Consider the following 57,671-nt stretch of genomic DNA (forward strand, 5'->3'; position numbering starts at 1 on the left):
CTTCATCAGACACGCAGACTTCAACGGCACGAGGACCCGGCGACATTGCAACAGGATACAAACTTAGCCCTTGGATTTCAGGCGCATGACACTAGCGGTAGTCGAACTCGACGTAGTCGATGTCGTTCAGCTCGACCTGGAGACCGGCCGCCCGGCGCCCGCGGTCCTTGAAGTACTCCTCCTGAAGGCCCTCGGCGGCGATGCGCTGGAGTTGCTGTTCGCTCGCGCCCGCCGCCTGCGCGTCGAAGAGGCGGCCCGCGTAGGCCGGCGGCAGGTGCTGGGTGATCAGTCGCAGCCGGCTGTCGTCCGTGCTGCCGGGCGCCGCGGTGAAGCCGAAGCGGGCGCGGGTCTCGATCACGATGCCGGTGGTGCTCGCGGCCTGCTGCTTCGCCCGCAGACGGACCCGGGGCTGCCAGTTCTTCGCCACCTCGGCGACCAGGCGGTCGGCGAGGTCCTTGCGAGGCCGCTTGAACTGGCCGGTGAGATAGCGCTCCACCGTGCGCTGCGAGGTGCCCAACCGCTCGGCCACGGCCTTGGTGGAGCCCTTCTCGTGCTTCACCAGGAAGCGCATCTGCGCCTGGGCGGACTTCGGCAGAGGCCGGGTGAACGTGTTCGTCTCCGCCTTCTCGAGGCTGTCGCCCAGGATGCCCATCGCTGACCCCTACTCCCCTTTTCGCCTGTTCGTCTGCTCGCTCATTCGCCGTCGGCGGACGCGTCGCCGCCCTTGATGTGCCGGGCGGGATTGTGGCCCTGATCGAGCATCTGCACCGCCCACATCATCGGCCGGCTGCCCTCGCACTTGACCATGCCGGGTGAAACGCCGAGCCGGAACCCGCCGGGCAGCGGCTTGTCGTCGGGTGTGCGCGGCAGGAAGTCCAGCGGCGAGGGGCCGTCGGACAGGTACACGGCACAGTCGGAGAGAACCGCGATCGGGAAGAGCCCGACCCCCGCGAGCTTCAGCATCTTGCGGTGCATGTTGATCCGGGCTGCGGAGATGACGGCGGCACGGATGTCGGGACGCCACGTCGGGCGTTCCAGCGCCGGCCAGCGTTCGCCGGGCCGGTATCCGATGCCCTGGGGGCGTTCGCGGAGCTTGCCGATGCCGCCCTTCACCGTGGCCTTGACGGCGGACAGTACGGCGGCCTCCTGGGCGTCGACCTGCTTGTGCTCGTCCATCGCCTTGAGGAAGTCGGCCTCGCGCATGCCGGCCACGACGCCGAGCCGCTCCATGGTGGCCATGTACGCGTCGCGCAGCCGCGTGTACCAGCCGTCCAGGTACGCGGCGTTCCGCGGCCGGACGTACGCCTCCGCCGGCCGCACCTCGTACCCGAGCTCCACCGCGTAGGCCACGGTCGGCGTCGCGTACCACGCCGGGCCGGCGGGCCGTTCTCCGTGCGGCGTGAACGGGCTGGGCAGGCGCGGGTCGATGTCGATGTGCGACAGGTCGACGAGCCAGCTGCCGGGCAGCTTCGGGTCGAACGCCGGGTTGTGGAAGTGTTCCGCGGGGCCGATGCCCACGTTCAGCCGGTTCGCGGCGGCGGCGAACGCCATGTTGACGTCGATGCCGACCGCGTAGGGCCTCGCGCACTCCTCGTCGGTGAGCAGCTCCGGGTCGCGGATCCACTCGTACGCCTCCTCGTCGAGGACCTCGGCAGGGGTACGCCGGTGGCCACGCGGACAGAGGGCCGCCACGACGGGGTGTTCGTCCGGGGCTTCCGGTGGCGCGGGGTCCACCGGGGCGGTGAGCGCACCGGGGTTGGGGCCGGACGACCAGGCACCGGTCGTCGCGTCCTTGACGGCGCGGGTGGGCGGGCGCAGCGCCGTCATCAACTCCAGACCGGAGACGGCGCAGGAGCCGCGCGGGGTGATGACTCTGGTGGCGTACGCCCCCAGAACATGGGCCAGGTCCGCCGCCGGAAGGTTCGCGGCGTCGCCCCAGGCCCGGGGATCGAGCGCACCCCAGGGCACGATCGCGAACTGGACGCACTGGCGCCGTCCCGCCTGCGCGGGGCGGTAGACCCTGGCCCACGGCCCGAAGCCGCGCTTGGTCGTCTGCCAGTGGGCCCGCGCGATCTGCTGGTTGACCGGGTGATCGGCGGGCAGGCGCAGGCCCCGCCGGTCTTCCAGCTCGGCCGGCAGGCCGAGCCGCTCGGCGGCCGCCGCGGTGACGACGACCAGCGGGTCGGCGTCCTTGCCGTTGCGGTTCAGCCGGGGCGCTCCGAGACGCGCCTCCGTGAGGGCCCAGTCGACGAGGGCCGGGATGGTCGTCGCGGGGCAGTCGAGCACGAGTCCGCCCACGCAGTACGCCGCCCCGTCACCGTCCAGCACCGCCAGTGGGCCGTGGGCGAAAGCGGGATCGACCGCCGCCTGTGCGGCAGCGGGCTCACGCGCGGGCCTCACCGCCGAGGGGCGACGCGACACCGGTGTGCCCGCCGTCATATGGGCGGGGGGTGACGCGGAGCCGCCGCGCCGCGGCGGAGCCGCGCCCGCCCGCTCCGCCGCGACGGAAGCAGCCGGGCCGGCCCGGTCGGCCGGAGCGGGCTGGACCTGCTGAGCGGGGCCAGCAGGATGGACGGTCGACGTGGACGGCACCGGCCGGGTCGGCGCGGCAAGCGGTGCGGCATCGGTGACCGACGCCGGCGGAGCGGGCCGGGTGGAAGGGGCGCCCTGGACGGGCTGCACGGGCCCAGTGGTATCGGTGCGACCAGTGCTCCGCATAGCACCGGTGCTCTGCGCGGGCTGCGGCTCCTGGGTCGCCGCACTCGCCCGTGGCGCCGACACAGCGGGAGCGGTCGGGGGTGGCGGCACGGCTGCCAGTTGGGTGGCGATGCCTTCGAGCAGCTTCGCGTAGGCGGCTCGGGTGGCCCCCTGCGGTTCGCTGCGGCCGGCCTCCCACCCCGCCACGGTGGTCCTGGTGACCTCCAGCGCGGCGGCGATCTCCGTCTGAGTGAGGCCGTAGTCGGTGCGGAGCCTGGCGCGCTCGGCCGGCTCGGGAAGCTGAGTCCGGCGCGGCCCGGCCTTCAGGAGGGCGTCGACGGGGTCGGGCTTGTTCGCCATACGGCGCTCGCTCCTTCGGTGTCGGGCGTATCGGGCGGTGTGTGTCGGGTTGGTGGGGGTCAGCCGGGATCAGGATGAGTCGATGCCGGCCGCGGCGGTGAGGTGCGGTGCGGCGTCGAGAAATTCGCGCAGGTGCCGACCCGTGAGGATACGGGCGGGATTGCGCCCGGGGGGCAGGGGAAGCCGGTGCCCCAGGGCCCACTGGAACCGAGCGGCGGGGGCCAGGTCGAACACGTACTTGCCGCCCGCGGTGTCGTCCGGCTCCGACCCGACGATCCGGAAGGCGCCCACGCACACCCCGCCGTCGACGAAGGCCAGCAGGAAGTCTCCGTGCTTGCCGACCGTCTGCGAGGAGAAGCGCCACCACCGGGCCGCCCCCTCTGCAACGGTCTGACCCTTGCGAAGCGACTGCCGCACGTCTACCGCGAGCATTCGTCCCTGACCCCGTCCACTACCTGTTCACCGCTCGGAGACGATCTTAGCCGTAACGACTACTTTTATCGGCCGATAAAAGCCCGCGTCTCCTCTGCGGTCGAACGCACGGCGGCGGCGGTCAGACGCCCAAGGGCTCCCAGACCCGGCGGCGCAGCCAGGCACGCAGCCCCTTGGACGTTTCCGGGTCCGGGGGCGGTGGAGGGAGCGGGCGGCTCGTCTCGGGGCGTGGTGCGCCGCGGTGCTCGCGCGCCTCGTCCATGAGCAGCGCGAGGCTCACCCGCTGCCAGAGGACCTCGTCCGGGGTGTCGGCCCGCAGCAACCGGTCCATGGCCTCACGGGCGGAGGGTGATTCGCCGTGGCGCTCCACAAGCCCGGGCCGGAGCTTGTGGAGGTAGGCGCGCTCGTAGGGGTCCTCGACGACCTCGGCGAGCTGGGCGGGGTCCAGGACGGAACTGGTGATCGCCGCCTGCTCCCAGGGGTCTTCCGTCCGGCGCGTCAGCAGGCTCATGCGCCGGCTGCGCCAGTTGCGGGCGCGACGGTCCGCCCCCGCGTCCAGTACGTCCCGCATCTTCTGCGGTGACCTGCCGGTGAGCAGTGAGGGGTGTCCGTCGGCGAACTCCCGCAGTTCTTCGGCGAGGTACAGCCAGACGACGGCCCGGTAGCGATGCAGGTAAAACTTCACGGGCGTGATGTACCCGGCGCGGGCCAGCCTGCCGAACCGCGCGGGGCTGGTGCCCATCAACTGCGCGCCCTCGGTGGTCCCCACGGTCCGCACGCGCTCACGCAGCGTTTCCAGCGTCGGGTCCGCCGTCCGGAGCCTGTCGATCTCCGCGCGGGCGACCCTGCGGTGACTGCCGTCGCTCTCCACCGAGGTACGGACGTGCCCCAGCAGGACGGCCAGGTCGAACTCGCCTCGCTTCAGGCCCAGTTCCTGGACGGCCCGCGACACGGGCAGGGGCTTCGCCGTCTGCGTGACCACGGCGGTTCGGTGTGCTGCCTGTACGGTCATGATCGTCTCCCCGTGAGAACCGAGTACTCTCGGTGACGACCGTAGCCTGGATCGGTTGCGTCCCGCCCGGCCTGTGGAAAACTCCCCGGCCGGGCGAGAACGCGCAGGTCAGAAGTCGCTTTCGGCACTCAGTCCCGGCTGCCTCGCGGCGACGCCGAGGTGTTCGCCGACGCGGTTCACCAGCAGGGTCATCTCGTACGCGATCTGCCCGATGTCGGCTTCGGCGGCGCTGAGCACGCACAGGCAGCTGCCGTCGCCGGCCGCCGTGACGAACAGGACCCCCTCGTCGAACTCGACCATGGTCTGGCGGACCTTGCCGGCCCGGAAGTGCCGGCCCGAACCCTTCGCGAGACTGTGCAGACCCGACGACACGGCTGCCAGGTGTTCGGCGTCCTCCCGCGCCAGGCCGGTGCTGGCCCCGGTCACCAGACCGTCGTTGGACAGCACCAACGCGTGCCGCACGTGCTCCACCCGCTGGGTCAGGTCGTCCAGCAGCCAGTCGAGTCCCTTGTCCATGGCCATGTTTGGGCCTCCCCGTTCATTCGTTCCCCGTTGCCCTGGTCGTCGACCAGCCTTACCCACTGTCGTCGCCGCGGCAAGCACGTGTTCCCACCGGTACGCGTGGGGCGGGTGGGGTGCCGGGCGACGAGGGCGGTTCAGCCGACCGTGTCGAGCAGCCGGGCGGTGTGCATCCTTCCCGCGTACTCGACGAGACGTACGAGGACCTCCTTGCCCGAATCGCGGTCCCTCGCGTCGCACAGCACCACCGGTGTCCCACGGTCCAGGTCGAGTGCGCGCGAGACGTCGTGGGCACCGTAGGCCCGTGAGCCCGCGAAGCAGTTGACCGCCACGACGAAGGGAATGTGGCGGTGCTCGAAGTAGTCCACGGCGGGGAAGCAGTCCTCCAGGCGACGGGTGTCCGCCAGCACGACGGCGCCCAGGGCACCTTGGGACAGCTCGTCCCACAGGAACCAGAACCGGTCCTGCCCAGGTGTCCCGAAGAGGTACAGCGACAGGCCGGACCGGATGGTGATGCGGCCGAAGTCCATGGCGACGGTCGTGGTGGTCTTCCGGTCGACGCCTCCGGTGTCGTCCACCGTACGGCCGGCCTGGCTGAGCTGTTCCTCGGTGCGCAGCGGCCGGATCTCGCTGACGGCGCCGACGAGGGTGGTCTTGCCGACCCCGAAGCCGCCGGCGACCAGGATCTTCAACGCGAGGGAGGCCGTCTGACCGGCCGTGTCGTCGGAGTGCTCGGAGCCCATCGTTCACTTCTCTCAGGAGAGCTGTCAGCATCGGTACGTCCCCCTTCGCGCCGAATCGCTCGGCCGTACGGGGGAATTGGAGGGTCGGAAGGGTCGCGGGAGTCGTCCTCAGAGGGCTCGCAGGCCCTCGATGACCTCCTTCAGAATTCGTTCGTCGGGCAGTTGGGCGGGAGGCACCGGCCGGCTGACCCGCACGTAGCCGGACTCGAGCAGGTCACCGAGGAGTACGCGGACCACGCCGACCGGCAGGTCGGCGCCGGCCGACAGTTCGGCCACGGACTGGGTCTCCAGGCGGCACAGCGCGACCAGGGCGCGGTGTTCGGGGCCGAGCAGTGATTCCTCGGAGCTGTCCGGCGCGTCGTCGGCGAGGTCGACGAGCGCGATGAAGTCGAACCGCGCGCCGCCGGGGCCCGGTTCGGTCCTGCCGCCGGTCATCGCGTACGGGCGCACCAGGGGGCCCGCCTCGGCGTCGTACCAGTGGCTTCCCCGGAGGGTGGGATCGGTGCCTGCGTCCTCGGTCATGTGCGTGCCGCCTTCTGTGCGGTCGTACGGTCAGCCCGCGGCCGGCGGCTGCGCTGCGAACCGGGGCGGCGTGTACAGGTGCTCACCGACGCGCTTGACCAGCCGCGCCATCTCGTAGGCGATGAGGCCGATGTCGGCGGCGGCGGAGCTCAGCACGGCGAGGCAGGACCCGTCACCGGCCGCCGCGACGAACAGCAGGCCGTCGTCCATCTCCACCAGCGTCTGGCGCACGTCGCCGACCCGGAAGTGACGGCCGGCCCCTTTGGCGAGGCTGTGGAAGCCGGACGCCACGGCCGCCAGGTGTTCGGCGTCCTCGCGGTTCAGGGCGCTCGACGCGCCCACGGCCAAGCCGTCGTTCGACAGCACCACCGCGTGCCGCACTTCGCTCACCCTGGTCACCAGGTCGTCCAGCAGCCAGTCGAGTTCGCCGGAGCCGTGGGAGGTGCGGGTCGTCCGTTCGTGCTCGATCACTTCGGATCTCCATCTCTGCCGCGGTTCCATCCGCTGCGGTAGGCCGTCATGCGGTCCCTCGCCTGTTCCGGGGTGCGTCCCTTCCCGGCGTCGTCGTGGGAGGTGTCCGAGGACGGCGGGTCGGGCGGTGCGGGTGCCGCACGCAGTTGCGGGACGAGGTTCGCCTGGCGGACCCTTCTCGGGAGCCCGCTTTCGTCGTTCCCGGGACCGACGAAAGCGTCGTTCCCGGGAACGTCCGCTCGGGGCGTGCGGCTGTGCGGCCGCAGCGCGGTGACTCCGGCGGGCGGGCGTGCGGGTTCCGGCGGCGGCTGTACGGCGAGCGCCGGGCGCGCCGAGTGCCCGGCGGGGGCGGCCGCGTGCGCACGTGCGGGGCCACCGCGCGGAGCGGGAGCCGGCCCGAACCGGGGCTCGTTCTCGTCCCTCGCCGGTTCGTCGTCCCGCCGCCGTGCGCGGGCGGCCGCCGGCTGCGTGTCCTGCGACTGCGTCGCGGTGCTCTGGAGCAGCGCGACGGGCAGCAGGACGACTGCCGTCGTTCCGCCGTAGGGCGAGGTGCGCAGGTGCACCTTGATGCCGTGCCGGGAGGCGAGCCTGCTGACGACGAAGAGGCCGAGCCGGTCGCTGTCGAAGAGGTCGAGCGCCTCGGACTGCTCGATCCTGCGGTTCGCCTCGGACAGGGACTGCGGGCCCATGCCGAGTCCGCGGTCCTCGATCTCCAGGGCGTAGCCGTTTGCGACGGGTTCTCCGGTGACGCGCACCTTGGTGTGCGGCGGCGAGAACTGGGCGGCGTTCTCGACGAGTTCGGCCAGGAGGTGTGTCAGGTCGGCCACGGCGGTGCCCGCAACGGCGGCCTCGGGCAGGTGGCGCACCTCCACGCGCGCGTAGTCCTCGATCTCGGACACGGCGGCGCGTACGACGTTGGTGAGCGGTACGGGCATGCGCCAGGCGCGGCCGGGGGCGGCTCCGGACAGGATGATCAGGCTTTCCGCGTGCCGGCGCATGCGGGTGGTGAGGTGGTCGAGGCGGAACAGGTCGCCGAGTTCCCCCGGGTCGTCGGCGCGGCGTTCCATGCTGTCGAGCAGGTTGAGCTGGCGGTGCACGAGGACCTGGCTGCGCCGGGCGAGGTGGACGAAGACGCCCGATACGCCGCTGGCGAGTTCGGCGCGTTCCACGGCGGCGCCGACGGCGGCGCGGTGCACGGTGGCGAGCGCTTCGCCGACCTGGCCGATCTCGTCGTCCGGGGGCGGCCCCTGAGGGGCTTCCGCCTGGATGTCGATCTCTTCCCCGGCACGGAGCCTGTCCATGGCGTGCGGGAGTTTGCGCCGGGCGATCTCCAGGGCGCTGTTGCGCAGGCTGACGAGTTCGACGACGAGCCGGCGGCCGATGCGTACGGAGATGACGAGGGAGGCCGCCACGGCCACGAGCCCGAGGAGTACGGCTGCCCCGGACGGTGTGAGCGCGCCGCCGGCGAGGGGGCCGGCGGGGCCTGTGGGACTTCTTTCGGCCCGCGCCCCGATGTCGCGTGCCGAGCGCCGGACGGCGGAGTGGGCGGCGTCCCAGGACGCGGCGGGGACGGCTTGTGCGGCCTTCCGGCCTGGCGGCGCGGCGATCACTTCGTCCTCGGCGGCGAGTACGTCGCCGTACGCGCTCTCGCGGGTGAGTGCGCGCCAGGCTTCGCGCGCCGCGGCGGGCAGGTCCGCGACGGCCGACTCGGTGAGGGCTCTGCGGGTCGCCGCCGCTCCGGCGAACTGGCGGTGGCGGCGCGTCTCGAAGCTCCGGGTGAGCTGCGCGGAGGAGAGCAGGGCGTCCTCCCGGGCGAGCATCTCGCCGGCCCGCGCGAACTCGAGCCGTACACGTGCGTCGGAGCCGAGCCGCGCGTCCTGGACGCCGGTGAGGGCCCCCGCGACGCCGAACGCGTCCTGGATGGCCCGTGTGTACTGCGCGTAGGTTCCGTCCCAGTCCGCCCCGCCGTCCAGGACCCGGGTGCGCAGAGTGCTCAGCCGTTCCGTGCCGGACACGAACGTGCCCAGTCTGGAGGCCACCCGACCGGGGAGGTCCGCGCCGTCGGCGACGGTGTGCGTGTCGTCGAGCCGCAGGGCCTCCACCGCCCTATCGGTACGTTTCGCCTGCTGCCGCAGGGCTGCGGCGCGGTCGTCGTCCGGCGACGCGAGGTGGCGGAGCGCGGCCCGGCGTTCCGCCTGGAGTTCCGCCACGGTGGTCGCGACGGGGACACGGATCTCCTCGTCGACACGTTGCAGCCGCTGGAGCCCGGCGACGTCCTGCGCCGTCGTGACGGTGGCGAAGGCCCAGAGAGCGAGCAGGGAGACGACGGGCACCATCAGCAGCGAGACGATCTTCGCCCGCACCGTTCTGGGGCGCAGTCGCCACCGTTCCCGGGAAGCGTCGGCGGGACGTGCCCGCGTACGGGTGTGGCCCCCGGCCGCTCGGGAGTTCTCGTCGGCGGGCGGGCCGGCGTGCGCCCGCCGTCCACGCGCGGAGGGCGCGGACCGGGGTGGTGTGTCGGCGCCCGGGGTCCTGCGGGGTCTGCGCATGGCCTCCTCGTTCCGGGATACGGGGTCGTGCTGGGTGGGTGCTGCGGGGGCGCCGGAGCGTTCTAGGGAACGGCCGTTTCGGTCAGCCGCTCGGCGGAGGCGTAGGCGGCGCGCTCACGCGCCGTGGGCGACAGCGCCACGAAGGCCGCGGTGAGGAAGAGGTAGGACCCGAGACCCACGGCCAGGGGAAAGATGAACTGCATGGCCGTGGCGCCGGGAAGGGCGTCGCCCGAGGGGCTGACCCGGACGCTGACGGCGGCCATGCCCGTGTAGTGCATGCTGCTGACGGCCGCTCCCATGACGAGCGAGGCGACGGCGACCGCGACCGGCGACTTGATGTTCAGGGCCGCCCACAGAGCCGCGGTCGAGGCGACGACCGCGATGACGACGGACAGGCCGACGGTCAGCGGGTCGTAGGAGACGGACCCGTGGAGGCGCAGTGCGGCCATGCCGAGGTAGTGCATGCTCGCCACGCCGAGGCCGGTGGTGACGCCGCCGAGGATCAGCGCCCTGCCGCGGTCGCGGCCGTACCCGACGGCGAACACTCCGACGCCGACGACGAGCATCGCGACGACCAGGCTGAGGACGGTCAGCGGAACGTGGTAGTGGATCTCGGTGCCGGCGACGCCGAACCCCAGCATGGCGACGAAGTGCATCGTCCAGATACCGGTGCCGAGGGCGGAGGCGGCGGTGATCAGCCAGTTGCGGCGGGAGCGTCCGCCCGCTTCCAGCGCGCGGACGGTGCAGCGCAGGGCGAGGGCGGCGCCGATGACGGCCATCGCGTACGACAGCGCGGGTGTCAGCCAGCCGAAGGTGGCGTGGTCCAGGTGTCCCATGGCTCAGGGACGCTAGCCCCGACGGGGGCGTACATCGGGAGCGCATTTCGAAAGCTGCCCGAATATGACAGAGATACATTGCCGAACGATCGGCCTGAGCTCGAACATGCGCGCCGGATCTGCGGTGCGGTCAGCGGAGGCCGGGGCACCTGGGGGACGATGTGCGTATGGCCAACGACCTGACGCACGACGACCCCACGCACGTACAGGAGTTCTTCACGGCCCGCGCCGCGGACTGGGACTCCCGTTTCCCCGACGACGGACCGGCGTACGCCGCCGCGGTGGCCGATCTGGGGCTGCGGCGCGGCGACGCCGTGCTCGACGCGGGCTGCGGCACGGGCCGCGCCCTGCCGTACCTGCGCGAGGCCGTGGGGCCCGGAGGCGCGGTGCTGGGCGCCGATCTCACACCGGCCATGCTCCGGGCGGCCGTGGACGCGGGCCGGGACCGTGCCGCGCGGCTGATCGTGGCCGACGTCGCCCGGCTGCCCGTACGGACGGGCTCCCTGGACGCCGTTTTCGCGGCCGGCCTGATCTCGCACCTCGCGCGGCCGGCGGAGGACCTGCGCGAACTGGCCAGAGTGGTGCGCACCGGCGGCCTGCTGGCCCTGTTCCATCCGGTCGGCCGGGCGGCGCTCGCGGCGCGTCACGGCCGCAGGATCACCCCCGACGATCTGAGGGCCGAGCCGAACCTGCGGAAGCTTCTGGCGGGCGCCGGGTGGCGGATGACGTCGTACACCGACGAGGACGACAGGTACCTGGCGCTCGCGGTCCGGGACTGAGCCGGGAGTCCCGCCGCCCGCGCCCGGTCGTCAGTCGGCGGCCGGGCGCGCGGTGTGCGGGATCGGACAGCCACCCACGCGCGGCGGCGGGAACGTCCCCAGCTCCGCGACCGTGTAGCCGTTCGGGTAACCCTTGATCTCCGGGTTCTGCCGGGCGTAGTGGGGCCTGGTGCGCGGCGGGAGCAGGCGCACGGCACGGGCGCGCAGCCGCAGGGCGCTCCTGACGGCCGCACGGGCGGCCGGCGACGGGGTGTCGTAGCGGAAGGCCCTCAGGAGGGCGTCGTCGAGCAGGGCGAGGCTGGCGCCGCGCACCAGCGGCGCGAGGGGGCGCGGATACCAGGAGGCCATGAGCGCCAGGGTCGCGTCGGAGACCTCGCGCGCCCCCTCGTCCCAGCCGAAGTGCTCCGCCTCGTACGTGTCGAGACAGCGCTCGAACTCCTCGAAGGACTGCGGGATGTCCCTGATGCCCATGTGCCGGCCGAGCGTGCGGTAGTACGCGGCGGCGGCCCGCAGCTCGTGGTCGGACAGCCGTCGCCACCCGTAGGAGTCGATCCAGCGCTTCGGCATGACGACGAACGTGCACAGGACGTAGCGCATGTCGTCGTCGCTGATGTCGTAGCCGCGGTGCATCTGGTTGATGCGCCGGATCGCGGTGCGGCCCTCGTCGGCGTCGAAGCCGTGCTCCACGACGGTGTCCAGGAGCAGCGCGGTGTCGTCGTAGCGCTTCTGGGAACGGTCGGTGAGCTCGGCCGTCCGGGCGAGCAGCCGGCCGATCGCGGGAACCGCGTAGGTGCGGTACAGGGCCAGTTCCAGGGCGCGGGTGTAATCCCAGGGGAACTCGTACGTCGCGGTGAGCCGGTAGATCGTCAGGAAGTCCTTGTCCGGATCGAGGTGCTGGATCTCCTTCAGCCGGTCGTAGCGCTTCAACGCACCGTCCCCCTTCTGTCGCCCGGCCTTCAACTCTACGTTGGAAGACGACACATGGAGGATCCGTGCACCAATCAGCCAGGGGGAAGGCGGTCCACATGTTCGACACCGCGAAGGACACACTCCGCAGGCTCTTCGGGCGGCGTACGGGCGGTGCGGCCGGCGGCACGGCCGGTACGCCCCGGGCGCACCCGCCAACGCGTCAGCACAACCTCTTCGAGGCCGCCGCGGTGTACGTCGCCGCGTGCGCGCAGGACGACGACCGCCGCAGCGAGGAGGCGGCCGGCTGGGTGTCGCCGGAGGCGCTCTCCTTCGGTGTGAACGAACTCGCCTGCCGGGCGGTGACCGCAATCGCGCGAGAGCGCGGCGAGTCGCCGCAGAGCGTGGCCCGTGCCCTGCTCGGCCTGCCGGCGGCCTGATCCGCTCGTTACCTCGCCGCCCTCGACGACGGGGTTACTCACTGGTTAGGGTGCGCCGACGACCGATCCGAAGGAGGGCGCCGTGACCGGGCCGGACACCGACACCGCCGAGAGTGCCGAGGACGCGCTGTTCGTGCTGACCGCGGTGCTGCTGACGCCCGCGCAGTTCCCCAGCGTCCTCGGTGACGACTATCCGCAGGCCTGCGCGGCGCTCGGTCTCGAGCCGTACGCCGACGGGTACGGACTGGTCCTCGGGCAGGACGGCACGGGCGCGCGGTGGACCGTGGTGATCGACGACGTGTCGCTGGTGGCGGTCGCCATCGCGTCCTGGGACTGCGGCATGGAGTACGACCTGTCGCCCGACGAGCGCTCGGTCGTCGCGGGGCTGCCCGGCTGGCCGCTGCACCTCGCGGTGGCCGCCCCCGGCATCCCGGCCCCGCACGACCCCGCACCCGAGGAGGGGGTCGACGGCGGCAGCGGGCCGGCTCTGCTCTCGCCGCCCGACACCGACACCTGGGGAGCTGCCCAGCGGCGGCTCGGCGCCGACGAGATCGCCCTCCAGTGGGCGGCCTGGCGGGAGCAGATCGACGACGGCGAGATGTCCCCCGGCCCCGGTGACGCGCCGCACCCGGGTGTGCGGCGCGTGATCGAGGAGCTGCACGGCTACGTGGCGGCCCCGCCGCCGCCCGGCCGGGTGCGCTCGACGTTCGCGTCCGGCGAGGCGCGCACGCTGCGGGCCGACGGTCCCGGCTGGTCCGTGGTGGCCAGGACCGACGACATCGCCTTCGTGCTGCTGGACGACGAGCCGGGCGAGGTGCTGCCGGTGGGGCGCGGCCCCGAGCTGCCCGGCCTGCTGGCCGCTCTCGACCGGATCGCCGTACGACCCGCCTGACGGCGGCCGTCCCTCTCGCTCAGCGCGTGTTCCCGGGATCGGCGAGGAGCGCCTCCAGGGACGTGTCGGTGTCCGGGTGCTCGCGCAGGGCCGCAAGTTCGCCGGGCCATGGGTCGCGCCACCGGGTGGCACGCCCCGCGGCGCACACCAGGGCAAGAGCGAGCCTTCCGGCCGCTCCCGTGCCGTGCCCGCGCAGCAGGCGCGACGCGGCGAGTGCCGCCTCCACCACGCTGTCGCCCGTTTCGAGGTGGAAGGAGCCGGCCAAGGAGAGCCGTTCGGGCCGTTCCCCGATCAGCTCCAGCAGCCGCTCCCAGCGTGCGGGCTCCGTCTCTCCCCGGCGTACGGCCCCCAGAGCCGCCTCCAGGGCGAGTCCGACCGCCTGACGGAGCAGCCCCGCCTCTTCGAGGGCGTCGACCGCCGCGTCGGTCACGGCCCCGCGGCCCGCGTGCTGCTGCCTGCCGAGTTGTTCGGCGAGGGCGTCCAGGCGGCGCAGTGCGCCGGCCCGCGGCTCCGTGTCGTTCGAGCGCGCCCTCGGCAGTAGGGTGCGGAACACGGCCGCGATGACGGGCAGCGCACGCGGGTCGGCGGACACGTGCACGAGCTGCCGCGCCGCCTCGTGCCACACCTCCCTTGTCCTGGCCGGGTCGACGAAGAGCTCCGCGAGGAGGCGGACGGCGTCCATGGGCCCCTCGGTGCCCTCCGGCCCCAGCCGGGTGGTCAGGGCGCGGCAGACGGCCACCAGCGTGTCGTCGTCGCCGTCCTTGAGCAGGCCGGTCAGGAAGGCGGTGTAGGCGGCCCGGTCCCCCCGGGACGGCCCGGGAGCCCGCGACCCGAGTACGGCTTCTCTGACCGCCGGGGTGCGCATGTGCGACGACAGCCGCTCGGCGATGCCGGCTCGGCCGATCGCGCTCAGCAGGAACGGGGCGACGACGACCCGTACGTCCCGGTGCTGGGCCGGTTCGTCCCAGGCCGCGACGAGCGCGTCGGCAGCGGCCGTCCCGCTGAGCGACCCGAGCACTCTGGCCGCCTCCTTCCTGGTGCCGACGGAGTGGGCCGGGTTCCGCAGGAGAGCCGCCAGCAGGCCGACGGCCGCACCGTCCGGTACGGCGTCGAGGAGGCGGCGTACGGCTGCCATGGCGGCGCGTCCGCGGACGCCGCCCGTGCCCGCGTGCCGGAGCACCGTTGCCAGCAGGTCCGCCGTGACGGCACCTGTGGCGCCGTGCGCGTCGAGACGGCCGAGCGCTCCGATCGCGGCCGCCGCGACGGGCTGGGGCGCGCTCTCGGCCAGGGCGGTGAGCTCGTCGGGGTCCGTCACGAGCGCCGCGGCGTCGGTCCGCTCCCGCAACGGGGCCCGCGCGTCGGCGGCGACCGCCGCGAGGTGCGCCGACCACTCACGGCGCTGACGCGGCAGCCAGCGGCCGGTGTCGCCGGGCCGCACCGGGGGCGCCCAGGGTGTGGCCCGCGGCCTCAGACGCCCGCGCAGGCCGTCGCGCGCGGCGGCTGCCAGGACGTCGTCGAGCAGGTCGGTGCGGCGGGTGGCGAGCGTACGCAGCACCTGCGGGACCGCCGCGAAGGACGGGTCGAGGCGTACGAGTTCCGCACAGCGGCGTTCCCGTGTCGCCGCGGGCCCGGTCCACACCGCCGCCGCGCGGGAAGCGACATCGGGGTCGAAGTGCTGTTCCGCGGTACGGCGCATCAGCGCTTCCAGGGCGGGGAGTTCCGGCAAGTGCGGGGCGAGCAGTTCGCCGATGGCGGTGAGCGTTGCCGGGTCCGGCTCTTCCCCGGCGGCCAGGGAGGACCAGACGGAGCGCGCCGTACGGGCGTCGACGCGCAGGGGTTCGCGCGGTCCCTTCCTTCGCGTATCGGCGATCACCTCGCACAGCAGCCGGGCGGCGAAGGCCGCCCTGGGCCCGTCGCCGCGCGCTCCGGCGCTGTGCGCGGTGCGGCGCAGCCACCTCTCGGCGGCGGCGAGGGTGGCAGCGGTGGAGTCGCGCGACTGGACGGCGGTCATGACCCCGTCGCGCAGCACGTGTTCCCCGACGGCCGCGAGCAGATGCGGCGGCGCCTCGGCCAGCCGGGCGAGAACGGACCGGCGCACGTCGTTCTGGTCGTGCCACGCACGGGCGCAGGACGCCGCGATCCGGGCGTACTCCTGCGGGTCGCCGTCGAATTCCGCGGCGGCGAGCAGTGCGGGCCAGGCCGTCAGCCGTACGTGCAGCCGGTGGTCCGCGGCCTGCTCGCGCAGGACCGGCTCGGCGAAGGCTAGCGGCAACCCGGCGGCCGCCCTGCGGAAGGACCAGCCATTGTGCCGCAGCCGATCGATCAAGGGGGCGAGGGCGGCGGTTCTGTCCTCGGGCCGCAGAGCGGCGACGGCGGCCAGATGGGACGCCGTCGTGCGGCGCCCGAGTTCGCCGCGTGTGCGCTCCTCGACGGCCCGGCGCCGCGCGTCGTCCGGCAGCAGTTGGAGCAGCGCGTCGGGCGCCACCGGAACCGGTCCCCACCCGCGGCGCCCGAGCGGTGCGGCCCGGCACAGCCGCACGAGCTCCGCCAGCTCCCCGGGCGGCAGCGCCCGTACGGCCCGCCGGACGGAAGGCGGCAGCGGTCCCGGCGTGAACTTCAGTACGTACGGTTCGCCGCCGGGTACGGGGGGTGCGGTCCGCAGGATGCGCAGCACCCGGGACGGGTGGCGCAGGAGTGCCACCGCCGCCCGTTCCGTGATCAGGCCGGGGGTCCTGCGCAGCAGCATCAGCCCGGCGCGGGCGTCGCGTTCGGCCACCGCGGTGGCGAGGGTCCGGTGCATCGCCGCGTCTCGTCGGCGCTCCTGGCCGCTGTGGGCGTCGTGCGCGTCGGCGAGCCAGGCGGCGACGGCCCCGGGGGCCGTGCGGGCCAGTGAGTTGAGCACTCCGGCCGGCGGTTCCACGGCCCGGAGCCACAGAGCCGCCGTCCGGGGGGAGCACGCGGGCAGCAGCAGGGCCGCGTCCCGGGGGCCGTGGCGCTCGTGGACGCGCCGCACCAGGGTGTCGGCGAGCGCGGTGCGGCGCCCTGCCCGCAGGACGCGGTACGTGTCGTGGCGCACGGCGCCGGTCTCGTGCAGGGCGAGAGCGGTGAGCGCCTGTTCGTGGAGCGGCAGGCGGACGGCGGCGGAGAGCGCGCGCCGGCGCAGGAGCGGATCCGCGAGGGCCGCGGAGACCGTGTCGATGTCCCGGCGTGCCACGGCGAGGAAGAGCGCCGTATGGCGTTCCCCGGGGTCGCCTGCGTCGAGGGCGGCGTGGAGTGCGGCGTAGGCGTCCGGGGTGAGCGCTCTGCCGTACGGGGCGAGTGCGGCTCTTCGCGCCGGGAAGGGCAGGGGGTCGAAATGGGCTCTCAGCCATCCGGGGGTCGGCGGCCGGGGCTCGGCGTGCGGGGCTTCGTACGGGGCCATCAGCGATCACCGAAGGATCGCGTGGCCTCCCTTCCGTTCTTCATGCGGTCATGGTCACAGCGAATTGATCAGCGGGCAAGAGGTTTTCGGGGTGCGGCAGGTGCGGCGGGTCTGGCGGGTCCGGCACCCATGCCCGCGCACCGAGCCGTGTGGGCCGGGCCCATGGCCGCGACCGTCCGTCCGACAGCACCATGTGGCGCTGCGCCCCCTTCTCCCGTCCCTTCTTCCCGTCCCTTCTTCCCGTCCTCTTCCTGTCCGCCGAACCGTCCAGAAGTGTCCCGAAGCGAATCCGGAGGCTTTCCATGCGCCCGTCCAGAGGCGTCCCGCTCGTCGCCGCGCTGCTCATGGTGCTGACCACCGCCGGCCCCGTCGGCGCCGCGGCCCGCGCCCCCGACGCCCCCTCCTGCGCGCGGCAGGACCGTCCGCCCGTTCCGGGGGCCGTGCACCAGCGCGTGGCCTGTCTGCCGGACCTGACGACGGCGGGGCTGGCCGGCACGCCGTACACCGACATGGCCGACCAGGCGGGGCTGTCCGCGAAGGGCACGAAGAACCCGTCCGGTGTGCCGGGCGCGCAGATCGACGGCTACTTCCGCGACGACTCGCGTTTCAACACCACGCACGGGTGGCGGCACGACGCTCAGTTCGTCATCCGCATGCCCGATCGCTGGAACGGCGGGCTCGTCGTCACGGGTGCGCCCGGAACGCGCAGGCAGTACGCGACCGACACGCTCATCTCCGACCAGGTGCTGGCTCAGGGGTACGCGTACGCGGCGACCGACAAGGGCAACAGCGGGCCGGACTTCTTCACGGACGGCAGGCGGCCCGGGGACGCCGTGGCGGAGTGGAACCGCCGCACCACGGAGCTGACGCGCGCGGCCCGCACCACGCTGAAGCGGTGGTACGGGCACGCTCCGCGGCGCACGTACATGACGGGCATCTCCAACGGCGGCTACCTGACCCGCTGGCAGCTGGAGAACCACCCGGAGCTGTACGACGGCGGGGTGGACTGGGAGGGCGCGCTGTGGACGGCCGACGGCGGTGGTCTGCTCGGCTCCCTGCCCGTCACCGTGGCCCGGAGCCTCGGCCGGGCGGACGACGCGGACATGCTGCGGGCCGGGTTCGCACCGGGTTCGCGGTTCCTGTGGCCGTACCACGAGAAGGCGTACTGGGGACTGACGCAGAAGATCTACCGCGCCGAGTTCGATCCGTCGTACGACCCGGCCTGCCCGGGCTCCACCGCGGGCGCCACGCTGCCGGAGATCCTCGCGCCGTGCGCGTCGGACGCGGAGTACGACTACGCCGCCCGCCCCGAGGCGGTGCGCCGCGCGGTGGGACGGGTCGCGCTGACCGGACGGATCGGCAGGCCGCTGATCACCCTGCACGGCGACCTCGACACGCTCCTGCCGATCGCCACCGACTCGGACGTGTACGAGCGGATGGTGACCCGGCGGGGCCGCTCCGCGCTGCACCGCTACTACACCGTCGAGGGCGGCACGCACGTGGACTCGCTGCACGACACGTATCCCGACCGGCTGCGGCCCATCCTGCCCTGCTACCGCTCGGCGTTCACGGCTCTCGTCGGGTGGGTCGAGGAGGGCAGCGCTCCGCCCGCGGACCGGACGATCGCCCGGCCGGCGGGCGGTGACGTGGTCAACTCCTGCGCGCTGAGCTGAGCCGGGGCTCAGACCCGCTCCAGGGGGCGGTGCGGCTCCGCCGGCAGGACGACCTCGATCCGGTCGCCCGGCCGGACCGCACCGCCCGCCCGCACGACGCTCATGATCCCGGCCCTGCGCACGACCTCGCCCTGCGCGTCGCGGCCGACGACCTGCTTCAGGAGGCCCTGCTGGAAGGCCTCGATCTGGAGGCACGGGTTGCGCAGGCCGGTGACCTCCACGACCGCTTCGGCTCCCAGGTGCAGCAGGGTGCCCTCGGGGAGCCCGAGGAGGTCGATGCCGCTGGTGGTGACGTTCTCGCCGAGGTCGCCGGGCCGCACCGCGAAACCCGCGCGGCTCAGCTCGGCGAACAGCTCCTCGTGGATGAGGTGCACCTGGCGCAGGTTCGGCCGGGTGGGGTCCTGCGCGACGCGGGAACGGTGTTTGACGGTCGTCCCGGCGTGCACGTCGCCCTCCACACCGAGACCGGCGAGCAGCGTGACGCTGTCGCGGTTCGGCTTGGTGAACGCGTACTCCCCGTTGCTGCTGACCGCCGTCACTGTGCCGCTCATGCCGCGAAGCCCCCTTGTCCGTATCCGTACTCGATCTTCCGCAGACCGTATCCCGGCACGGTCCCGGCGGGCTCAGCGGCCGATCTGCTTGCGGGAGATCCCGCGCAGCCTGCGGCGCTGCGAGTTGTCCAGCAACAGGTAGGCCGCGACGGGCACACCGATCATGACCAGCAGGGCGGGCCAGAAACCGACCAGCCAGATCAGGGCGACTCCGACCACGACGCCACCGGTGGCGACCTTCGCGCTCTTCGACATCTTCGACGCCTCCTTCGCGGCTGCTGCCGCCTCATGCTCCACCAACGTGCGCGCCCGCGCCACAGTTCCGCCGACCGGCCGCTAACCCGCCGTCCGCCGACCGGCACCGCCGTCCCTGAGCGGCGCTCCGACGTCGTGCATGTGCCGCAGGGCCTGCCGGTACGAGTCGATCAGTCCGGTCTCCGTGTACGGCACGCCGAGGGCGGCGCAGTGCGCGCGCACCAGCGGCTGGGCGAGCCGGAGGTTCGGGCGGGCCATGCTCGGGAAGAGGTGGTGTTCGATCTGGTAGTTCAGGCCGCCGAGGAACCAGTCGGTGAGCACCCCGCCGCGTACGTTGCGCGAGGTCACGACCTGCCGGCGCAGGTGTCCCCAGCGCTCGCCGCCGGGGTCGGGCATCTCCATCCCCTTGTGGTTCGGCGCGAACGCCATGCCGAGGTGGAGGCCGAAGAGCGCGTGGTGCACGAGCGCGAACGCGACGGCCCTGCCCGGCGACATGACGGCGAACAGGAAGCCGAAGTACCCGAAGAGGTGCGCCACGAGCAGGGAGCCCTCCCGAAGGCGTGCACGCACCGGCAGGCGGCGCAGGTACTGGAAGCCGTAGACCTTCAGGGCGATGCCTTCGAGCAGCAGCATCGGGAAGAACAGGCGCGCCTGGTGGCGGGTGAGGCGGCGGGCGAAGCCGGCCCGCTGTTCGGCCTGCTTCTGGGTCCACACCAGGGCCCCCACACCGACGTCGGGGTCCTTGTCGACGTGGTTGGGGTTCGCGTGGTGGCGTACGTGCTTGTCGTTCCACCACGCCTGGTTCATGCCGAGCAGCAGATTGCTGTGGACGAGGCTGATCGCCAGGCTCACCCTGCGGTCGCCGGTTATCTGCGCGTGCCCGGCGTCGTGGCCGACGAAGGCGGTACGGGCCCAGAGCACCGTCAGCGGCGGGGCGAACGCGAGCGCCCACCAGGAGTCGCCGACCAGCACCATGCCGGTGACGACGGCGGCCATGGCGAGCAGATTGGCCGCGATGCCCCGCGCGTACCAGCCGGGGCGGCGTTCCAGCAGGCCCTGGTCCCTGGCGCTGCGCAGGAGCGGGGCGAAGTCGCTCCCCGGGGAGGCTGTCGTGGGTTCCGCGACAGCGGCGGCCTGCGGCATGGGGGTCTCCGGTTCTGAAGGGGCTCCGAGCAGTGCTCCGAGCTCCCGAAACTACGGGCGGGGACTCCTGGGCGACCATGGTGGCAGCACCCGGGTTCCGGTGGTGCCCGCCCCATGGGCGGGCGTGGTTGCCCGGGCGCCCGGGCTCCGTCACGATGGCCCGGGAGGCCGGAGTGAGCGATGCATGGGTGGCTCTGGAAGCGGGGGCCGACCCCGGGGTGCGGATCGCCGAACTGCGCCGCGCCCACGAGGTGTTCACCACGGCCGGACGGCTGGAGCGGCGGGTGCGTTCCGTCGTCGGCGAGTCCTGGCGGCGTTCCGCGCGGGCCCGCGTCAGCCCCGACACGACGGCGTGCGTGGAGCTCGCCGACGGGGACCTCTGCACGTACCGGGACGAGCATCCGCTGGCGCCGGTGATGCCCCTGTTCCGCGAGCTGATGGGCGCCTTCGCGCGCGACGGGGAGCATCTGCTCGCGGTGTGCGACGCGCGGAGCCGGCTGCTGTGGGTCGAGGGGCATCCGAGGACCGAGCGGCGCGCCGCGCGGCTGAACTTCGTGCCGGGCGCCCGCTGGGCCGAGTCCGCCGTGGGCACCAACGCGCCGGGGACCGCCGTCGCCCTCGACCGGCCCGTGCAGGTCTTCGCGGCCGAGCACTTCAGCAGGCCCGTACAGCCCTGGACGTGCGCGGCGGCCCCGGTGCACGATCCGCACACCGGTCGGCTCCTGGGCGCCGTCGACATCACCGGCGGCAACGGGCTCGCGCACCCGCACAGCCTGGCGTTCGTGCAGGCGGTCGCGTGCGCGGCCGAGTCGCGGCTCGCGCTCCTGGCGCCCCCCGCGCGCGGGCGGCTCCGGCTCGGGGCGTTGGGCAGGGACGAGGCGCTGCTCCGCGCCGGAGGCCGCGAGGTGCGCCTCGGCCGGCGCCACAGCGAGATCCTGGTGCTGCTCTCCCGTCACCCCGAGGGCCTCACCGGTGAGGAGCTGCTCATCGCCCTCTACGAGGACGAGGCGGTCACCCCCGTCACCCTGCGCGCCGAGATGGCCAGGCTCCGCCGCCTGCTCGGCCCGGATCTGGTGCTGTCCCGCCCGTACCGGCTCGCCGGGCCCGTGGACACCGACTTCGGGGCCGTCGAACGCCGCCTGGCGTCCGGTGGGACGACCGCTGCCATGAGCGGGTACGCCGGCCCGCTGCTGCCCGCCTCGCGGGCGCCGGAGGTGGTGCGCGTACGCGAGCGCCTGGCGGACCAGTTGCGGCACGCGCTGCTGGTCCGCGCGGATCCCGGGCTGCTGGCGGACTGGGCGTACAGCCCGTGGGGCCAGGACGACCTGCCCGTCTGGGAGGCGCTCGCCTCCGTGGTGCCCGCGCCGCAGCGGCCCGCCGCCCTGAGCCGGGTACGCGAGCTGCACGCCTGGCAGGGCGCCTGACGCGGACCGGGAACCGGGGAGGGAGGCGTACGGCCGGTTCCGCTCGGTTGCGCCGGATGACCGCTTCGTACTGCGAAGCCCGCGCCGCCTCTTTAGTGTCGTTCCCGGAAGTGTCGTACAAGGAGCGTCGTCCGCCGGTGGCACACCGCGCTGCGTGACCCGCCGGGGCGCCGCCCCGGCGTCCGACCGGCCGAACCCGGAGGAGCCCCCATGCCGGAGCTGTTCATCGGCGGCACATGGACCGCCGCCGCCGACGGAGGGGTGCGCGAGATCCGCTGCCCCGCCGACGGTTCCCTGGTGGCGACCGTCGACGAAGCGGGCCCCAAGGACGCCGCGGCGGCCGTGGTGGCGGCGCGTGACGCGTTCGACCGCGGCCCCTGGCCGTCGACGCCGGCCGCCGAACGGGGGGCGCTGCTGCTGAGGGTCGCCGCCCTGCTGGAGCGCGACAAGGACGCGTTCGCGCGAGCCGAGTCCCTGGACACCGGGAAGCGGCTCGTCGAGAGCGAGTACGACATGGACGACATCGCGAACTGCTTCCGCTACTTCGGCAACCTGACGGCCTCCGGCGGCTCGGACCGGATCGTCGACACGGGCAACAAGGGCGTCGACAGCAGGGTGGTCCACGAGCCGGTGGGCGTCTGTGCCTTGATCACCCCGTGGAACTACCCGCTCCTCCAGACCGCCTGGAAGGTCGCTCCGGCGCTCGGAGCGGGCAACACGTTCGTGCTCAAACCCAGCGAACTGACCCCGCACACCGCCGTCATGCTGATGAAGCTGCTCGCCGAGGCGGGGCTGCCCGACGGTGTCGCGAACCTCGTCCTGGGCGCCGGGCCGACGGCGGGCGCGCCGCTGACCGAGGACCCGCGGGTCGACATGGTGTCGTTCACCGGCGGGCTCGCCACCGGGCGCCGCATCATGGCGGCCGCCGCCCCGACGGTGAAGAAGGTCGCCCTGGAGCTGGGGGGCAAGAACCCGAACATCGTCTTCGCCGACGCCGACTTCGAGGCGGCGGTCGACCACGCCCTGATGGCCGTCTTCCTGCACTCCGGTCAGGTCTGTTCGGCCGGCGCCCGGCTGCTGGTGCAGGACGAGCTGCACGACGCGTTCGTCGGGGAGCTGGTCGAGCGCGCACGCGCCATCCCCATCGGCGGGCCCTTCGACGAGAACGCCCGTACCGGACCGCTGATCTCCGCCGCCCACCGCGAGAAGGTCGAGGCGTACGTCGCGGCGGGGCTGGCGGAGGGGGCGAAGCTGCGCTGCGGCGGAGCCCGGCCCGACGACCCGGCCCTCCAGGACGGTTACTACTACCTGCCCACCGTGCTGGACGAGTGCACGCCCGGCATGTCGGTGGTGCGGGACGAGTCGTTCGGCCCGGTGCTCACCGTCGAGACGTTCCGGGACGAGGCCGAGGCCGTCGCCCTCGCCAACGACACCGTCTACGGCCTGACCGGCGCGGTCTGGACCGAGGACGTGGCGCGGGGGCAGCGGGTCGCGTCCCGGGTCCGGGCCGGGACCCTGTGGATCAACGACTTCCACCCGTACGTCCCCCAGGCCGAATGGGGCGGGATGAAGCAGTCCGGCTTCGGCCGCGAACTGGGACCGGCCGGCCTGGCGGAGTACCAGGAGGCCAAGCACATCTGGCGCAACCTCGCCCCGGCTCCGCAGAGGTGGTTCGCATGAGCACGAGCGGCACCGGAGGGGCTCCGGAGGCCCCCGTCCCCCAGGGCGACGCCCGCACCCAGACGCAGCAGGACGACGACGCCCTCGGCGAGCTGGGCTACCGCCCCGAACTCAAGCGCACCCTGGGCAACTTCCACACCTTCGCCGCCGGGGTCAGCTACATCTCGATCCTGACCGGCACCTTCCAGCTCTTCTACTTCGGCGTGTCCTTCGGCGGCCCGGCGTACTGGTGGTCGTGGCCGATGGTCTTCGCGGGCCAGCTCATGGTGGCGCTGTGCTTCTGCGAGCTGGCGGCCCGGTACCCCGTCGCGGGCTCGGTCTACAACTGGGCCAAGACCATGGGCGGGCCGCACATCGGCTGGCTGGGCGGCTGGATGATGATGACGGCCACCATGGTGACGCTGTCGGCCGTGGCCCTCGCGTACCAGATCACGCTGCCGCAGATCGACGACTGGTTCCAGTTCGTCGGCGACGGCAGCGGCAAGACCGACGCGGCGGCCAACGCGGTGCTCCTCGGCTCGGTCCTGGTGCTCTTCTCGACCCTCGTCAACGCCTTCGGCGTCACACTCATGGCCCGGATCAACTCCGCCGGCGTGTTCATCGAGCTGATCGCCGCCGTCGCCCTGATCGTCTTCCTGGCGGCGCACATCACCCGGGGCCCCAGCAGCGTCCTCACAGAGACGTACGACCTCGGCAGCGGCCAGAGCCTCGGCTACTTCGGCGCGTTCCTGACCGCCTCGCTGGCCTCCGCGTACGTCATGTACGGCTTCGACACGGCCTCGTCGCTCGGCGAGGAGTCGCACAACCCGGGCAAGAACGCGCCGCACGCCATCCTGCGGGCGCTCGTGGCCTCCTTCGTCATCGGCGGACTCATCCTGCTCTTCGCCCTGATGGCCGTACCGGACCTGGCGGCGGAGGAACTGTCCACGGGCGGTCTCCAGTACGTCGTGCTGGAGACGCTCGGCTCGACGGTCGGCGAGATCTTCCTGTGGGCCGTGGTCGTCGCCATCACGGTCTGCGTGCTGGCCGTGCACGCCGCCGGCATCCGGCTGATGTTCGCCATGGCCCGGGACAACAACCTGCCCGCGGGCTCCGTGCTCGCCCGCGTCAGCCCGCGCTTCCAGACGCCGGTGGTGCCCGCCGTGCTGATCGGCATCGTGGCCGTCGTCATCCTGGTGATCAACATCAACCAGCCGCAGATCTTCTCCGTGATCACGAGCATCGCGATCATCATGATCTACGTGGCCTACCTCATGGTCACCGCGCCCATGCTGGTCAAGCGGCTGCGCGGCCAGTGGCACCCGGCGGAGGGGAACTTCTCGCTCGGCAGGTTCGGCCTGCCGGTCAACGTCCTCGCCGTGCTGTGGGGCATCGCGATGGCGGTCAACCTCGCCTGGCCGCGCCCCGAGGTCTACAACGCGACCGGGCCGCAGCACTGGTACCTGCGGTGGGGTGCGTTCCTCTTCATCGGCGTCGTCGCCCTCGGCGGCTTCGCGTACTACTGGTTCGTGCAGCGGCACAGGACGGGCGTACTGGACGAGCACCGCTTCGACGCCGAGGGGGCCCCTCCCCCGCCGTCCGCCGCCCCGTGACCCGCCGACCCTGGAGACCCGATGCCCTCAGTGAACCCGCCGGCCGTCTACGACTACGTCGTGGTCGGAGGCGGTACGGCGGGAGCCGTCGTGGCCGCGCGGCTGACCGAGGACCCGGCCGTCACCGTCTGCGTGGTGGAGGCCGGCCCTTCGGACGTGGGAGACGACAACATCCTGCGGCTTGACCGGTGGATGGCCCTGCTGGAGTCGGGTTACGACTGGGACTACCCGGTGGAGCCCCAGGAGAACGGCAACAGCTTCATGCGGCACGCCCGCGCCAAGGTGCTCGGCGGCTGCTCCTCGCACAACTCCTGCATCGCCTTCTGGGCGCCCGCCGAGGACCTCGACGAGTGGGGCGCGCTCGGCTGCACCGGCTGGAGCGCGGCGGACTGCTTCCCCCTCTACCAGCGCCTGGAGACCAACGACGCGCCCGGCGACCACCACGGCCGCTCGGGCCCGGTGACCATCCGAACCGTCCCGCCCAAGGACCCGTGCGGCGCGGCGCTGCTCGAAGCGTGCCTGGCCGCCGGCATTCCCACCACACCGTTCAACACCGGCAGGACGGTCGTGCGGGGCGCCCACTGGTTCCAGATCAACTCCCGCCCCGACGGCACCCGTTCGTCCGCCTCGGTGTCGTACCTCCATCCGGTGCTCGGCAAGCGGCCGAACCTGGAGGTGCGCACCGGGCTCCAGGCCAGACGGCTGCTGTTCGACGACGAGCAGGCGGACGGCGGCGGCGCTCCCACCGGCCGCCGCTGTACCGGTGTCGAGTACCTGGAACCCGACACCATCCACACCGGGGCGGTCCTGGCCCGCCGCGAGGTGATCGTCGCCTGCGGGGCCATCGACTCGCCGAAGCTCCTGATGCTGTCGGGCATCGGACCGGCCGGGCACCTGCGCGACTGCGGCGTGCAGGTGCGGGTCGACTCCCCCGGCGTCGGATCGCACCTCCAGGACCACCCGGAGGGCGTGATCATGTGGGAGGCGAAGCAGCCCATGGTCACCTCGTCCACCCAGTGGTGGGAGATCGGCATCTTCGCCGACACACGGCCGGGCCTGGACCGGCCGGACCTGATGTTCCACTACGGCTCGGTGCCCTTCGACCTGAACACCTACCGGCGCGGCTACCCGACGACGGACAACGCGTTCTGCCTCACGCCCAACGTCACCCGGGCGCGCTCGCTCGGGACGGTACGGCTGCGCAGCCGCGACCCCCGGGACAAGCCGAAGGTCGACCCCCGGTACTTCACGCACGAGCACGACGTCCGGGTGATGACGTACGGGCTGCGCCTCGCACGGGAGATCGCCGCCCAGGCCCCGATGGCCGACTGGGCCGGCGCCGAACTGGCGCCCGGTCCGGGGGCGACGACCGACGAGGAGCTGTTCGCGTACATCCGCGAGACCCACAACACCGTCTACCACCCGGCCGGGACGGTACGGATGGGTCCGGCCGAGGACGCCGCGTCACCACTCGATCCGCGGCTGCTGGTCAAGGGAGTCACGGGGCTGCGGGTGGCCGACGCCTCGGTGATGCCGTTCCTGCCCGCCGTCAATCCCTGCATCACCACGATGATGATCGGCGAGAAGTGCGCCGACATGATCAGGGCGACCTGACCGCAGGAGTGCGCCGCCGGGCCGGCGGACGGCAGCCCAACGCGCGGCGGGCACACCGGCCCCCGCCGCAACCCGGTCGCAACGTACGGTCTCCTAGCCTCGCGCCGAGTGCCGCCCGACGGCGGGCGGCGCCGGAGGGAGGCCACCGCGATGACCCGATACTCCGCGCCCGGCAGCGAGGGCGCGATCGTCTCGTACCAGCCCCGCTACGACAACTGGATCGGCGGCGCGTACGTCCCGCCGGTCCGCGGCCGTTACTTCGAGAACCCCAGCCCCGTCAACGGCCGCCCGTTCACCGAGATCGCCCGCAGCTCCGCCGAGGACGTCGAACTCGCCCTCGACGCGGCGCACGCCGCCGCGCCCGGGTGGGGGCGTACGGCGGCGGGGGACCGCGCGAACGTCCTGCTGCGGATCGCCGACCGCATGGAGGCGCACCTGGAGGAACTGGCCGTCGCGGAGAGCTGGGAGAACGGGAAGCCGGTCAGGGAGACCCTGGCGGCCGACATCCCGCTCGCCGTCGACCACTTCCGGTACTTCGCCGGCGTGCTCAGGGCCCAGGAGGGTGCGCTCAGCGAGGTCGACGACGACACGGTCGCGTACCACTTCCACGAGCCGCTCGGCGTGGTCGCGCAGATCATCCCGTGGAACTTCCCCCTGCTGATGGCGACGTGGAAGCTGGCGCCGGCACTGGCGGCCGGGAACGCGGTCGTGCTGAAACCGGCCGAGCAGACGCCCGCGTCCGTCCACTACTGGATGAGCCTGGTCGCGGACCTGCTGCCGCCGGGCGTGGTCAACATCGTGAACGGCTTCGGCGAGGAGGCGGGCAAGCCGCTCGCGTCCAGCCCCCGCGTCGCAAAGATCGCCTTCACGGGCGAGACGGCGACGGGCCGGCTGATCATGCGGTACGCCGCCGAGAACCTGCGGCCGGTGACGCTGGAGCTGGGGGGCAAGAGTCCGAACATCTTCTTCGACGACGTGTGGAACGCCGACGACGACCTGCGCGACAAGGCCCTCGAAGGCTTCACGATGTTCGCGCTCAACCAGGGCGAGGTGTGCACCTGTCCGTCGCGCGCGCTGATCCAGGGCGGTCACTACGGCGACTTCCTGGAGGCGGCGGTCGCCCGTACGGAACAGATCACGCCCGGCCACCCGCTGGACACCGACACGATGATCGGCGCCCAGGCGTCCAGCGACCAGTTGCACAAGATCCTGTCGTACGTGGAGATCGGGCAGCGGGAGGGCGCCAAGGTCCTGACGGGGGGCCGGCGGCTGGAGCCCGGCGGTGACATGGCCGGCGGCTACTACGTGCAGCCGACGGTCTTCGAGGGCGACAACCGGATGCGCGTCTTCCAGGAGGAGATCTTCGGCCCGGTCGTCGCGGTGACGTCGTTCTCCGACTTCGAGGACGCGATGCGGACCGCGAACGACACGCTGTACGGGCTCGGGGCCGGCGTATGGACCCGGGACATCAACACGGCGTACCGCGCGGGGCGGGCCATCCAGGCCGGACGTGTCTGGACCAACTGCTACCACGCGTACCCGGCGCACGCCGCCTTCGGCGGCTACAAGCAGTCGGGCATCGGCCGCGAGAACCACAAGATGATGCTGGAGCACTACCAGCAGACGAAGAACCTGCTGGTGTCGTACTCGCCGAAGAAACTGGGCTTCTTCTAGGAGCACGCGGGAAGGCGCCCGACCAGCGCTCCGGCCGGTCGGGCGCCCTGCGTGACCTCTGCTCAGCGGACCGGCGTCACCCCGCAGGGCCGGCCGTTCAGCCGGAAGACGCGGGGGTCGTTCGCCTGGCCCGTCGACTTCCCGTTGAAGCCGAAGCGCGCGGTCGCGCCGGGAGGCAGGTCCGCGTTCCAGCTCAGTGACTTGGCCACGACCTGGGGACCGGTCTGCGAGATCGTGGCTCCCCAGGTGCCGGTCACCCGCTGCGTGTCCGCGAACGACCACGCGAGCTGCCAGGGGCTGAGCGCCCGGGTGCCGGTGTTCTTCAGCACGACCTGGGTGGTGAAGCCGCCGTCCCACCGCTGCGAGGTGTACGCGACCTCGCACGTCGCCGGACCGGTGTCGCCCGCGCCCAGGTCGTCGACGTAACCGGCGACCCAGGCCAGTGGGGCGTTCCAGTTGATGGTGACCTCGTTCGTCGCCCACGATTCGATGTGGTCGATGTAGCACATCGCCGGGGCGCAGCCCTTCAGTTTGCTCTGCGCCAGCGGGTCCTCGATGCCGTCGTTCGGTCCGCCCGCGAGGGAGCCGGGCGCCGGGTTCGGCAGGGAAGGATCGAGCTGGTGGGCCCAGAAGCGGTGGTGCTGGTTGCGCGCGTCCCGCTCGCCGTACCCGGTGACGTACGACGTGTTGAGCGGGTTGCGGCCGAGGAGGTAGTCCAGTCCGCGCAGCACGGCGTCCCGGTAGGCGGCCTTGCCGGTCAGGTCGTGCGCGGTTCCCAGGACCACCATGTTGTTGGCGACCTGGCCGTTCGAGCCCCACACGTAGTGGCCGTCGGAGGGGGCGTACGGAACGCCGTACGCCCCCTTGCCGGAGTCGGCCGCGTAACCGTCCGCCGCTCGCGTCACCGTGGCGCGCACGGCCTTGAGCTGGTCGGCGGAGAGCCGGTTGGGCACGGTGGCCAGGTCCAGGGCGCCCAGGCCCGCCGTCGCTCCCCAGGACATGCCGCCGCGCGGGAAGACGGCGTCGGTGTCCCCGTGCAGCGGTGAACCGAGAAGCGCCTGACGGTAGGTGTCCTGCCCGGTGGTGATGAAGAGTTCTGCCGCCGCCCAGTAGAACTCGTCCCGTACGTCGGTGTCGGGGTACGCGCCCCCGCCCGTGCCGTCGTCGGGGTCGGCCAGGATGTCCGGGTGCGCCTTGGCAGCGGTGTAGGCGCTGCGGGCGGCCTTGTCGCAGCGGGACGCGAAGGCGGCGTCGTACGGCGCGAAGAGACGGGCGCACTGGGCGGCGGTGGCCGCCAGGTTGAGGGTGGCCGCGGTGGACGGCGGATGCAGTTCGCGGGGCTGGGGGTCGCGGTCCGGCCGCGTCGGCAGCCCGGTCCATGCCTTGTCGTGGAGCTTGTGGTGCGCCATACCGGCCAGCGGCTCGCCCGCCGGGACCTGCATGCGCATGAGGAAGTCCATCTCCCAGCGGGCCTCGTCGAGGATGTCGGGGACGGCGTTGCCGCGCTCCGGCACCCTGAGTCCGCCGTCGCCCAGGGGTGCGGCGTCGGCGTTCTCCTCCGTCAGGGTCCGCTCGAAGGCGGACATCAGCTGGGCCACCGATATGCCGCCGTTGACGACGTACTTGCCGTGGTCGCCGGCGTCGTACCAGCCGCCGGCCGCGTCGAGGCGGTAGTCGCACACGCCGGGCTGGCACGGCACGTCGTTGTCACCCTGGTTGGGGCTCACGTTGACGTGGCCCGCCGGGCGGGCGTACTCCTCCCCGACGAGGTCCGCGTCGATCTCCGTGCCGCTGCGGTTGTGGTAGAAGTACGCGAGCGCGTCGGTGCGCAGCGACGCGTAGAGGTCGTCACCGATGGCGAACGGCTCACTCCGGTCCCCGGCGACCGTGACGGTGTAGCCCTGTCCTGCGGTGGTGAAGGTGCCGAAGTCGAAGGTGTGGACTTTCTGCCGCGAGGTGTCGTCGACGCCCGCAGGGGTGGTCGTGCCACTGGCCCGCCGGGTCCCGTCCGCGGCGTTCAGCGTCCAGGGGAGCGGCTCGGTCGCCTCGGTGACGTACGTGCCGCTCTTCGGGCCGTGGGTGAGGTAGCCGACCTGGTTGACGCGGACGGGAGACCCGGTGTCCGGTTCGTACGGGGGCGGCGCGGTGCCGCCCCGCAGCGAGACGTCGTCGAGGCAGAAGGTGAACGCCTTGTCGCTGCCACCGAGCTGGAAGACGAGCTGCGCGGCGTCATGGTCGGCCGCCGCCGTGAAGGTGTGGCTGACGCGTTCGGGACTCTGGCCGACCGGCTGCGCCGCGGAGAGCTCCGTGGTCCAGGGATCGGCCCCGAGCTGCACGTTGGTGCGCATGGTGAGGGGCACCGTCGAGGACGCCGTGTAGCTGAGCGTGTATCCCTCACCGGCGGTGAGGGCGAGCGCGTTCTGCCCGATGATGGCGTCCCACGGGTTCGCCGTACCCGCCGGGACATCGGCGCACAGGCGTCCGTCCACGACCTCGCCGGGACTGCTGGCGGTCCACCACCAGGGGGCGGTGCCTTCGGAGAAGTCACCGTTGGCGATGAGCTCGGGTGGTTCGTCGGCCGGTTCGGCGGCGACGGCGGGTGGGGCTGCGGCGGGTGAGGCGACCACGGAGCCTGCCAGCAGGCCGGCGAGGGCGGCCAGGGCGGCCACGCCCGGCGCCGAGCGTCCGCGACGCCGGATCGTACGGGACTGGGGAGGCTGATGAGGTGACACGCCGGGTCCTCCAGCGGAAAGTAGGGGTGCGGGGCATGAGGACATGGGGAGTTGCGCGACGGGGGTTGGGGAGCGCTCCCGCCGCCGCCCCGCCACCTGGGTGGGGCAGCGGCGGGACGTCGTCGGTCAGGTGCAGTCCTTTCCGTTCGGGGTGAAGCCCGAGGGTGCGCCGGCAGGCGCACCGGAGCCCTGGACTCCGGAGGAGGCGGCGCCGCCCGCCGGAAGGGCGGCGTTGTGGGCGCGACGCCGTTCGCGGTCACGACGAGGCCGCTCTGGGAGGTGGTGGCGTTCCACGCGCCGCTGAGGTCGAGGCCGGCGTCCTTGCCGTCGTTCAGGCCGGAGTCGCCGCGCCAGTCTTCCTCCGGAGGTGCAGCATGGTGGGCACGCGCAACGGAACGGTCCTTCCTTACGTCGGGGTGAGGGGAGGTGGCGTGTCCGGTCAGGCGGGAAGTGCGCCCCAGGCCAGGGTGGCGCCGGTGTACGCGGGGACGGCGGGGGCATCGGCGTACGCGGTCGCCGTCGAACGGCTGTAGTCGTCGGCCTCGTTGAAGTTCGACCAGTCCGACTTGCTCATCCGGAGCTGGATGTCACCGGTGTCCTTGCCCGCCGCGAGGGAGCCGCCGGCGAACGTCACCTCCAGGTAGGCGTCGGCGCCCGTGACCGGCGAGGTCAGTGGGACGACCTTCAGCTTGACCTGCGCGCACCCGACCGCCGCGTAGTCGCACCAGGCGCTGACGGAGGGCGCCCCGCCGTCGCGGGTGAAGTAGTAGCGCACCGACACCGTGCTCAGGTCCAAGGGGGTGGATCCGGTGTTGGCGACTTGGAGCCCGGGGCGGATGGCGTTGTCCGTGGCGGAAGCGTCGTTGTTCTTGTAGCGGACCTTCACCGCGCCCGACGGACCGCCGCCACCACCGTCCGGCGGCCGGGTCGTCACGCTCAGCGCCGCCGACGGCGCCGACACGTTGCCCGCCGCGTCCCGTGCCCGCACGGTGTAGCTGTACGCGGTCGAGGGGTCGAGGCCCGTGTCGGTGTACGAGGTGCCCGTCACGGGTGCGGCGTTCACCTTCGCCATGCCCCGGTAGACGTCGTAACCGCTCACGCGCACGTTGTCCGTCGAAGCCGACCACGACAGGGACACGCTGTTCGCCGTCGTGGCGGTGGAGCCGAGCCCGGCCGGCACGGTGGGCGCGGTGGTGTCGGCCGGGTCGGGCTCCCCGCCTCCGTACACGTCGCCGAGGCTGATGCCCGTGGTGCTCCCGGCGCCGCCGAGCGGGACCTCGTGGTCGAGGCTGACGAACTTGCCGCCGTGCTGCCACAGCGCCGGCTTCAGCAGGGCGTACTTCTGCTCGTCCCACGACTTCCAGTCGCCGAGCAGCAGGCCGCCGGTGTCACCGGAGTTGGGGTTGACGCACCAGAAGGTCTGGTGGATGCGGTTCTCCGCGATGAGATCGCGCAGCGCCTTCATCCACTTCTCGTTCGGTCCGCCGTCGAGGAAGCCGCCCCATTCGCCGATGAGAAGCGGTGACTTGTTCTCCTTGTGCAGGTAGAGCCAGTTGGGGTCCCAGACGTCCCGTTCGAGGGTGGTGCGGTCCCAGGTGCCGGTGAACCAGGGCTGGGCGTGGACGAGAGGGCCGTAGTCGTGCGGGGAGTACACGAGCTGGTCGCTGTGGGCGCCGAGGTCGACCGGGTGGTCGCGTACGCCGCGCAGGTTGCCGCCCCACCAGGTGGAGTAGTAGTCGGTCGGGGTGGTGGAGGCCCAGCTCACACCGGCCTTCGGGTACACCTCGATGCCTTCGCACAGCACCAGGACGTTCGGGTTGACGGCCAGGATCCGCCTGCCCGCGGTCTCGCAGGCGTACTTGAAGTTGTCCTGGTCGGTGGAGCCGTCCCACTTGGCGCGGGTGGTCTCGTTGGCCTTGCCGTGCGGCTCGTTCTTGACGTCCATGGCGACGAGGGTGTCGTCGGCCTTGTAGCGGGCCGTCACCCATTCCCATGCCGCGTAGAACTGCTCGGTGGTGATGGCACCCTTCCACCACACCGGGTAGTTGTGACCGGAGTTGTCGGCCTCCGCGCTGTGCACGTCGAGCATCACCTTGATGCCGTACTGCTCGCACAGGCGCAGCCAGTAGTCGAAGACCTCCAGTGAGGTCTTGCCGGCGATCTCGGGGTTGGCATGGTTGTTGACGCCGGACGGAACGGCAGCCTGGCCGTTCTTCCACTCCAGCAGCAGCTGCGTCGAGATCGGCACCCGGACGAGGTTGATGCCGCGGTCGGCCATGGATTCGGTGATGCCGGTGATGTTGCCGGACCACAGTCCGTGGAAGACCCGCTCGGAGGCGTTGAAGCCGAACCAGTTGGCGCCGGTGAGCCAGACCTCGTCACCGTTCGCGTCGACGATCTTGTTGCCCTCGGTGTGGAGCCAGTCGTCGCCGGCCGCGGCGGCGTCGCTCGCGATCTGTTCGGCCACTGGGGCGGCCCGGGCCGTCGTTCCGCCCGCGAGGCCGCCCGCCGATACGAGTCCCGCGGTGATCATCGCGGCGACCAGCGTGCGCAGACGCCGTCCTTCTCTGCGTAACCGTCTCATCGGATGCTGCCCTTCCGTCGGTGGAGGGTTCAACTCCGGGACGCCTTGGGAGCGCTCCCATGTCCGTTCGGCTGGGACTGTAGGGGCGTCTCGATGCCGTGGCAAGGCACGTTGCACGGCTTGTTCGGGAGCGCTCCCGTGACAGCACGGCGGCGTGTACGCATCGGCCGCCGAGCCCCGTCGGCGAGGCGGACACCGTACGCGGCGGTTCGCCCGGAGGCGCTCGTACGGTCCCCCCTGGCCGGGCGCCTGCCTTCTATCCGGGTCCGGCGGACATGCTGGACCGCCGGACGACCAGTTCCGGCTGGAGCACGACGTGTTCGTGGCGGTGCTCGGACGCCTGGTCCCCGGTTTCCGCCGCCTGGTCCCCGGTCTCCTGGAGGAGGAGCCCGGCGGCGATGGCTCCGAGGGTCCGGGCGGGCCGGCGCACCGAGGTGAGCGGAACCGTCGCCGCGGCGGCGAACTCGATGTCGTCGTAGCCCACGATCGCCATGTCGTCCGGCACCTTCACCCCCGCCGCGTACAGCGACTGGAGCACTCCGAGTGCCAGCAGGTCGTTGGCGCAGAACACGGCGGTAGGACGCTCGGCCAGACCCAGCAGGCGACCGCCGGCGTCGCGCCCGGCGGCGACGTCGAACCGTTCCGTCGCCAGTTCCCGTAGGGCGGTGGGCGGCAGTCCGGCCTCGGCGATCGCGGAGGCGGCTCCGGCGCGCCGGTCCCGCACCTGCTTGAAGTGCGGCGGTCCGCTGACGAAGGCGATGCTCCGGTGCCCGGCGGCGGTCAGGTGGCGGACGGCCAGGGCGCCGCCCGCCACGTCGTCGACGGCCACGGAACAGCCTTCCTCGTCACCGGCCACCCGGTCCACGACGACGAACGGGATCTGGTGGCGGCGGAACTCGCGGAGCGTACGGCCGCTGGGGTCCGCCGGGGTGATCAGCGCGCCCCGTACCCGCTGCTCCGCGAAGAGGGCCAGGTAGTCGGCCTCCTCGTGCGGGCTCTGGTCGCTGTTGCAGACCATGACGCCCATGCCCGCGCCGCGGACCGCGCGCTCGGCGCCCCGGGCGAGGTCGACGAAGAACGGGTTGCCCATGTCGAGGACGAGCAGGGCGACGATCCGGCTCTGCCCGGCGCGCAGTTGGCGGGCCGACTCGCTGCGCACGTAACCGAGGCGGGTGATCACCTGCTGCACGCGGTGCCGGGTTTCCTCGGAGACGCGGTCGGGCCGGTTGAGAACGTTGGAGACGGTGCCGACGGAGACCCCCGCCGCGTGCGCCACGTCCTTGATGCCGATCGTGGGCCGGGTGGCCGTCATGTGTGTCCCTCGGTTCGGTCGATCGCGCTGCTCATGCCCAGTGGAACACCTCTGCGAGTGGACGCATCGCCTCGTCGGTGGCCCTGCCGTCCGGCTCTTCGAAGAATTCCGCCTCTCATCCTGCCAGCGGGCGTTGAGATCGGTGCAGGCGGCGGCATCGCCTCACACGTCATCGGCACATACGTACGCGTGGCGCCCACACTACTCGTCGGCGTGAAACGTTTCACACCGCACGCCCCGAAAACTGGTCCGCCGCACCAGAAGGACAGGGGATTACTGCCGCGCAATGTCGGGCCAGGGATCACGTTTCCGGCCTTCCTGCCCAGGGGCCCGCCCCTGCCCGCGCCATTCGGTGCCACCGTTCCGCGACCGCGGTCGGCTCCGCACGGGTCTTGACGCCCCCGGCACGGGAAGCTAGCTTCCCCCTCGAAATGAATCGTTTTAAAGCGCACGTCCGTCACCCCCTCCGGGGTCCCCGCCCACCGAGAGGTGCCCATGCCTGACATCGCCGCCGTGAAGGCCGCACTCGCCGGCCAGCGGATCGAGACGCCGTCGTGGGGGTACGGCAACTCCGGGACGCGGTTCAAGGTCTTCGCCCAGGCCGGCGTTCCGCGCACTCCCCGGGAGAAGCTCGACGACGCGGCCCGCGTCCACGAGGCGACGGGGGTGGCCCCGCGGGTGTCCCTGCACATCCCCTGGGACCAGGTGGACGACTACGCGGCGCTCGCGCGGTACGCCGCGGAGCGCGGACTGTCCCTGGGGGCGATCAACTCCAACGTCTTCCAGGACGACGACTACAAGCTGGGCTCGGTCACCCACCCGGACGCGGCGGTGCGCCGCAAGGCGGTGGCCCATCTGCTGGAGTGCGTCGACATCATGGACGCGAGCGGCTCCAAGGACCTGAAGCTGTGGTTCTCCGACGGGACCAATTATCCGGGCCAGGACAGCGTCTCGGCTCGTCAGGGACGGCTCGCCGACGCGCTCGCCGCGGTGTACGAGCGGCTCGGCGACGACCAGCGCATGCTCCTGGAGTACAAGCTCTTCGAGCCCGCCTTCTACACCATGGACGTGCCCGACTGGGGCACGGCGTACGCGCACTGCCTCAAGCTCGGTGAGAAGGCCCAGGTCGTCGTCGACACCGGGCACCACGCACCGGGCACCAACATCGAGTTCATCGTCGCGACGCTCCTGCGCGAAGGCAGGCTCGGGGCGTTCGACTTCAACTCCCGCTTCTACGCCGACGACGATCTGATGGCCGGCTCCGCGGACCCCTTCCAGCTGTTCCGGATCATGCACGAGGTCGTTCAGAACGGCGGGCTCGACCCCGCGGCGAACGTGAACTTCATGCTGGACCAGTGCCACAACATCGAGGCGAAGATACCGGCGGTGATCCGCTCGGTGATGAACGTCCAGGAAGCCACCGCCAAGGCGCTCCTCGTCGACGCGGACGCGCTCGGCGACGCCCAGCGGGCCGGTGACGTGCTGGCGGCCAACGCCGTGCTCATGGACGCCTACAACACCGACGTGCGTCCACTGCTGGCCGAAGTGCGCCAGGAGATGGGCCTCGACGCCGACCCTGTCGCCGCCTACCGCGCCTCGGGCTGGCAGGAGCGCGTCGTCGCCGAACGGGTGGGCGGCGAGCAGGCCGGCTGGGGCGCCTGAACTCCCCCGGCGCCGTCACCCTCCCTCCCGTGCGCGAGCCCCCGGCGCCGCATCCCGCTCCCGTACACCTCCGACATCCGCACACCCGAAGGACGCTGCGATGACTTCCGCACCTCATCCCGAGGTCCAGGCCCTGCTGGCCCGCTCCCACCGTCTGGGGACCGATCCGCGCAACACCAACTACGCGGGCGGCAACACCTCGGCCAAGGCCACCGTCACCGATCCCGCCACCGGCCGGCCCGCTCCGCTGCTGTGGGTCAAGGGCTCCGGCGGCGACCTGGGCACCCTCACCGAGCAGGGCCTTGCGGCACTGCGCCTGGACCGCGTGCGCGCGCTGAAGGACGTCTACCCCGGGGTGGAGCGCGAGGACGAGATGGTCGCCGCGTTCGACTACTGCCTGCACGGCAGGGGCGGGGCGGCCCCGTCCATCGACACGGCCATGCACGCACTGGTCGACGCGCCGCACATCGATCACCTGCACCCGGACTCGGGCATCGCCCTGGCCTGCGCGGCCGACGGCGAGAAGCTCACCGCCGAGTGCTTCGGCGACACGGTGGTGTGGGTGCCGTGGCGCCGGCCCGGCTTCCAGCTCGGCCTGGACATCGCCGCCGTCAAGGAGGCCAACCCGCGGGCCGTCGGCTGCGTCCTGGGCGGCCACGGCATCACCGCCTGGGGCGCGGACGCCGAGGAGTGCGAGAAGAACTCGCTCTTCATCATCCGCACGGCGGAGGCGTTCCTCGAGGAACGCGGCAGGGCCGAGCCCTTCGGCCCGGTCGTCGAGGGGTACACGGCACTGGACCCGGCCGCGCGCCGGGAGCGGGCCGCCGCCCTGGCTCCGGCCGTCCGCGCCCTGGCCTCCCAGGACCGCCCGCAGGTGGGGCACTTCGACGACTCGGCGCGGGTCCTTGACTTCCTGTCCCGCGCGGAGCACCCCCGGCTGGCGGCCCTGGGCACCTCGTGCCCGGACCACTTCCTGCGCACGAAGGTACGGCCGCTGGTCCTCGACCTGCCCCCCTCGGCGCCGCTGGACGAGGCCGTGGCCCGGCTGCGGGAACTGCACACCGCCTACCGTGCGGAGTACGCCGCCTACTACGCCCGGCACGCCGACGCCGACTCGCCCGCGATGCGCGGCGCCGACCCCGCGATCGTCCTGGTCCCCGGCGTGGGCATGTTCAGCTTCGGCAGGGACAAGCAGACCGCCCGGGTCGCCGGGGAGTTCTACCTCAACGCGATCAACGTGATGCGGGGCGCCGAGGCCGTCTCGTCGTACGCGCCCATCGAGGAGCGCGAGAAGTTCCGCATCGAGTACTGGGCGCTGGAGGAGGCCAAGCTCCGGCGGATGCCGGAACCCAAGCCGCTCGCTTCACGGGTCGCCCTGGTCACCGGGGCCGGGTCCGGCATCGGCAGGGCCGTCGCTCGGCGGCTGGTCGCGGAGGGGGCGTGCGTCGTGATCGCCGACCTCGACGGCGACAACGCGGCCGCCGTCGCCGAGGAGCTGGGCGGCCCCGACCGGGCCGTCGCGGTGACCGTGGACGTGACGTCCGAGGAGCAGATCGCGGAGGCGTTCAGGTCCGCGTCGCTGGCCTTCGGCGGAGTGGACCTGGTCGTCAACAACGCGGGCATCTCCATCAGCAAGCCACTGCTGGAGACCACCGCCGCGGACTGGGACCTCCAGCACCGCGTCATGGCCCGCGGGTCGTTCCTCGTCTCGCGTGAAGCGGCCCGCGTCATGCGGGAGCAGGGGCTGGGCGGAGACATCGTCTACATCGCCTCCAAGAACGCCGTCTTCGCGGGACCGAACAACATCGCCTACTCCGCCACCAAGGCCGACCAGGCCCACCAGGTGCGCCTGCTCGCTGCGGAACTGGGCGAGGACGGGATCCGCGTGAACGGCGTCAACCCCGACGGAGTGGTCCGCGGATCGGGCATCTTCGCCGGCGGCTGGGGGGCGCGGCGGGCCGCGGTCTACGGCGTGCGGGAGGACGAGCTCGGCGCGTTCTACGCCCAGCGCACCCTGCTCAAGCGGGAGGTCCTGCCCGAGCACGTCGCGAACGCGGTCTTCGCCCTCACCGGCGGCGATCTCAGCCACACCACCGGCCTGCACATCCCGGTCGACGCGGGGGTGGCCGCAGCCTTCCTCCGCTAGGCCGCGTGCGGCCGCTGGGCCGCTGTCCGCCCGTACGGGACGCGCTGACGTGCCGGGCGGCTCCGACCGCGTGGCGCGGCTGCGTCCCGGGCGTGGCACGGACGGCGGAACCTGCCGTACGCGAACGGCCCCGGGAGCGGTCGCGTACGGGTGGCCGCCCGGCCACGCCGGTACACGCGCGTACCCGGGTGTCACGGGCGCGCCCGGCGCCGTCTCACCGCCCCACTCGGCCGGCCCTTCCGCCTCCCCCACCCCTTCTTCGCAAGGACGAACCTCTCCGTGCCAGCCAGCGAGACCACCCCTTCCCGCTTCGGACTCCCCGCGTTCGCCGCGGCGGATCTGGGCGCCACCAGCGGCCGCGTGATCGTCGGCCGGGTCGGCCCCGGCACCCTGGACCTGACCGAGGTGCACCGCTTCCCCAACACCCCCGTGCGCCTGGCCACCGGCCTGCACTGGGACGCACTCGCCCTCTTCCAGGGCGTGCTGGACGGGCTGCGCGAGGCCGGCCGCACCGGGCACCTGACCTCGATCGGGGTGGACACCTGGGCGGTGGACTACGGCCTGCTGGACCGGGACGGCGCGCTCGTCGGGCACCCGTACCACTACCGGGACGCGCGTACCGCCGGCGCCGCCGAGCGCGTACGGGCCGCCGTGCCGCCCGAGGAGATGTACCGGATCACCGGTCTCCAGCACCTCCCGTTCAACACCGTCTTCCAGCTCGCCGCCGCCCGCGGCAGCGCCCCTCTCGACATCGCCCGCACGCTGCTGCTGATCCCGGACCTGATCACGCACTGGCTGACCGGCAGCGTCGGCGCGGAGGAGACCAACGCCTCCACCACCGGCCTGTTCGACGCGGGCGCCGGCGCCTGGTCCACGGCCCTCTGCGAGAGGGTGGGCATCGACCCCGCGCTCCTGCCGCCCCTGCGCGCCCCCGGCCGGACGGCGGGGACCCTCCTGCCGCACATCGCCGCCCGTACCGGCCTGCCCGGGCGGACGCCCGTCGTCACTGTGGCCTCCCACGACACCGCCTCGGCGGTCGTGGCGGTCCCGGCCACCGAGCCGGACTTCGCCTACATCTCCTGCGGCACGTGGTCACTGGCCGGCCTCGAACTCGACGCGCCCGTGCTCACCGAGGCGTCGCGGGCCGCGAACTTCACCAACGAACGCGGCATCGACGGCACCACCCGCTACCTGCGCAACATCATGGGCATGTGGCTGCTGGAGGAGTGCCGCCGCACCTGGGACGCCGAGGGCCTGCCCACGGATCTCCCCGCGCTGCTGGCCGACGCCGCCGGGGCGACGCCCTTCGCCTGCCTCGTCGATCCCGACGCTCCGGAGTTCCTCGCCCCCGGCGACATGCCCGCCCGCATCCGCGAGCACTGCGTCCGCACGGGCCAGCGGCCGCCCCGCGACCGCGGGGAGACCGTGCGCTGCGTCCTGGAGAGCCTCGCACTGGCCCACCGGCGCACCCTGCGGGACGCCGCCCGCCTCGCCGGCCGTGACATCCGGCGCGTCCACCTCGTCGGCGGCGGGTCCCGCAACGCCCTGCTGTGCCAGTTCACCGCCGACGCCCTGGGCCTGCCCGTCGTCGCCGGTCCCGCCGAAGCCACCGCGCTGGGCAACGTCCTCGTGCAGGCCCGGGCCGCCGGGGCCGCCGGCGACCTGCCCGCCATGCGGCGTCTGACCGCCGCGACCCAGGACCTGCGTCACTACACTCCGCACGGTGCCACCGCCGCGTGGGACGCGGCCGCCGCCCGGCTCGACCGCGCCTGAAAGGAGCCGTCATGCGTGTCGCCCTCTTCGCCACCTGCGTCAACGACGCCGTCCACCCCTCCACCGCCGTCGCCACCGTGCGGCTTCTGGAGCGGCTGGGCGTGGAGGTGGACTTCCCGGCCGGCCAGACCTGCTGCGGGCAGGCGCAGTACAACACCGGCTACCGGCGCGAGACCGAACCGCTCGTGCGCCGTATGCACCGGGTGTTCGCCGGCTACGACCACGTCGTCACCCCGTCGGCGTCCTGCGTCGCCATGGTGCGGGACAACTACCCGCGCATCGCCGCGAAAAGCGCGGACCCCGGTCTGTCGGCGGCCTCGGGAGCGCTCGTTCCGAGGGTCGTGGAGCTGACCGAGTTCCTCGTCGACGTGCTGGGCGTCACCGACGTCGGCGCGTACTTCCCGCACTCGGTGACGTACCACCCGTCCTGCCACGGTCTGCGCGTGCTCGGTCTGGGCGAGCGGCCCCGCAGGCTGCTGGAAGCCGTCGACGGACTGGAGCTGATCGAATTGCCCGGGGCCGAGGAGTGCTGCGGATTCGGCGGGACCTTCGCCGTGAAGAACGCCGACGTCTCCGGCGCCATGGGCGCCGACAAGCTGCGCAACGCCGCCTCGACGGGGGCCGAGGTGCTGTGCGGCGCCGACAACTCGTGCCTGATGCACCTGGGCGGCATGCTGCGCCGTCACGATGCGCCCCAACGTCCCCTGCACATCGCCGAGATCCTGGCCGGCACGCACGAGGAGCCTTTCGTATGAGCGGCACGTACCTGGGCATGCCCGCCTTCCCCGAGGCCGCGCGCGAAGCGCTGGACAACACCACCCTCCAGGGGAACCTGCGCCACGCCACCCGCACCATCCGCGACAAACGCGCGAAGGCGGTCGCCGAACTCGACGACTGGGCGCAGTTGCGGGAGGCGGGCAAGCAAATCAAGGACCAAACCCTGCGCCACCTGGACCGCCACCTGGTGCAATTGGAGGAGGCGGTGACCGCCGCGGGCGGCACGGTGCACTGGGCGGCCGACGCCGAGGAGGCCAACCGCATCGTCACCGACCTGGTCAGGGCGACCGGTGAGCGGGAGGTCGTGAAGGTCAAGTCCATGGCCACGCAGGAGATCGGCCTCAACGAGGCGCTGGAGGCCGAAGGCATCCGCGCCTACGAGACGGACCTCGCCGAGCTCATCGTGCAACTGGGCGAGGACCGGCCGTCGCACATCCTGGTACCCGCGATCCACCGCAACCGGGGCGAGATCCGGGACATCTTCGCCCGCGAGATGGCGGCCTGGGGCCGCCCCGCGCCCGAGGGGCTGTCCGACTCCCCCGCCGAGCTGGCGGAGGCCGCCCGGCTGCACCTGCGGGAGAAGTTCCTGCGCGCGAAGGTCGGGATCTCGGGCGCCAACTTCATGGTCGCCGAGACCGGGACGATGGTCGTCGTGGAGTCCGAGGGGAACGGGCGGATGTGCCTGACCCTGCCCGAGACGCTGATCTCGGTCGTCGGCATCGAGAAGGTGGTGCCCACCTGGCAGGACCTGGAGGTCTTCCTCCAGACCCTGCCGCGCTCCTCCACCGCCGAGCGCATGAACCCGTACACCTCGATGTGGACGGGCACCACCGACGGCGACGGGCCGGGGAGCTTCCACCTGGTGCTCCTCGACAACGGCCGCACCGCCACACTCGCCGACGAGGTCGGCCGCCAGGCGCTGCGCTGCATCCGCTGCTCCGCCTGCCTCAACGTCTGCCCCGTGTACGAGCGGGCCGGCGGCCACGCGTACGGATCGGTGTACCCCGGGCCCATCGGGGCGATCCTCAGCCCGCAACTGCGCGGCATCGGCAGCGAGGTCGACGCCTCCCTGCCCTACGCCTCGTCCCTGTGCGGGGCCTGCTACGACGTCTGCCCGGTCGCCATCGACATCCCCGAGGTCCTGGTCCACCTGCGGGAGCAGGTCGCCGACCGGGGCGGCAGGGGCCACCGCCTGGAGAAGGCCGCGATCCGGGCGGCCGGCTGGGTGCTCGACCGCCCCGGCGCCCTGGCGGCCGCGGAACGCCTCGCCTCCCGGACCCGTGGGCTGCACCCGAGGACGCTGCCCGGCCCGGGCGCCCGGGAGTGGACGCGGAGCCGCGACCTGCCCGTACTGCCCCCCGAATCGTTTCGAGACTGGTGGAAGAAGAACCGCTCATGACGTCCTCCCGCGACCTCGTGCTGGCCCGGGTGCGCGCCGCGCTGGCCGACACGCCGCCGGCCGCCGGCATCACCCGCGACTACCTGCGTACGCACACCCCCGACGACCCCGGAGCCGTACTGGACCTCCTCGCCGGGAACCTCGCCGACTACCGGGCGACCGTCCACCGCTGCGCCGACGCCGGACTCCCCGCGCTGCTGGCCCGGGTGCTCGCCGGACAGGGCGCCGGGAGCGTGGCCGTCCCTCCTGGCCTGCCCCCGGCGTGGCTGGCCGGCGCCGACGTGGAGCAGCGGCCGGACAGCCCGCCGCTCACGCCGGACGAGCTGGACGCGACCGACGCCGTGGTGACGGGGTGCGCCCTGGCCGTCGCCGAGACGGGCACGCTCGTCCTGGACGGGGGCGCGGGGCAGGGGCGCCGTCTCCTGACGCTCGTGCCGGACCTGCACATCTGTGTCGTGCGGCATCCGCACCAGGTGGTGGCCTCTGTTCCGCAGGCCCTGCCCCGGCTGGACCCTTCCCGGCCGCTCACCTGGATCTCCGGGCCTTCCGCGACCAGTGACATCGAGCTGGACCGGGTCGAGGGGGTGCACGGTCCGCGCTCCCTGCACGTGGTGCTGGTCGGCTGAACAGCCGGCGCCCGGGCGCGGCGGGAGGCCGCGCGGCCGTCGGCGCCACGGCGGGCGGGGCCGCGTGTCCGGATACGTACGGCCCCGCCATTCGGGGAGCGTGACGGCCCCTTCCAGGGCACACTGTGCAGCACAGGGCGTCGAGACGACGGGAGGCCGAATCGGTGAACGGCGGCGGCCGCAAACGGCGCCTCACCAGCAGGGCCTCCACGGGTGGCGGTGCGTCCGCGCACCGCTCCGGCAGCGCCGGCCCGCGATACCGCCGGGGCAGGGGCCACGTACCGCCGGACCAGTTCACCACGCGCAGCCGCCTCGCCTGGCTGAACTCCGCCACCTCCCGGATCGGCACGACGCTGGACCTGGAGCGCACGGCGCAGGAACTCGCGGAGTTCACCGTGCCCCGGTTCGCCGACGGGGCGGCCGTCGACATCCTGGAGAGCGTCCTGCGCGGCGACGAGGGCGCCCGGTGGACCGGGGCGGGCATTCCCGCCATGCGGGCCACGGCGCTGTGCGCCATCGAGGAGCTCTCCTCCCTGGAACCGACACCGGTCGGAGAGACGTTCGTCCGCGACGACACGCACCACGAGACGCTCCTGCACCGCTACTGCCTGCGGCAGGGCAAGCCGGTCCTGCTCGGCCGGATACGGGACGACGACTTCGTCCGGGTCGCGCCCACCGCGAGCGCGGCCGCGAAGATGCGCGCCGCCGGTGTGCACAGTTACCTGGCCGTTCCCCTGATCGCCCGCGGAGTGCTGCTCGGCAGCGCCGACTTCGTCCGCGGCCCCGGCACGCCGCCGTTCTCCTCCACGGATCTGGCCCTGGCCGAACAACTCGCCTCCAAGGCGGCCGTCTTCATCGACAACGCCCGCATGTACGGACGCGAGCGCGAGCACGTCGTCTCCCTGCAGCGCAGCCTGCTTCCGCGCGGGACCCCGTCGACACCGGGCCTGCGGGTGCACTCCGAATACGCGCCCTCCACCGCCGGCCACGGCGTGGGCGGCGACTGGTACGACGTCGTGGCCCTGCCCGGCGGACGCACGGCCCTCGTCGTCGGCGACGTCATGGGGCACGGGCTGCCGGCCGCCGCGACCATGGGACGGCTGCGGGCGGTCTCCCGCACGCTGATGACCCTGGACATGGCGCCGGAACGCATCCTGGCGCGGCTCGACCTCGCCACCCGCGACCTGGAGGACGAACAGGTCGCCACGTGCCTGTGCGCGGTCTACGACCCGGCCGACTCCACCTACACGCTCGCCAGTGCCGGGCACCTGCCGCCGCTGCTGGTCGACGGGCCGGGCTCGGCCTCCTTCGTGGACGTGCCGACCGGCGCGCCCCTCGGCGCGGGGGTGATCCCGTACGACCCGCTGCGGCTGCGGGTTCCGGACGGCAGCCACCTGGTCATGTTCACCGACGGCCTCCTCAAGTCCCGGACCGAGGACCTGGACGTACAACTGGACCGGCTGCGCACAGCGGCACTCGGCCTCTCTCCCGGGGCCCTCGCGGCGGGGCGCCTGCTGGACTGCGCGCCGACCGGGGCCGCCCGGTTCGACGAGGCGGTGCTCCTCGTCGCGGCGGGCTCCCCGCTCCCGCCCGGCGAGCTGCGCGAGTGGGATCTGCCGAAGGACGGACCGGCGGCCTCCGCCGCACGTGGTCTGGTCACCGGCCAGCTCGCCGAGTGGGGCCTCACCGAACTCGCCGACGCCTGCGAGCTCGTCGTCTCCGAACTCGTCGGCAACGCGCTGCGCTACGGCAACGGCCCGGGCCGGCTGCGGCTGATGCGCGGCGAGCGCCTCGTCGTGGAGGTCTCGGACACGGGCCCCGACCTCCCCCAGATCCAGCATGCGGAGGTCAGCGACGAGGGCGGCCGGGGGCTCCAGCTCATCAACATGCTGTGCCGCAGGTGGGGTTCCTGCCGGACGGTCACCGGCAAGGTGGTCTGGGCGGAACAGAACATGCCGCTGTAGGGCTCGCCGCCGGAGCGATCCAGCGGGCCGGACGCTGTGCGCGGCGGGGTGCTCAGGAAGCCGGGACGTCCTGGATCCGCCGGAACGGACGGTCCGCCTCCAGCTCGAACGCGAGCTCCAGCAGTGTCCGTTCACTGCCGGGACGGCCGGAGAACATGACACCGACGGGCAGTCCGTCCTCGGCCGCGCTCGTCGCGGGCAGCGAGATCGACGGGGTGCCGACGACGTTGTCGACGGGTGTGAACGCGACGTACGCGAGGATCCGTTCGATCAGCGTGGGACAGGGAACGGCCGGGCTCAGGTGACCGAGCGGCGGCGTGGTGTGGGCGAGTACGGGGGAAAGAAGCAGGTCCAGCCCGCGGAACGCCGCCGCGTACGCCTGCCTCGTACGCTTCAGCCTGCGCAGCACGGCCGGAGTGCCCTGCCAGTTCCTGAGGTACGTCTCGCGCAGCCCCCGGCTGAGGCCGTCCATGCGGCGCCGGTCGAAGTCGGGGCCGAGGGTGCGGCCCGTGACGCCGAGGAGGAACGACAGCATCCCCCAGTACGTGAGGAAGTCGTCGGTGAAGCGGGGGTCGATGGCCGGCTCCACGAACTCCACCGTGTGACCGAGCCGTTCGAGCGCGGCCACGGTCCCGGTGACGGCCGCCCGGGTGGCGGTGTCGGAGCGGACGCCGTTCGGCGAGTCCAGCAGGAACCCGACGCGCAGCCGCCGGTCCGAAGGGCCTTCGACCAGGCCCACGGGCGGCAGCTTCGGGTTGCGCCAGTGCCGCTCGGCGGCGGCGAGGAACACGGCGGTGTCACGGACCGACCGGCTCAGGATGCCGTCGGAGACGATGTCGATGGGCAGTTGACGGCTCTGGGCGTTCGCGACGACCCGGCCGCGGGTCGGCTTGAGACCGACGAGTCCGCAGCAGGCGGCGGGGATCCGGATGGAGCCGCCGCCGTCGTTGGCGTGCGCGATCGGCACGGCCCCGGCGGCGACGAGCGCCGCGCTGCCGCCCGACGAACCGCCCGCCGAGTGCCCCGTGTTCCACGGATTGCGGACCGGCTCGGCGCCCTCGTACTCCGTGGTGGGGCTGAACCCGAACTCGGGCAGCCGGGTCTTGCCCAGGACCGTGACGCCGCTGCTCAGGAACTGCCTGCTGAACGGAGCGTGCCGCCGGGCCGCCCGGGGTGTGAAGGCCGCGGTGCCGTGGCCGGTGGGCAGTCCCAGGAAGTCGGTGTTGTCCTTGACGAAGGTCGGCACCCCGGCGAAGGCGCCGTCCGTCCCCGTGGCGTGCGCCGGGGCCTCGGCGTGGACCTGGACCGCGTTGAGGCGCGCCTCGACGGCCCGTACCCGCTCGGCCGCGTCGCGGGCCGCCTCCTCGGCGCCGACCTCGCCCCGCCGGATCGCCCGGGCGAGACCGACGGCGTCGTGCTCTCCCAGAGCGTCGTCCCGGAAGGCGTGCACCGTGGACCGCTCGTCGTACGTCGTCACCGCTGCCTCAGCTCCCGGCCGTGTGGTTGGTTGCCCGCCATCATGGCCTACCGATGAGTAACACGCGAGGGTCCGGCGCGCCCCGGTCACTCCTGCTGCCGTCCTGCGTCCGGGTGGGGGGCGGCCGGGTCACCGGTGTACCGGGCGATCAGCAGGGCGATGTCGTCGTCCGCCGAGCCGGGCACGAGGTAGGTGAGGAGGCTGTCGCACAGTCCGGACAGGGACGGTTGGGGCTGGGCGAGCGCGTGGGTGAGCTCGGCGAGGCGCTGGTCGATGTCGCTGTCGCGGGCCTCGATGAGGCCGTCGGTGTACAGCACGAGGAGGCTGCCCGGCTCCAGGGTTGTCTCGGTGGTGGTGAAGCGGGTGCCGCCGACGCCGAGCGGGGTGCCGGGCGGCAGGTCGAGGAGGTGGACGGCGCCGTCGGGGCCGACGGTGGCCGGCGGCGGGTGGCCGGCGCGGGTCATCCGGCACCGTCCGGTCGCCACGTCGATCACGGCGTAGAGGAAGGTGGCGAGCATCGGCTCGGCGAGGTCGTCGAGCGCCGCTTCGAGCTGGTACAGCAGTTCCTCGGGCTCCAGATCGAGTCTGGCCAGGGCCCGGACGCTGGCGGAGAGCCGTCCCATCACGGCGGCGGCCCGGATGCCGTGGCCCATGACGTCGCCGATCAACAGGGCCGCTTTGCCGCCGGGCAGGTGCAGCACGTCGTACCAGTCGCCGCCGACCTCGTTGACGTCGCTGGCGGGCAGGTACCGGTGGGCGACCTCGATGCCGGGCGGCGCGGTGACGTGCTGCGGGAGCATGCTGCGCTGGAGGGTGAGGGCGGTGTCGTGTTCCCGGTGGTAGAGCCGGGCGTTGTCGATGCTGAGGGCCGCCCGGGCGGCGAGCTCGCCGGCCAGTGTCACGTCGTCGGCGGTGAAGTGGCCGATGGGGCGCGTGCGGTAGAACGTCGCCACGCCCAGCACCAGGTCCCGCGCGAAGAGCGGGGCCATCATGAACGAGTGCACACCCAGGCGCAGCAGCTGCGCGGGCCTGCTGGTGTGGCGGGCGGCGGGGGCGATGGCCTTCTCGTCGAGGCGGGCCAGCAGGAACGGCTGACGCTCGGCGAGCGCCTGGGTGTAGGGCGCGGCGCCCGGGAAGACGAGGGTGCGGCCGAGCGGGGCGAGGACGTCGGTGACCGCGGAGCCGGTCAGCGGGGCCTTGCCCAGGCGGCGCAGGGAGACCCCGCCGGCGAGGCCCATTCCGGGCTCGTCCCCGTGGGCGAGCGTGTCCAGGACGTCGACCGTGACCGCATCGGCGAGGCCGGGCACGGCGAGGTCGGCGAGTTCCTGCGCGGTGCGCTCCAGCTCCAGGCTGGAACCGATCCGGATGGACGCCTCGCTGAGCAGGGCGAGCCTGCGCCGCCCCGCCTCGGCCTCGGTGTGGGCGCGCTGCTGGTCGGTGATGTCGAGCAGGGAGGCGATGACCCCGATGGGTCGGCCGCCCGGGTCCTCCACGCGTACGTACGAGCACGACCACACGCGGTCGTGGTCGGGCGCGGCGGGTGTGCGGCCGATGCGGCGGCGGTCGAGGACCGGCTCCCCGCTGTCCACGACCTGGCGCATCGCGCTCTCCATGTCCTCGGCGTTCACCTCGGGCAGGAGCTGGGACAGCCGCCGGCCGACATGGGCGGACTCCGACAGGCCGTTCATCGTCTCCAGGGCCCGGTTGACCCGCAGGAACCGCAGCTGCGTGTCCAGGATGGCGATGCCGACCGGAGAACGGGCGAACAGCCCGTCCCACACCGCCGACGATCCGCGGATCCGGCGCGCCGCGTGGGCCTCCGCGGCGAACAGCAGGATCGCGGAGGCGTCGTCATGACGGTCGGGAACGGGGGTGGCCCAGATCTCGACCTCCACGGGGTGCCCGTCGCGGTGCCAGGCGGTGACCGTGCCCATGACCCCGCGTCCGCCCGACGCCGCCTCCCACAGCGACCGGCCGAGGCTCCTGTCCGCACCCGGGTGCAGCAGCTCGGCGATGTGCCGCCCGGTCACCTCCTGCGGGCTGTAGCCGAGCAGCCCTTCGGCGGCCCGGTTCCACCGCACGATCGTTCCGTCGGCGCTGGTGGCCACCTGCGCCACCGGCAGCGCGCCCAGCCAGCCGCCGGCGTCCTGGGCCGCGCCGCTGACGAGTTCCTCGACCGGGTTCGGCTCATGCATCCCGTGCCTCCCCGTTCCCCGCCGGCGGTGTCCCGCCGCCGTGCGCGCACGGGACAGGCGCTGCGGTGGGCCCGGGGAACCGCGCGCCCGCAGCGGCCGCCGGCTGCGCTTCCTCCATACCCTCCATGGTGACCCCGGCGCCCCCACACCGCTCTCGCACCGGCGTCCGCCTCACCGTGGGACGCCGTCCGGTCACCCGGCGGAGCCGCGCCCCACGGCCGGACGCAAGCCGTGCGCCGGCCGGGGGCCCGGTCCTGGGACGACACCGGCGCGCCGTCGCGGGCGGCGCCCTGTCGCCCTGTCGCCCTGTCGCCCTGTCGCCCTGGACGATCGGACGCCCGCGTGACCCTCGCCGTGTCGTTGAACGGGTACCTCGTGCGCCCCCGGTGCCGCCCGTGGCGGCTGCGCACCGGGCTTCATGTCGCCGCAGTCCTCGACGGGCGTGACGCGGACCACACCCCGTCCCGGACCACGACGGCAACCTCACGGCGCCCGGCGGCGACTGACGGTCGGACAGACACCGTCTAGCGCACCAGGAACCACACCCATGCGTAATGCCTCCCACCGCCGCTCCCGTGCCCGTCGGCGCGTCGCCCTCGTCGCCGCGGGCCTCGTCGGCGCCGCCGGCCTCGGCACCGTGCCGTTCGTGCTCCGCGCGGACGCCGCTCCCGCCGACCTGGACCACGCCACGCTCGCCCGCGGCGACGGGTGGGCGTCGAGCGGCTCCGGCACCACGGGCGGCAGCGCCGCCGACGCCGCGCACGTCTTCACCGTCACCAACCGCGCCGAACTGGTCAGGGCCCTGCGCGCGGCCCCCGGGGACGCCCCGCGCATCATCCGGGTGAAGGGACGCATCGCCGCCAACACCGACGACGCGGGACGGGCGTTGACCTGCTCGGACTACGCCAAGGGCACCGGCTACTCGCTCGCCTCCTACCTGAAGGCGTACGACCCCGCTGTCTGGGGACGGTCGAAGCTGCCCTCCGGGACGCAGGAGTCGGCGCGTGCCGCCGCGCAGGTGAAGCAGGCGGCGCGCATCGTCTTCGACGTACCGTCGAACACCACCGTCGCCGGCGTTCCCGGCACCGACGCGGGCATCACCGGCGGCAGCCTTCAGGTCCGCAAGGCGGACAACGTCATCCTGCGCAACCTCACCCTGGCCGACACCCGCGACTGCTTCCCCCAGTGGGACCCCACCGACGGTTCGGAAGGGAACTGGAACTCCGCCTACGACGCCGTCTCCCTGCGCGGCGCCACGCACGTGTGGGCCGACCACAACACGTTCACCGACGCGCCGCACCACGACGCGTCCAACCCCCGCCACTTCGGCCGTGAGTACCAGGTCCACGACGGCACGCTCGACATCACCAACGCCTCCGACCTGGTGACCGCCTCGTACAACCGCTTCGTCGACCACGACAAGACCATGCTCATCGGCAGCAGCGACAAGGACACCAAGCTGCGCGTCACGCTCCACCACAACGTCTTCCAGGGCATCGCGCAGCGCGCCCCGCTGGCCAGGGTGGGACAGATCCACCTGTACAACAACCACTTCGACACCACGCCGCGCAACGGTTACACGCACAGCTACAGCGTCAACTCCCGGGCCGGCGCCCGGGTCGTGGCGGAGCACAACCACTGGACGCTGTCCGCGGACCGCAAGGTGTCCCAGTTGCTGTCGGGAGACGGCACCGGCGCCGTGGCCGGCGGCGGGAACATGGTGAACGGCAAGGTCACCGACCTGGTCGCCGCGTACAACGCCGCGAACCGGAAGAAGCTCAGGACGACGGTCGACTGGAAGCCCGCCCTGACCACGGGGCTCGAACCTTCCGCCGCCGGCCTGCCCGCGTCCCTCGCCCGGCGGGCCGGCGCGGGCCTCCTCACGGCGTCGGGCACGATGCCCCGCTGATCCGTGCGCGGCCGGCTCCCGCACCGCCGGCCCGTGCCCGCCACGGCCGCCCCCGGCAGCCGTGGCGGCGCGAGGCGGCCGGGGCAGCGGCGAGCGGCAGCCGGGGCTCCCCCGTGCGCCGTGGGCCGTGACCGGTCGGGGCCGGGGCCCGGACCCGCGACGAGACCACGGCGATCCGGCCAACTTCCGGCAACCGGGATCCCCGGCGGGCCGCCACAGGTCCCGCCCGTACCGCTCCCGCGCGCCGGAACACGATCCGCCCGGACCCGGGCGGATCGTGCGGTCAGGGGGTCGGCGCGGTCTCCAGCCACCTCAGCGTCTCGGCCGTCACCGGGTCGGTGATGTCGGCGAACTCGTCGTGCTTCTTGAGGAATTTCGCCACATACGGGCAGACCGGCACGATCCGCTTGCCGGCACTCCGCACGTCGTCGAGCGCCTGCTGCACGAGGATCGCGGCGAGGCCCCGGCCGGCGAAGGCGTCGCCGATCTCCGTGTGGTAGAAAACGCGCTGGTCATTGCGGTCGCGGTACGAGGTGTGACCGGCGCTCACGCCGTCGGCGAGGATCTCGTACCGGTGCCGGGCGTCCACGCGCCGGACGGCAGGAGCGGTGGTGGGCTGCGTCATCGTGTGCCTTTCAGCGGCGGGGCGGGTTGGCGCGCGGGGCGATGGTGGCGTGGGGAAGGGCGGGGGCCGGCAGGCGCGTGCCGCCGTGGCCGTCGACCGTGCCGAAGCGGTCGGACGCGTTCTGCCACGCTTCCCTCGCCTCGACGATGTCCTGGTGGCTGCGGCCGACGAAGTTCCACCACATGACGATCTGTTCCTCGAACGGCGCCCCGCCGAGCAGGACGACCCGGGCGGCGGTGTCCGCGTCGTTCGACAGGGTGAGTGTGCCGTTCCCGGTGGGCAGGTACCCCAACTCCGCCCGGCGCAGCGTGGTTCCGGCCATGGCGACCTCGCCCTCGTCGACGAGGAGGCCGTGTTCGAAGTCCGTGCGCGTCTCCAGCGTGACGGCCGAACGCGGAGCGAGGAGGAGTTCGGCGCCGAGCAGCGGAGTGAACGTGCGGACCGGAGAGGTGTCCCCCGCGAGCGCGCCCAGGAACACCCGCACCTCGGCGCCGTCCACCCGTACCGGCTCGGGCACGTAGTGCTGGAAGTCGCGGGCCGCGTCGCGGTGTTCGCCGGGCAGCGCCACCCACAGCTGGACCCCGTGCAGGACGGTGGTGCGGGCGGTGGAGACCTCCGAGTGGCTGATGCCGTACCCGCCGGTCATGAGGTTCAGTTCGCCCGGCCGTACGAAGGCGTGGCTGCCCAGGCTGTCCCGGTGCTCGATCTCCCCGCCGAACAGCCAGCTCACCGTCTGGAGACCCGTGTGGGGGTGCGGCGGGACGGCCATCCCGCCGGATTCGGCGACGTCGTCGGGGCCGTAGTGGTCGATGAAGCACCAGGCCCCGATCAGCGTCCGGGCGCGCTGCGGCAGGGTGCGGCGTACCGTCATCGCCCGGGGGCCGCCCAGCGGGACGTCCCGCGCGGAGAGTACGTCGACCCGCGGCGCCCCCGCGTCGTGGTGCTCGTCCCCGCAGCGCAGTTCGGCGGGAGCCGTCTCCACGTTGCTCATCGCACGCCCCTCTCCCCCAGGATAATTGCATCTTCAACAAGTACATTCGATGATAGACCTCAGGCGCACAGTACGGCGAGCGGCCGACGGCGGCCCGTGAGGGAGATCAGGTTGAGCGACACGGCGGCGGGCCCGGTGAGCAGGCGCGTCTTCATCGACAAGCAGAGCCCGAAGGCGTACCACGCCCTGGCCGACACGGCCGGGGCCGTCCGGGCGGTGGCCGCCGACGCGGGACTGGACCGCACACTGGTGGAACTGATCAACATCCGCGTGTCGCAGATCAACCGCTGCGCGTACTGCCTCGACGTCCACACCCGGGCCGCGCAGCGCGCCGGGGAGACCGGCCGGCGCCTGGGCGTGCTCGCCGCCTGGCGCGACACCGACGTGTTCACGGAGCGGGAGCGCGCGGCGCTCGCCCTCGCGGAGGCCACCACCGAGCCGGCGGACGCGTCCGCGCGGGACCGCGCGTACGACGAGGCCCGCCGGATCCTCACCGACGACGAGATCTCGGCGGCGATCTGGGTGGCGATCACCATCAACGCCTTCAACCGGGTCTCCGTCCTGAGCGGGCACCCCGTCCGCGCGACCGCTCAGCCGTGACCGGGCGCGGTGCCGCAGCGCCGCGGAGATGAGCGTTCCGGCCGCCGGCGCGCCACGAGGGCCGGGGCGTCGGGTGTCCGCGCTCCATCCTGCGGCCCGAGAGGACGCGGCGGCGCACGGGGAGCCGCCCCGCGTGTCGGCGCCGGGTCGCCTAAGCTGCCGAAGCTGACATTCCATCAGGAACGGAGAGACTCGTGCCTTCTCGCCTCAATCCGTATATCAGCTTCGACGGCGAAGCCCGGCAGGCCATGGAGTTCTACAAGGAGGTGTTCGGCGGCACCCTCACGGTCAACACCTACGGCGAGTTCGGTGAGGAGCAGCCCGCGGACGGCTCCGACAAGATCATGCACAGCATGCTGGACACCCCGAGCGGCTTCACCCTGATGTGCGCCGACCTGCCGCCCGGCATGGAGTACAAGCCGGGGAACAACATCGCGGTCAGCGTGAGCGGCGAGGACTCCGGCGAACTGCGCGGGTACTGGGACAAGCTCTCCGGCAGCGGCACGGTTTCGGTCCCGCTGGAGCAGCAGATGTGGGGCGACGTCTTCGGCATGTGCACGGACCGCTTCGGCATCACCTGGCTGATCAACATCAATCAGCACGCCTAGCCCCGACGGCGGCTCAGCCGGGCTTCAGGCGCGCGGCGGCGTCCGGATGACGGGTTCCGCGCCGTCCGGCGAACGGACAGAATCCCGGCATGAAGATCTCCGCGCCGGCGCTCAACCGCGCCACGCTCGCCCGGCAGTTGCTGCTCCACCGCGCGGATCTCGACGTCGCCGCCGGTGTACGGCGGGTGGTCGCCCTCCAGGCGCAGGAGCCCGCCTCGCCGTACATCGCGCTGTGGAACAGGCTGAGCGGCTTCGACCCGACCGGCCTCGACACGGCGCTGGCCGGATTCCGTACGGTCAGGACGACGCTGATGCGGCTCACGCTGCACGCGGTCGACGTCGAGGACTACCCGGCCTTCCGCGAGGCCATGGAGCCGACGCTGTACGCCTCCAGGATCGGTGACGCGCGCTACAGGGCGGCCGGGCTCACGGCGGAGCGGACCGCCGCACTGGTCGCGGACCTGCTGAGGTTCGCCGACCGCCCCCGGACCGGCGCGCAGATGAGGGCGTGGCTGGAGGAGCGGCTCGGCGCCCCGATGGCGCCGGCGGCGCAGCGGATGCTGCGCCAGTACGCCCCGCTGTGGCACGTGGGCACGGGCGGACCGTGGTCGTTCGGGACCCGGCCGTCGTACGTCGCGGCCGGCGCGGCGCCGGCCCCCGCGGACCCGGAGGTCGCCGCCGCGGGCCTGCGGACCCTCATCCGCCGCTACCTGGAGGGCTTCGGGCCGGCGTCGGTGGCGGACATGGCGCAGTTCGCGATGGTCCAGCGGACCCGCGTGAGAACCGCGCTGGCCGCGCTCACCGACGAGCTCGAACGACTCGAAGGCCCCGACGGCACGGTGCTGTACGACGTCCCGGGCGCACCGCGGCCGAGCGGGGACACCCCGGCGCCGCCGAGGCTGCTGGGGATGTGGGACAGCGTTCTGCTGGCCCACGCCGACCGGAGCCGGGTGGTACCACCCGGCTGCCGCGAGCACGTGACGCGCCGCAACGGCGATGTGCTGCCCACCCTGCTGGTCGACGGTCACGTCGCCGGGGTGTGGCGCGTCGTCGAGGGACGCATCGAGGCGGGCGCCTTCCACCCGCTCACGGACGCCACATGGGAGGCTCTGGCGGAGGAGGCCGGGTCGCTGGCCGCGCTCCTCGCCGCCCGCGACCCCGGGGTGTACCGGCGCTACCACCACTGGTGGGCCAAGGGGCTGCCGACCGCCGAGACCCGGCTGCTGGCAGATGTCACGACGGCGTGAGTCCGTCCCGCGCATCGTGACGTGCCGGAGCCACCGGGGCGGCCCCGTGGCGCGCCCCCCGCGTTCCGTTCACGGGTGCTTGTTCCGTGCCGGGAGCGGGAATCCGCGGCGCCCGCCGACGCGGTTTTCGGTGGCACCACGAACCGTCTAATGTGAATTCTGTTCATCTTTTATCCGCCGCTTACCACTGCGGCGACTCGGCCGGCCGACGACGCCGGCCGGGGGTATCCCCGGCGTTCGCACGCAATTACACGTTCAATCACCTCCATAGGCACACCCTCGGTGTTTTCCCGTGCACTTTGCGGAGTACCGCGGCATTCCGGCGGCGCAGTCGGCGCTTACTCCGGAGTAAGCCGTACGTACTGGGCGGTAGATCGCCGGGTCGCCGTATCCTGGCTGCCTCGGGACTGGCTCAATAACAGCGGCTTCGCCGTTCACGACGCGCGCATTCCTGCCGTCGACGGCGATCCTGGGAGGTGCACCCGGCCGACAGGACACGGCGGGGTGGGGGTGCGGGGGCAGCGCTGGGGGTGCGGCGGGCGGGACGGTCTGCCGGGTCACACGGCCGGTCGCTGCCGTCGCTCGGGAGCAGGGGGAGTGCATGGAGAGTCGGCTGAACTTCAGGGTATTAGGGCCCCTTGAAGTGACGTCCGGGGACGCCCGGGTGCCGATCGGAGGTCCCCGGCACCGGACCATTCTCGTGATGTTGCTGCTCAGCCCCGGCAGGGTCGTACCCGTGGACGCGCTGATCGAGGCCGTGTGGAGCGATCACCCGCCGGCCACGGCGCGCACCCAGGTGTCCATCTGCATCGCCGCGCTGCGCAAGGCGTTCAAGACCGCCGGCGTCCCCGGCGAGGTCATCGCCACCGCGCATCCCGGCTATCTGCTGCGCGTGGGCATGCACCGGCTCGACTCGCACGAGTTCTCCGAGCTGGTCGCGGCGGCCGAACTCGCGGTCGGGGACAACCGGTTCTCCGAGGCGGCACGCTGCTACGCGAACGCGCTCAAGCTGTGGCGCGGAAGACCCCTGTCGGGCGTGACCGGGCGGGTGGTGGAGGACGAGGCCCGGTGGCTCGAGGAGCTGCGGCTCGACACGTACGAGAACGCGACGGCCGTGCATCTCCAGCTCGGCGACCACCAGAAGATCCTTCCCGACCTGGCGGCGATGGTCCGCGAGCATCCGCTGCGTGAGCGCGCCCGTCATCAGCTCATCACCGCCCAATACCGGTCCGGCAGACGGGCCGAGGCCCTGGAGACCTTCCGTGAGGGGCGCCGGTGGCTCATCGACGAGCTCGGTCTCGAACCCGGCCCGGCCCTCTCCGAGCTGCACAACGCGATCCTCAAGGACGAGCCGTCGCTGGCCGTGCGCGGGGCCGAGGCGGTCGACGGCGACGGGCTGCTGTCGAAGCCCGTCGGCGACCCGCTGGAGCTGCCGCCGGACGTGCCGGGGCTGGCCGGCCGCAAGGAGGAACTCGCCCAGCTCGACGAACTGCTGGACGTCGGTACGGCCTCGCGCGGCCCGTCCACCGGGCTGATCACCGGTGTCGGCGGCGTCGGCAAGACATGCCTGGCGGTGCACTGGGCGCACAGCGTCTCGGAGCAGTTCCCCGACGGGCAGCTCTTCGCCGACCTGCGCGGCTACGACGAGCACCTGGAGCCCACCACCGCCGGGGAGATCCTCGGCCGTTTCCTGCGCTCGCTCTCCGTGCCCATCGGCCAGATTCCGGCCGAACCCGAGGAGCGCGCCGCCCTCTACCGCAGCCTGCTCGCCGACCGCCGGGTGCTGGTGGTGCTCGACAACGTGCGGACCTACGCCCAGGTGCGGCCGCTGATCCCCAGCAGCGGGGGCTGCTGCGTCCTGGTCACCAGCCGGGAGCAGCTGTCCGAGATGCTCGCCTGGCCGCCGCAGGCGTGGGTGCGCCTGGGCAGGCTGTCGCCGTACGAGGCGGTCGAGCTGCTCGGGAAGATCGTCGGTGAGGAGCGCGTCGCCGTCGACCCGCCCTCGGCCGACCGGCTCGTCGAGCTGTGCGACCTGCTGCCGCTCGCGCTGCGGATCGCCGGAGCGCGGCTCGCCTCCAAGCCGCACTGGACGGTGTCCCGTCTGGTGCGCCGGCTGAGCGACGAACGGCTGCGGCTGGACGAGCTCAGCTCGGGAGAGTCGCAGGTGCGCGCGAGCTTCACCCTGACGTACCGGGGCCTGTCCGCCCCGACGGCGCTGCTCTACCGCAACCTCGGGCTCCTCGACGTGCCGGACTTCGGCGCCTGGGTCGCCTCCGCGCTCCTGGACACGGACCTGGACACCGGTGAACGGCTCATCGAGCAGCTGGTCGACGCCCAGTTCCTCGACGTGGTGGGCCTGGACGCGACCGGCCATCCGCGCTACCGGTTCCAGAACCTGCTGCGGCTGTTCGCCCGTGAGCGCGCGGAGGCGGAGGAGACCCCCGAGCAGCGGCGGGCCGCGCGGGAACGCGCGTTCCGGGCGTATCTCGCGCTCGCCGAGCAGGCCCACCGGCGTTCCTACGGGGGCGACTTCAGCATCATCCACAGCGCTGCGCCCCGTCATCCGCTGCCCGACGAGCTCGCCGCGGGGCTGCTCACCGCCCCGCTGGACTGGCTGGAGACCGAACGGCTCTCGCTGGTCGCGGTGGTCGACCAGGCCGCAGGACTCGGCCTCGACGACCTCGCGTGGGACCTCACCATGTCCGTCGCGGTGCTTTTCGAAACGCGCAACTACCTCGACGACTGGCGCGAGTGCAGCGAGCGGGCGCTCGCCGCGACCCGGGCCGCGGGCAACTCCCGGGGCCAGGCGGCGATGCTGCACAATCTCGGCGCGCTGGAAATGCGCCTGCGCGACTTCTC

The 57,671-nt window shown here is 72.8% G+C and carries 43 protein-coding genes and 1 pseudogene (1 of these 44 running past the window's edge); 21 read left to right on the forward strand and 23 right to left on the reverse strand.

Annotated elements, in window-relative coordinates; translation table 11 throughout:
• Positions 1 to 91 precede the first annotated feature (91 nt).
• The 10 genes from tpg to ACWGH0_RS22980 all read right to left on the reverse strand — a co-directional run bounded on the left by tpg (position 92) and on the right by ACWGH0_RS22980 (position 10,141).
• A complete protein-coding gene (gene tpg / locus ACWGH0_RS22935; RefSeq protein WP_453406065.1) occupies positions 92 to 652 on the reverse strand; it encodes a telomere-protecting terminal protein Tpg in 561 nt (186 codons plus the stop codon).
• A 41-nt stretch (positions 653 to 693) separates the two neighbouring features.
• The gene (gene tap / locus ACWGH0_RS22940) at positions 694 to 3,057 is read right to left on the reverse strand and encodes a telomere-associated protein Tap (protein ID WP_453406066.1); all 2,364 of its coding nucleotides are present in this window, start codon (positions 3,055 to 3,057) and stop codon (positions 694 to 696) included.
• A gap of 69 nt (positions 3,058 to 3,126) precedes the next feature.
• A complete protein-coding gene (locus ACWGH0_RS22945) occupies positions 3,127 to 3,489 on the reverse strand; it encodes a hypothetical protein (RefSeq protein ID WP_453406067.1) in 363 nt (120 codons plus the stop codon).
• Between the two features lie 121 nt (positions 3,490 to 3,610).
• Complete coding sequence (locus ACWGH0_RS22950) at positions 3,611 to 4,501, reverse strand: DUF6397 family protein (RefSeq protein WP_453406068.1); 891 nt, start codon at positions 4,499 to 4,501, stop codon at positions 3,611 to 3,613.
• Between the two features lie 108 nt (positions 4,502 to 4,609).
• Complete coding sequence (locus ACWGH0_RS22955) at positions 4,610 to 5,023, reverse strand: roadblock/LC7 domain-containing protein (protein ID WP_453406069.1); 414 nt, start codon at positions 5,021 to 5,023, stop codon at positions 4,610 to 4,612.
• Positions 5,024 to 5,157: 134 nt separating this feature from the next.
• Complete coding sequence (locus tag ACWGH0_RS22960; protein ID WP_453406070.1) at positions 5,158 to 5,763, reverse strand: GTP-binding protein; 606 nt, start codon at positions 5,761 to 5,763, stop codon at positions 5,158 to 5,160.
• A gap of 108 nt (positions 5,764 to 5,871) precedes the next feature.
• Positions 5,872 to 6,285 carry a DUF742 domain-containing protein gene (locus ACWGH0_RS22965; protein WP_453406071.1) on the reverse strand — a complete coding sequence of 138 codons (414 nt, stop codon included), beginning with the start codon at positions 6,283 to 6,285 and terminating at the stop codon, positions 5,872 to 5,874.
• 30 nt (positions 6,286 to 6,315) lie between these two features.
• Positions 6,316 to 6,756 carry a roadblock/LC7 domain-containing protein gene (locus ACWGH0_RS22970; RefSeq protein ID WP_453406072.1) on the reverse strand — a complete coding sequence of 147 codons (441 nt, stop codon included), beginning with the start codon at positions 6,754 to 6,756 and terminating at the stop codon, positions 6,316 to 6,318.
• Positions 6,753 to 9,305: a sensor histidine kinase gene (locus tag ACWGH0_RS22975; protein ID WP_453406073.1), complete on the reverse strand. Its 2,553-nt coding sequence runs from the start codon at positions 9,303 to 9,305 to the stop codon at positions 6,753 to 6,755. The genes ACWGH0_RS22970 and ACWGH0_RS22975 overlap by 4 nt, the downstream gene beginning before the upstream one ends.
• Positions 9,306 to 9,367: 62 nt before the next feature.
• On the reverse strand, positions 9,368 to 10,141 hold the full coding sequence (locus tag ACWGH0_RS22980) for an MHYT domain-containing protein (protein WP_453406074.1): 774 nt from the start codon (positions 10,139 to 10,141) through the stop codon (positions 9,368 to 9,370).
• A 167-nt stretch (positions 10,142 to 10,308) separates the two neighbouring features.
• Between ACWGH0_RS22980 and ACWGH0_RS22985 the strand changes: the two genes are divergently transcribed.
• Entirely contained in the window at positions 10,309 to 10,920 is a 612-nt protein-coding gene (locus ACWGH0_RS22985; protein WP_453406075.1) for a class I SAM-dependent methyltransferase, read from the forward strand.
• A gap of 30 nt (positions 10,921 to 10,950) precedes the next feature.
• On the opposite strand, the gene ACWGH0_RS22990 is transcribed toward ACWGH0_RS22985, so the two are convergent.
• The gene (locus ACWGH0_RS22990; protein ID WP_453406076.1) at positions 10,951 to 11,847 is read right to left on the reverse strand and encodes an oxygenase MpaB family protein; all 897 of its coding nucleotides are present in this window, start codon (positions 11,845 to 11,847) and stop codon (positions 10,951 to 10,953) included.
• Positions 11,848 to 11,945: 98 nt separating this feature from the next.
• Between ACWGH0_RS22990 and ACWGH0_RS22995 the strand changes: the two genes are divergently transcribed.
• A complete protein-coding gene (locus tag ACWGH0_RS22995; RefSeq protein ID WP_453406077.1) occupies positions 11,946 to 12,266 on the forward strand; it encodes a hypothetical protein in 321 nt (106 codons plus the stop codon).
• Between the two features lie 82 nt (positions 12,267 to 12,348).
• Complete coding sequence (locus tag ACWGH0_RS23000) at positions 12,349 to 13,158, forward strand: hypothetical protein (RefSeq protein WP_453406078.1); 810 nt, start codon at positions 12,349 to 12,351, stop codon at positions 13,156 to 13,158.
• 19 nt (positions 13,159 to 13,177) lie between these two features.
• On the opposite strand, the gene ACWGH0_RS23005 is transcribed toward ACWGH0_RS23000, so the two are convergent.
• Positions 13,178 to 16,579: a hypothetical protein gene (locus tag ACWGH0_RS23005; RefSeq protein ID WP_453406079.1), complete on the reverse strand. Its 3,402-nt coding sequence runs from the start codon at positions 16,577 to 16,579 to the stop codon at positions 13,178 to 13,180.
• 302 nt (positions 16,580 to 16,881) lie between these two features.
• Here ACWGH0_RS23005 and ACWGH0_RS23010 point away from each other — a divergent pair, with 302 nt between their 5' ends.
• Positions 16,882 to 18,252 (forward strand): tannase/feruloyl esterase family alpha/beta hydrolase, encoded by a 1,371-nt coding sequence (locus tag ACWGH0_RS23010; RefSeq protein WP_453406080.1) that lies wholly within the window; start codon positions 16,882 to 16,884, stop codon positions 18,250 to 18,252.
• A gap of 8 nt (positions 18,253 to 18,260) precedes the next feature.
• On the opposite strand, the gene ACWGH0_RS23015 is transcribed toward ACWGH0_RS23010, so the two are convergent.
• From ACWGH0_RS23015 to ACWGH0_RS23025, 3 genes are all read right to left on the reverse strand, one after another.
• Positions 18,261 to 18,803 (reverse strand): MOSC domain-containing protein, encoded by a 543-nt coding sequence (locus ACWGH0_RS23015; RefSeq protein WP_453406081.1) that lies wholly within the window; start codon positions 18,801 to 18,803, stop codon positions 18,261 to 18,263.
• 72 nt (positions 18,804 to 18,875) lie between these two features.
• A complete protein-coding gene (locus ACWGH0_RS23020; RefSeq protein WP_453406082.1) occupies positions 18,876 to 19,058 on the reverse strand; it encodes a hypothetical protein in 183 nt (60 codons plus the stop codon).
• Between the two features lie 81 nt (positions 19,059 to 19,139).
• Complete coding sequence (locus ACWGH0_RS23025) at positions 19,140 to 20,201, reverse strand: fatty acid desaturase family protein (protein ID WP_453406083.1); 1,062 nt, start codon at positions 20,199 to 20,201, stop codon at positions 19,140 to 19,142.
• A gap of 173 nt (positions 20,202 to 20,374) precedes the next feature.
• On the opposite strand from ACWGH0_RS23025, the gene ACWGH0_RS23030 reads away from it, so the two are divergent.
• The 5 genes from ACWGH0_RS23030 (at position 20,375) to exaC (ending at position 28,185) form a co-directional block, all read left to right on the forward strand.
• Positions 20,375 to 21,625, forward strand: coding sequence for a GAF domain-containing protein (locus ACWGH0_RS23030; RefSeq protein ID WP_453406084.1), 1,251 nt, complete (start codon positions 20,375 to 20,377; stop codon positions 21,623 to 21,625).
• 210 nt (positions 21,626 to 21,835) lie between these two features.
• A complete protein-coding gene (locus ACWGH0_RS23035) occupies positions 21,836 to 23,305 on the forward strand; it encodes an aldehyde dehydrogenase family protein (protein WP_453406085.1) in 1,470 nt (489 codons plus the stop codon).
• On the forward strand, positions 23,302 to 24,897 hold the full coding sequence (locus tag ACWGH0_RS23040; RefSeq protein ID WP_453406086.1) for an APC family permease: 1,596 nt from the start codon (positions 23,302 to 23,304) through the stop codon (positions 24,895 to 24,897). Before ACWGH0_RS23035 ends, ACWGH0_RS23040 begins: the two co-directional genes overlap by 4 nt.
• Positions 24,898 to 24,918: 21 nt before the next feature.
• Entirely contained in the window at positions 24,919 to 26,511 is a 1,593-nt protein-coding gene (locus ACWGH0_RS23045; RefSeq protein ID WP_453406087.1) for a GMC family oxidoreductase, read from the forward strand.
• A 150-nt stretch (positions 26,512 to 26,661) separates the two neighbouring features.
• Positions 26,662 to 28,185, forward strand: coding sequence for an acetaldehyde dehydrogenase ExaC (gene exaC, locus ACWGH0_RS23050; RefSeq protein WP_453406088.1), 1,524 nt, complete (start codon positions 26,662 to 26,664; stop codon positions 28,183 to 28,185).
• Positions 28,186 to 28,247: 62 nt separating this feature from the next.
• On the opposite strand, the gene ACWGH0_RS23055 is transcribed toward exaC, so the two are convergent.
• The 4 genes and pseudogenes from ACWGH0_RS23055 to ACWGH0_RS23070 form a co-directional block, all read right to left on the reverse strand.
• Positions 28,248 to 30,854, reverse strand: coding sequence for a glycoside hydrolase family 9 protein (locus tag ACWGH0_RS23055; RefSeq protein ID WP_453406112.1), 2,607 nt, complete (start codon positions 30,852 to 30,854; stop codon positions 28,248 to 28,250).
• Positions 30,855 to 31,356: 502 nt separating this feature from the next.
• Positions 31,357 to 33,501, reverse strand: a complete 2,145-nt coding sequence (locus tag ACWGH0_RS23060; RefSeq protein WP_453406089.1) for a cellulase family glycosylhydrolase — start codon at positions 33,499 to 33,501, stop codon at positions 31,357 to 31,359.
• Positions 33,502 to 33,757: 256 nt separating this feature from the next.
• Positions 33,758 to 34,813 (reverse strand): LacI family DNA-binding transcriptional regulator, encoded by a 1,056-nt coding sequence (locus ACWGH0_RS23065; protein ID WP_453406090.1) that lies wholly within the window; start codon positions 34,811 to 34,813, stop codon positions 33,758 to 33,760.
• A 31-nt stretch (positions 34,814 to 34,844) separates the two neighbouring features.
• A pseudogene (locus ACWGH0_RS23070) lies at positions 34,845 to 34,969 on the reverse strand (L-rhamnose mutarotase); the annotation flags it as partial.
• 339 nt (positions 34,970 to 35,308) lie between these two features.
• Here ACWGH0_RS23070 and rhaI point away from each other — a divergent pair.
• From rhaI to ACWGH0_RS23105, 7 genes are all read left to right on the forward strand, one after another.
• On the forward strand, positions 35,309 to 36,475 hold the full coding sequence (rhaI, locus tag ACWGH0_RS23075) for an L-rhamnose isomerase (RefSeq protein ID WP_453406091.1): 1,167 nt from the start codon (positions 35,309 to 35,311) through the stop codon (positions 36,473 to 36,475).
• Between the two features lie 100 nt (positions 36,476 to 36,575).
• Entirely contained in the window at positions 36,576 to 38,621 is a 2,046-nt protein-coding gene (locus ACWGH0_RS23080; protein ID WP_453406092.1) for a bifunctional aldolase/short-chain dehydrogenase, read from the forward strand.
• A 279-nt stretch (positions 38,622 to 38,900) separates the two neighbouring features.
• Positions 38,901 to 40,394, forward strand: coding sequence for a rhamnulokinase (locus tag ACWGH0_RS23085; protein ID WP_453406093.1), 1,494 nt, complete (start codon positions 38,901 to 38,903; stop codon positions 40,392 to 40,394).
• A gap of 11 nt (positions 40,395 to 40,405) precedes the next feature.
• Positions 40,406 to 41,149 carry a (Fe-S)-binding protein gene (locus ACWGH0_RS23090; RefSeq protein ID WP_453406094.1) on the forward strand — a complete coding sequence of 248 codons (744 nt, stop codon included), beginning with the start codon at positions 40,406 to 40,408 and terminating at the stop codon, positions 41,147 to 41,149.
• Positions 41,146 to 42,570, forward strand: coding sequence for a LutB/LldF family L-lactate oxidation iron-sulfur protein (locus ACWGH0_RS23095; RefSeq protein WP_453406095.1), 1,425 nt, complete (start codon positions 41,146 to 41,148; stop codon positions 42,568 to 42,570). The genes ACWGH0_RS23090 and ACWGH0_RS23095 overlap by 4 nt, the downstream gene beginning before the upstream one ends.
• A complete protein-coding gene (locus tag ACWGH0_RS23100) occupies positions 42,567 to 43,196 on the forward strand; it encodes a LutC/YkgG family protein (protein ID WP_453406096.1) in 630 nt (209 codons plus the stop codon). Before ACWGH0_RS23095 ends, ACWGH0_RS23100 begins: the two co-directional genes overlap by 4 nt.
• 164 nt (positions 43,197 to 43,360) lie before the next feature.
• Positions 43,361 to 45,160 carry an ATP-binding SpoIIE family protein phosphatase gene (locus ACWGH0_RS23105; protein ID WP_453406097.1) on the forward strand — a complete coding sequence of 600 codons (1,800 nt, stop codon included), beginning with the start codon at positions 43,361 to 43,363 and terminating at the stop codon, positions 45,158 to 45,160.
• Between the two features lie 52 nt (positions 45,161 to 45,212).
• On the opposite strand, the gene ACWGH0_RS23110 is transcribed toward ACWGH0_RS23105, so the two are convergent.
• A complete protein-coding gene (locus tag ACWGH0_RS23110; protein ID WP_453406098.1) occupies positions 45,213 to 46,637 on the reverse strand; it encodes an amidase in 1,425 nt (474 codons plus the stop codon).
• Positions 46,638 to 46,723: 86 nt separating this feature from the next.
• Complete coding sequence (locus ACWGH0_RS23115; RefSeq protein ID WP_453406099.1) at positions 46,724 to 48,832, reverse strand: SpoIIE family protein phosphatase; 2,109 nt, start codon at positions 48,830 to 48,832, stop codon at positions 46,724 to 46,726.
• Between the two features lie 547 nt (positions 48,833 to 49,379).
• On the opposite strand from ACWGH0_RS23115, the gene ACWGH0_RS23120 reads away from it, so the two are divergent.
• Positions 49,380 to 50,741 carry a pectate lyase family protein gene (locus tag ACWGH0_RS23120; protein WP_453406100.1) on the forward strand — a complete coding sequence of 454 codons (1,362 nt, stop codon included), beginning with the start codon at positions 49,380 to 49,382 and terminating at the stop codon, positions 50,739 to 50,741.
• A 283-nt stretch (positions 50,742 to 51,024) separates the two neighbouring features.
• Here the strand turns inward: ACWGH0_RS23120 and ACWGH0_RS23125 are convergent, their stop codons facing one another.
• Together ACWGH0_RS23125 and ACWGH0_RS23130 are read right to left on the reverse strand one after the other, a co-directional pair.
• Entirely contained in the window at positions 51,025 to 51,366 is a 342-nt protein-coding gene (locus ACWGH0_RS23125; RefSeq protein WP_453406101.1) for a GNAT family N-acetyltransferase, read from the reverse strand.
• Between the two features lie 10 nt (positions 51,367 to 51,376).
• Complete coding sequence (locus ACWGH0_RS23130) at positions 51,377 to 52,357, reverse strand: pirin family protein (protein WP_453406102.1); 981 nt, start codon at positions 52,355 to 52,357, stop codon at positions 51,377 to 51,379.
• 111 nt (positions 52,358 to 52,468) lie between these two features.
• On the opposite strand from ACWGH0_RS23130, the gene ACWGH0_RS23135 reads away from it, so the two are divergent.
• The 4 genes from ACWGH0_RS23135 to ACWGH0_RS23150 form a co-directional block, all read left to right on the forward strand.
• Complete coding sequence (locus tag ACWGH0_RS23135; RefSeq protein ID WP_453406103.1) at positions 52,469 to 52,957, forward strand: carboxymuconolactone decarboxylase family protein; 489 nt, start codon at positions 52,469 to 52,471, stop codon at positions 52,955 to 52,957.
• 194 nt (positions 52,958 to 53,151) lie between these two features.
• Complete coding sequence (locus ACWGH0_RS23140; protein ID WP_453406104.1) at positions 53,152 to 53,565, forward strand: VOC family protein; 414 nt, start codon at positions 53,152 to 53,154, stop codon at positions 53,563 to 53,565.
• Between the two features lie 89 nt (positions 53,566 to 53,654).
• The gene (locus tag ACWGH0_RS23145; RefSeq protein WP_453406105.1) at positions 53,655 to 54,812 is read left to right on the forward strand and encodes a winged helix DNA-binding domain-containing protein; all 1,158 of its coding nucleotides are present in this window, start codon (positions 53,655 to 53,657) and stop codon (positions 54,810 to 54,812) included.
• A gap of 601 nt (positions 54,813 to 55,413) precedes the next feature.
• Positions 55,414 to 57,671: the 5' portion of a BTAD domain-containing putative transcriptional regulator gene (locus ACWGH0_RS23150; RefSeq protein ID WP_453406106.1), read on the forward strand. The gene runs 736 nt beyond the window's last position; 2,258 of the gene's 2,994 nt are visible here — the first part of the coding sequence; its start codon is at positions 55,414 to 55,416; its stop codon lies beyond the right edge, outside the window.

It is taken from the genome of Streptomyces sp. NPDC054887 (assembly GCF_053610585.1).

Excerpts from the sequence above, each read along its gene's own strand:
- ACWGH0_RS22950 (WP_453406068.1), bottom strand. The coding sequence starts at position 4,501 with ATGACCGTACAGGCAGCACACCGAACCGCCGTGGTCACGCAGACGGCG.
- ACWGH0_RS23125 (WP_453406101.1), bottom strand. The coding sequence starts at position 51,366 with ATGACGCAGCCCACCACCGCTCCTGCCGTCCGGCGCGTGGACGCCCGG.
- ACWGH0_RS22985 (WP_453406075.1), top strand. The coding sequence starts at position 10,309 with ATGGCCAACGACCTGACGCACGACGACCCCACGCACGTACAGGAGTTC.
- ACWGH0_RS23025 (WP_453406083.1), bottom strand. The coding sequence starts at position 20,201 with ATGCCGCAGGCCGCCGCTGTCGCGGAACCCACGACAGCCTCCCCGGGG.
- ACWGH0_RS23060 (WP_453406089.1), bottom strand. The coding sequence starts at position 33,501 with ATGAGACGGTTACGCAGAGAAGGACGGCGTCTGCGCACGCTGGTCGCC.
- ACWGH0_RS23115 (WP_453406099.1), bottom strand. The coding sequence starts at position 48,832 with ATGCATGAGCCGAACCCGGTCGAGGAACTCGTCAGCGGCGCGGCCCAG.
- ACWGH0_RS23090 (WP_453406094.1), top strand. The coding sequence starts at position 40,406 with ATGCGTGTCGCCCTCTTCGCCACCTGCGTCAACGACGCCGTCCACCCC.
- ACWGH0_RS22965 (WP_453406071.1), bottom strand. The coding sequence starts at position 6,285 with ATGACCGAGGACGCAGGCACCGATCCCACCCTCCGGGGAAGCCACTGG.
- ACWGH0_RS23010 (WP_453406080.1), top strand. The coding sequence starts at position 16,882 with ATGCGCCCGTCCAGAGGCGTCCCGCTCGTCGCCGCGCTGCTCATGGTG.
- exaC (WP_453406088.1), top strand. The coding sequence starts at position 26,662 with ATGACCCGATACTCCGCGCCCGGCAGCGAGGGCGCGATCGTCTCGTAC.
- ACWGH0_RS23145 (WP_453406105.1), top strand. The coding sequence starts at position 53,655 with ATGAAGATCTCCGCGCCGGCGCTCAACCGCGCCACGCTCGCCCGGCAG.
- ACWGH0_RS23065 (WP_453406090.1), bottom strand. The coding sequence starts at position 34,813 with ATGACGGCCACCCGGCCCACGATCGGCATCAAGGACGTGGCGCACGCG.
- ACWGH0_RS22945 (WP_453406067.1), bottom strand. The coding sequence starts at position 3,489 with ATGCTCGCGGTAGACGTGCGGCAGTCGCTTCGCAAGGGTCAGACCGTT.
- ACWGH0_RS22975 (WP_453406073.1), bottom strand. The coding sequence starts at position 9,305 with ATGCGCAGACCCCGCAGGACCCCGGGCGCCGACACACCACCCCGGTCC.
- ACWGH0_RS22995 (WP_453406077.1), top strand. The coding sequence starts at position 11,946 with ATGTTCGACACCGCGAAGGACACACTCCGCAGGCTCTTCGGGCGGCGT.
- ACWGH0_RS23095 (WP_453406095.1), top strand. The coding sequence starts at position 41,146 with ATGAGCGGCACGTACCTGGGCATGCCCGCCTTCCCCGAGGCCGCGCGC.
- tpg (WP_453406065.1), bottom strand. The coding sequence starts at position 652 with ATGGGCATCCTGGGCGACAGCCTCGAGAAGGCGGAGACGAACACGTTC.
- rhaI (WP_453406091.1), top strand. The coding sequence starts at position 35,309 with ATGCCTGACATCGCCGCCGTGAAGGCCGCACTCGCCGGCCAGCGGATC.
- ACWGH0_RS23035 (WP_453406085.1), top strand. The coding sequence starts at position 21,836 with ATGCCGGAGCTGTTCATCGGCGGCACATGGACCGCCGCCGCCGACGGA.
- ACWGH0_RS23120 (WP_453406100.1), top strand. The coding sequence starts at position 49,380 with ATGCGTAATGCCTCCCACCGCCGCTCCCGTGCCCGTCGGCGCGTCGCC.
- ACWGH0_RS23100 (WP_453406096.1), top strand. The coding sequence starts at position 42,567 with ATGACGTCCTCCCGCGACCTCGTGCTGGCCCGGGTGCGCGCCGCGCTG.
- ACWGH0_RS23040 (WP_453406086.1), top strand. The coding sequence starts at position 23,302 with ATGAGCACGAGCGGCACCGGAGGGGCTCCGGAGGCCCCCGTCCCCCAG.
- ACWGH0_RS22980 (WP_453406074.1), bottom strand. The coding sequence starts at position 10,141 with ATGGGACACCTGGACCACGCCACCTTCGGCTGGCTGACACCCGCGCTG.
- ACWGH0_RS23020 (WP_453406082.1), bottom strand. The coding sequence starts at position 19,058 with ATGTCGAAGAGCGCGAAGGTCGCCACCGGTGGCGTCGTGGTCGGAGTC.
- ACWGH0_RS23080 (WP_453406092.1), top strand. The coding sequence starts at position 36,576 with ATGACTTCCGCACCTCATCCCGAGGTCCAGGCCCTGCTGGCCCGCTCC.
- ACWGH0_RS23045 (WP_453406087.1), top strand. The coding sequence starts at position 24,919 with ATGCCCTCAGTGAACCCGCCGGCCGTCTACGACTACGTCGTGGTCGGA.
- ACWGH0_RS22960 (WP_453406070.1), bottom strand. The coding sequence starts at position 5,763 with ATGGGCTCCGAGCACTCCGACGACACGGCCGGTCAGACGGCCTCCCTC.
- ACWGH0_RS22955 (WP_453406069.1), bottom strand. The coding sequence starts at position 5,023 with ATGGCCATGGACAAGGGACTCGACTGGCTGCTGGACGACCTGACCCAG.
- ACWGH0_RS23015 (WP_453406081.1), bottom strand. The coding sequence starts at position 18,803 with ATGAGCGGCACAGTGACGGCGGTCAGCAGCAACGGGGAGTACGCGTTC.
- tap (WP_453406066.1), bottom strand. The coding sequence starts at position 3,057 with ATGGCGAACAAGCCCGACCCCGTCGACGCCCTCCTGAAGGCCGGGCCG.
- ACWGH0_RS23005 (WP_453406079.1), bottom strand. The coding sequence starts at position 16,579 with ATGGCCCCGTACGAAGCCCCGCACGCCGAGCCCCGGCCGCCGACCCCC.
- ACWGH0_RS23130 (WP_453406102.1), bottom strand. The coding sequence starts at position 52,357 with ATGAGCAACGTGGAGACGGCTCCCGCCGAACTGCGCTGCGGGGACGAG.